Origin of the sequence: Candidatus Vicinibacter affinis (genome assembly GCA_016714365.1) — a bacterium.
Taxonomy (GTDB): Bacteria; Bacteroidota; Bacteroidia; order Chitinophagales; family Saprospiraceae; genus Vicinibacter; species Vicinibacter affinis.
Genome location: JADJNH010000005.1, coordinates 2,743,327 through 2,800,997, shown reverse-complemented (window position 1 = coordinate 2,800,997; position 57,671 = coordinate 2,743,327). Strand labels below are relative to the sequence as shown.

Annotated in this window: 35 protein-coding genes, 1 tRNA gene and 1 other RNA gene (2 of these 37 only partly in view); 14 read left to right on the top strand and 23 right to left on the bottom strand. The window is 36.0% G+C overall.

Annotation, left to right across the window (positions count from 1 at the left end; translation table 11 throughout):
• Positions 1-307 carry the beginning of a HAMP domain-containing histidine kinase gene (locus tag IPJ53_11000; protein MBK7799633.1) on the bottom strand. The gene continues 3,023 nt to the left of window position 1, outside the view, so the window shows 307 of its 3,330 coding nt (coding positions 1-307); it begins with the start codon at positions 305-307; its stop codon lies off the left edge, out of view.
• A gap of 84 nt (positions 308-391) precedes the next feature.
• Here IPJ53_11000 and rnpB point away from each other — a divergent pair.
• Positions 392-769, top strand: an RNA gene (rnpB, locus tag IPJ53_10995) — RNase P RNA component class A.
• A gap of 1 nt (position 770) precedes the next feature.
• Here the strand turns inward: rnpB and porV are convergent.
• Complete coding sequence (gene porV, locus IPJ53_10990; GenBank protein ID MBK7799632.1) at positions 771-1,979, bottom strand: type IX secretion system outer membrane channel protein PorV; 1,209 nt, start codon at positions 1,977-1,979, stop codon at positions 771-773.
• Positions 1,980-2,071: 92 nt separating this feature from the next.
• The gene (porU, locus tag IPJ53_10985) at positions 2,072-5,920 is read right to left on the bottom strand and encodes a type IX secretion system sortase PorU (GenBank protein MBK7799631.1); all 3,849 of its coding nucleotides are present in this window, start codon (positions 5,918-5,920) and stop codon (positions 2,072-2,074) included.
• 82 nt (positions 5,921-6,002) lie between these two features.
• On the opposite strand from porU, the gene IPJ53_10980 reads away from it, so the two are divergent.
• The 3 genes from IPJ53_10980 to IPJ53_10970 all read left to right on the top strand — a co-directional run bounded on the left by IPJ53_10980 (position 6,003) and on the right by IPJ53_10970 (position 9,961).
• On the top strand, positions 6,003-7,034 hold the full coding sequence (locus tag IPJ53_10980; GenBank protein MBK7799630.1) for a PorP/SprF family type IX secretion system membrane protein: 1,032 nt from the start codon (positions 6,003-6,005) through the stop codon (positions 7,032-7,034).
• A gap of 77 nt (positions 7,035-7,111) precedes the next feature.
• Positions 7,112-8,614, top strand: a complete 1,503-nt coding sequence (locus tag IPJ53_10975) for an SUMF1/EgtB/PvdO family nonheme iron enzyme (GenBank protein MBK7799629.1) — start codon at positions 7,112-7,114, stop codon at positions 8,612-8,614.
• A 54-nt stretch (positions 8,615-8,668) separates the two neighbouring features.
• Positions 8,669-9,961, top strand: coding sequence for a UDP-N-acetylmuramoyl-tripeptide--D-alanyl-D-alanine ligase (locus IPJ53_10970; GenBank protein MBK7799628.1), 1,293 nt, complete (start codon positions 8,669-8,671; stop codon positions 9,959-9,961).
• Here the strand turns inward: IPJ53_10970 and IPJ53_10965 are convergent.
• Positions 9,950-10,984, bottom strand: a complete 1,035-nt coding sequence (locus IPJ53_10965) for a hypothetical protein (protein ID MBK7799627.1) — start codon at positions 10,982-10,984, stop codon at positions 9,950-9,952. The genes IPJ53_10970 and IPJ53_10965 overlap by 12 nt on opposite strands.
• Positions 10,985-11,098: 114 nt before the next feature.
• On the opposite strand from IPJ53_10965, the gene IPJ53_10960 reads away from it, so the two are divergent.
• Positions 11,099-12,325 carry an amino acid dehydrogenase gene (locus tag IPJ53_10960; GenBank protein ID MBK7799626.1) on the top strand — a complete coding sequence of 409 codons (1,227 nt, stop codon included), beginning with the start codon at positions 11,099-11,101 and terminating at the stop codon, positions 12,323-12,325.
• A 121-nt stretch (positions 12,326-12,446) separates the two neighbouring features.
• Entirely contained in the window at positions 12,447-14,258 is a 1,812-nt protein-coding gene (locus tag IPJ53_10955) for an OmpA family protein (GenBank protein MBK7799625.1), read from the top strand.
• Between the two features lie 177 nt (positions 14,259-14,435).
• Here IPJ53_10955 and IPJ53_10950 read toward each other — a convergent pair whose 3' ends face one another.
• Entirely contained in the window at positions 14,436-15,338 is a 903-nt protein-coding gene (locus IPJ53_10950; protein MBK7799624.1) for a methionyl-tRNA formyltransferase, read from the bottom strand.
• 267 nt (positions 15,339-15,605) lie between these two features.
• Here IPJ53_10950 and IPJ53_10945 point away from each other — a divergent pair, with 267 nt between their 5' ends.
• The gene (locus IPJ53_10945; protein ID MBK7799623.1) at positions 15,606-15,923 is read left to right on the top strand and encodes an SCP2 sterol-binding domain-containing protein; all 318 of its coding nucleotides are present in this window, start codon (positions 15,606-15,608) and stop codon (positions 15,921-15,923) included.
• Between the two features lie 17 nt (positions 15,924-15,940).
• Here IPJ53_10945 and IPJ53_10940 read toward each other — a convergent pair whose 3' ends face one another.
• From IPJ53_10940 to IPJ53_10925, 4 genes are read right to left on the bottom strand one after another with little or no spacing between them, the layout of a single operon-like run.
• The gene (locus IPJ53_10940; protein MBK7799622.1) at positions 15,941-16,537 is read right to left on the bottom strand and encodes a hypothetical protein; all 597 of its coding nucleotides are present in this window, start codon (positions 16,535-16,537) and stop codon (positions 15,941-15,943) included.
• A gap of 10 nt (positions 16,538-16,547) precedes the next feature.
• A complete protein-coding gene (locus tag IPJ53_10935) occupies positions 16,548-17,435 on the bottom strand; it encodes a ParB/RepB/Spo0J family partition protein (protein ID MBK7799621.1) in 888 nt (295 codons plus the stop codon).
• A gap of 14 nt (positions 17,436-17,449) precedes the next feature.
• On the bottom strand, positions 17,450-18,211 hold the full coding sequence (locus IPJ53_10930) for a ParA family protein (GenBank protein MBK7799620.1): 762 nt from the start codon (positions 18,209-18,211) through the stop codon (positions 17,450-17,452).
• Positions 18,212-18,895 (bottom strand): metal-dependent hydrolase, encoded by a 684-nt coding sequence (locus IPJ53_10925; GenBank protein ID MBK7799619.1) that lies wholly within the window; start codon positions 18,893-18,895, stop codon positions 18,212-18,214. It abuts the gene before it with no gap.
• Positions 18,896-19,501: 606 nt separating this feature from the next.
• Here IPJ53_10925 and IPJ53_10920 point away from each other — a divergent pair.
• Entirely contained in the window at positions 19,502-21,112 is a 1,611-nt protein-coding gene (locus tag IPJ53_10920; protein MBK7799618.1) for an ABC transporter substrate-binding protein, read from the top strand.
• Between the two features lie 48 nt (positions 21,113-21,160).
• On the opposite strand, the gene IPJ53_10915 is transcribed toward IPJ53_10920, so the two are convergent.
• The gene (locus IPJ53_10915; GenBank protein MBK7799617.1) at positions 21,161-22,882 is read right to left on the bottom strand and encodes a redoxin domain-containing protein; all 1,722 of its coding nucleotides are present in this window, start codon (positions 22,880-22,882) and stop codon (positions 21,161-21,163) included.
• 61 nt (positions 22,883-22,943) lie between these two features.
• On the opposite strand from IPJ53_10915, the gene lipB reads away from it, so the two are divergent.
• The gene (gene lipB, locus IPJ53_10910) at positions 22,944-23,657 is read left to right on the top strand and encodes a lipoyl(octanoyl) transferase LipB (GenBank protein MBK7799616.1); all 714 of its coding nucleotides are present in this window, start codon (positions 22,944-22,946) and stop codon (positions 23,655-23,657) included.
• Positions 23,654-24,175: an acyl-CoA thioesterase gene (locus tag IPJ53_10905; GenBank protein ID MBK7799615.1), complete on the top strand. Its 522-nt coding sequence runs from the start codon at positions 23,654-23,656 to the stop codon at positions 24,173-24,175. The genes lipB and IPJ53_10905 overlap by 4 nt, the downstream gene beginning before the upstream one ends.
• A 103-nt stretch (positions 24,176-24,278) precedes the next feature.
• Here IPJ53_10905 and IPJ53_10900 read toward each other — a convergent pair whose 3' ends face one another.
• Positions 24,279-25,544, bottom strand: a complete 1,266-nt coding sequence (locus IPJ53_10900) for a replication-associated recombination protein A (protein MBK7799614.1) — start codon at positions 25,542-25,544, stop codon at positions 24,279-24,281.
• Positions 25,545-25,694: 150 nt separating this feature from the next.
• Entirely contained in the window at positions 25,695-28,166 is a 2,472-nt protein-coding gene (locus tag IPJ53_10895; protein MBK7799613.1) for a DNA translocase FtsK, read from the bottom strand.
• A gap of 258 nt (positions 28,167-28,424) precedes the next feature.
• Between IPJ53_10895 and IPJ53_10890 the strand changes: the two genes are divergently transcribed.
• From IPJ53_10890 to IPJ53_10875, 4 genes are all read left to right on the top strand, one after another.
• Positions 28,425-29,597 carry a saccharopine dehydrogenase NADP-binding domain-containing protein gene (locus tag IPJ53_10890; protein MBK7799612.1) on the top strand — a complete coding sequence of 391 codons (1,173 nt, stop codon included), beginning with the start codon at positions 28,425-28,427 and terminating at the stop codon, positions 29,595-29,597.
• A 97-nt stretch (positions 29,598-29,694) separates the two neighbouring features.
• Positions 29,695-29,767: transfer RNA gene (locus IPJ53_10885), tRNA-Lys, on the top strand.
• Positions 29,768-30,173: 406 nt separating this feature from the next.
• A complete protein-coding gene (locus IPJ53_10880) occupies positions 30,174-30,374 on the top strand; it encodes a hypothetical protein (GenBank protein ID MBK7799611.1) in 201 nt (66 codons plus the stop codon).
• 9 nt (positions 30,375-30,383) lie between these two features.
• The gene (locus IPJ53_10875; protein MBK7799610.1) at positions 30,384-31,949 is read left to right on the top strand and encodes a hypothetical protein; all 1,566 of its coding nucleotides are present in this window, start codon (positions 30,384-30,386) and stop codon (positions 31,947-31,949) included.
• 1 nt (position 31,950) lies between these two features.
• Here IPJ53_10875 and IPJ53_10870 read toward each other — a convergent pair whose 3' ends face one another.
• The 11 genes in view from IPJ53_10870 to IPJ53_10820 are tightly spaced (at most 20 nt apart) and all read right to left on the bottom strand, a layout consistent with a single transcriptional unit that may run on beyond the window.
• Positions 31,951-33,054, bottom strand: coding sequence for a hypothetical protein (locus IPJ53_10870; protein MBK7799609.1), 1,104 nt, complete (start codon positions 33,052-33,054; stop codon positions 31,951-31,953).
• Positions 33,047-35,380 carry a S8 family serine peptidase gene (locus tag IPJ53_10865; GenBank protein MBK7799608.1) on the bottom strand — a complete coding sequence of 778 codons (2,334 nt, stop codon included), beginning with the start codon at positions 35,378-35,380 and terminating at the stop codon, positions 33,047-33,049. The genes IPJ53_10870 and IPJ53_10865 overlap by 8 nt, the downstream gene beginning before the upstream one ends.
• 10 nt (positions 35,381-35,390) lie before the next feature.
• Complete coding sequence (locus IPJ53_10860) at positions 35,391-37,181, bottom strand: amidohydrolase family protein (protein ID MBK7799607.1); 1,791 nt, start codon at positions 37,179-37,181, stop codon at positions 35,391-35,393.
• Positions 37,182-37,186: 5 nt separating this feature from the next.
• Positions 37,187-40,288, bottom strand: coding sequence for a hypothetical protein (locus tag IPJ53_10855; protein ID MBK7799606.1), 3,102 nt, complete (start codon positions 40,286-40,288; stop codon positions 37,187-37,189).
• An 18-nt stretch (positions 40,289-40,306) separates the two neighbouring features.
• Positions 40,307-45,154: a hypothetical protein gene (locus IPJ53_10850; protein MBK7799605.1), complete on the bottom strand. Its 4,848-nt coding sequence runs from the start codon at positions 45,152-45,154 to the stop codon at positions 40,307-40,309.
• 9 nt (positions 45,155-45,163) lie between these two features.
• Positions 45,164-48,112, bottom strand: a complete 2,949-nt coding sequence (locus tag IPJ53_10845; protein MBK7799604.1) for a hypothetical protein — start codon at positions 48,110-48,112, stop codon at positions 45,164-45,166.
• Positions 48,109-51,537: a hypothetical protein gene (locus tag IPJ53_10840; GenBank protein MBK7799603.1), complete on the bottom strand. Its 3,429-nt coding sequence runs from the start codon at positions 51,535-51,537 to the stop codon at positions 48,109-48,111. Before IPJ53_10840 ends, IPJ53_10845 begins: the two co-directional genes overlap by 4 nt.
• A gap of 7 nt (positions 51,538-51,544) precedes the next feature.
• Positions 51,545-55,024: a peptidoglycan DD-metalloendopeptidase family protein gene (locus IPJ53_10835; GenBank protein ID MBK7799602.1), complete on the bottom strand. Its 3,480-nt coding sequence runs from the start codon at positions 55,022-55,024 to the stop codon at positions 51,545-51,547.
• Positions 55,025-55,042: 18 nt separating this feature from the next.
• Positions 55,043-56,065: an alpha/beta hydrolase gene (locus tag IPJ53_10830; protein ID MBK7799601.1), complete on the bottom strand. Its 1,023-nt coding sequence runs from the start codon at positions 56,063-56,065 to the stop codon at positions 55,043-55,045.
• Positions 56,066-56,085: 20 nt separating this feature from the next.
• The gene (locus IPJ53_10825) at positions 56,086-56,937 is read right to left on the bottom strand and encodes an N-acetylmuramoyl-L-alanine amidase (GenBank protein MBK7799600.1); all 852 of its coding nucleotides are present in this window, start codon (positions 56,935-56,937) and stop codon (positions 56,086-56,088) included.
• Positions 56,938-56,941: 4 nt separating this feature from the next.
• On the bottom strand, positions 56,942-57,671 hold the 3' portion of the coding sequence (locus IPJ53_10820) for a hypothetical protein (GenBank protein ID MBK7799599.1). The gene runs 506 nt beyond the window's last position; only the last 730 of its 1,236 coding nucleotides appear in the window; the start codon falls outside the window, past its right edge — the gene reads right to left on this strand; it ends in the stop codon at positions 56,942-56,944.

The following is a 57,671-nucleotide window of genomic DNA, read 5'->3' as shown; positions in this document are numbered from 1 at the left end:
AAAAAACTATTGAAAAGTCCGAAAATCGACCTTGCTTGTTTAATCTTCTACTTATTTCTGCAATGAATTCGTTTTTATTCTGAATAGAGGAGTGGATTCCTTTTATTTGTGTTTCCAGCTCTTTACTAGCAATTTCAATTTGATTTATTTTCTGTTGACACTGCTTCAGAAATTGATGACCTCTGTCATGCTTAAATTCAGGGTAATAAATCTCGTAAATTTTACCCAGTGCTACCATCAAAAGAGCTATAAGCCATAGGTAAAACCAATGCTTATGCTTCTTCAGATTTAAATCCTCCAAATTCACAGCATAAAGTTAATGTATTATACATTGTATTTAATTATAATGCGAAAAAAACCCAACAATAGTTTTGAATTTTATAAATTTGTTCGAGCCAGTGTCTGTCGCTTGCTTTTTTAGGCAAGAGGAAAGTCCGGACAACGTGAGGAAACACACCACCTAACAGGTGGGTTCCACAAATGTGTGGAAACAGAAAGTGTCGCAGAAAATTACCGCCTTTACTTCGGTAAGGGTAAGGGTGAAAATGTGTGGTAAGAGCGCACAGAACCATGCAGTAATGCTGGTTTCGGATAAACCTTGTGTGTTGAAATGCCAAATAAATCCATTAACCCGAAAGGGTTCAATTCCTCAATTGTGCAATATTGCAGATGGAAGGGTAGGCAGCTAGAATTCGGCAGTGATGCCGGATCCAGATAAATGACAGCACATCCATTGGATGACAGAATCCGGCTTATACTGGCTTATTTTTTTAATTATTTTCATCTTTGAACGCTGCCATGTCAAAAACAAAAGAAAAACGCAGCGTATTAGCAAGCGGACTCCTGTTGATATTTACCGGTACCAGGTATGAAAGATTAATTCCGAAAACATTATATTTTAAACCACAACCTAAGGTAAAGAAACGTCTGTTCCCTTTAAGAGCGTGCTCATGAAAATAACCCATTCTAACAGCAAACTGTTTGTCATACCAATATTCTAATGCTCCTGAAAAAGTAATTTCTTGTACCTCTTCTGTGAATCCCCCGACTGCATCTCCAAATGAACCAAGAATACCTTCAAACAGGGATTTTTCGCGTGTATCGGCAATCGTATTCTGATTTTTATCAAAATCTGGATGACCAAAAGGGATGGTACTTGGAACTAAAAGTTTGTTGCAATCCAGAATAATATTAAGGGTATTAAAGTCATCAAAATTCATTTCATAATTTCCGCCAATTCCAAAATTGGTTGGAATAAAATCTTTAACTACTGATTTAGTGTAGGTTACCTTGGCTCCAATGTTTGTGATAGCCGAACCAATGCTCAAATAATTTCTTCTACCGCTTGCACCCATTGGGGTTTTATAAAAGACACCAATATCTGCTCCAAATGTTTTTGCAGGAAAGATTTGTACTCCACCCACTGATCGGCCGGTGGCCAAATTGGAGTAAACAAATTTGGCACTCAGACTGGCAGATAATTTATTTGAAAGTTTTCTACTATAGGCACCGGTAATTTCTAATTCGTTGGGTTGTCCTGTGCCTTCATCTACGCCTGCTTCGTTTCTAAATTCAATTGTACCCAATGAGAAAAAGCGAATAGATGCACCTGCTGTTTGGTTGTCGTCTATTTTCTTATATCCTGATAGGTAAAGCAGGTATATATCATCAATACCTAAATTTCTTAACCATGGAGAATAAGTGGCAGAGATAGCTAAATCATTCTCAGCAAAAGCTAATCTGGCAGCATTGTGATGCATGGCATTTGGATCAGCACTTAATGCCAAACCGGCATCTCCAAGTGCCCCTGAACGAGCATCAGGTGTAATCCTTAGGAAGGGTAACGCAGTCAACAAAGTATTTGAAATACACTGATCAGTATTAACGTCCACCACGCAATTTTTTCTTGGGTCCCAAATTTGAGCTGTAAGATCAAAGGCCAAGTTCAGTAATAAGCAAGTAAATATTATTCTAGACATATTAAAAGGATGAATATTAAGCAAAGTTATGTTTTTTCAGCTAATTATAAATAATGATAAGTACTAAATTGTTCTTTTAATGAGCAAGTCAGTTAATGGAGAATTAACAATTTTTGATGTTTACTACGTTTATTCACCGAAGTAGTGCCGGTATCTCCACTTACTCGAATCTGATAGAGGTAAACTCCATTAGCCAGTTTAGATCCAAAATCATCGGTTCCATCCCATTCAATTTCAGCTGTTCGGTATCCATCCATATTTATGTTCTTTTGAATGGTTTTTACCATTTTTCCACTTATGGATTGAATATAAATGGTTACCTCCAGAGGTAATCCTGTTAAATTAGTTTCAAACTGAAAATTTGTTTTTCTATTAAAAGGGTTTGGGTAATTGAGCACTCTTTCCAGGCTGATGTCATCATTATCGATTACATTAAATTCAATGTTCGCGCTTCCCTGGTTATTTGTGATATCCCATGCGATTAAACTTAAAGTGTGTTTACCTGGTTTTAAATTCTTTAAAGGATAGGTAATTTCTCCTGACCGGTAATCATTTAATTGTGATTTAAAGAAATTATTCAGAATGATAGGAGATTCAGTGTTTAAGTCAATGATCGCACTAAGGTCATGTCCAATGCTGTTTCCTGAAATATTTATCCCCATGTCATCAGAAATTCGTGCAAAAATTTTAGGATTCTCATCCGTAATACCACCGCTGACAAACTGATCATTGTTTATGTATAATTTGACGACTGGAGGGAGGTCTTTGGTTGTAGTATCTGAGGTGAACCCTCCAATTAAAAATTTATCAGTATATCCTGATGCATCAAGGTTTTTTTCGTTGGTGGCATACAAACTTATTTTTCCTTGACCGATTGAAAAATTGATGTCTTTTGGTACGATAAAAGTAAACTCCCATTCTCCGTTTTTTACTTCTGAATTACCCTTAAAAATTATATTCTTTTGAATACTGAATGTTTGTTCACGACTTGATGGATCATTGGCCCTTGTTTTTAAATCAATTGGCTTGTCAAATACTGTAGTGTACAAAAGGCCATTGAAATCACTTGCAGTTTGTCCATTAGGTAACTTAACCCTGCCTTTAACTCTTACAGTTTGCAATGCGCGAATGGTATCTAATATAGGTCCAAGTGGTCGGTCATTTATAGACAAAACTTCGTTTTCCAAAATTGGGTATGCCAAAGTTTGGGAAGGGTCACCAAATAGTAAAAATTTTCTTGAATTTTGAAGAATCCCGGGTGCAGAGTTTTGGTTTTTGGAGCGGGTGAGAATTTCCCCCATGGTTAAGAATTTTCCATTTTCTTTCCCATAAAAATTGTTAAAAACAGAATTGGTCAACTGGTAATTTTCACTGGCATATACCGCTCTAACTGTTGAAAACATGCCAATGGTTCCTCCTTTTTGCAGCATTGTCAATTGGCCGGCACTTGTTATTTCCGGGTCGTCAAATCCGGTAAAAGTACATGTGGCAGTGACCATTAAAAACATTTTATTTAAATTGTCCCACTGCCTGATGTCAAAATCCTGGAGGATTCTTTCCTGTCCCAGACCTGTAGGACCACCATGCCCCATGTAGGAAAATACAAGTGCTCCAGTGAAAACGGATGTATTAATTGCTTTATTTACTTCCGGATATCTTTCTCCACCCGGAGTGGTGATCTGTTCATAAGCATCTAGATAAATTTTTTGTTGATTGAAGAGTGGATTTTGGCTTTTGACCGATTGTGCTATTCGGTCCATATCTGACATGTGAATGTTTCCATCTTCGTCATCTCCTGAAAAAATTAAGTTTAACCTCCAATCTGCGTAAGTGTTAGGGTCAGTATCATAACGAATAATTTTATCCACAAAATCTCTTGCCTCTTCCTGAGTTCTGGCCAGAATTCTACCAATGGACAGATCCAGTAAACCAGCTAAGTTCTCGCCTTCATTTTCATCTAATAAGCCAAAGTAATCATCTGTAGGAAATGAATTAATTGGGTCAAGAGATTCTGATGTTTCATAAGTGCTCACTAAATTTTGATCTTTTACTTTTGTATTCAAATATCTGAAATCATAGCTTGCCGCTCCAAGAAGTGTTACATATCTGAATTGAGGATTCCTGAGGTAAAGCATTCTGAGAAAATCCCTAATGGCAGTTGGATCCTTGGATCCACAACCAAATTCATTGTAAATATGATCCACATCGACAATTACTCCTTTAATGTTGCTGTGTTTTTGTCTATGTTGCAATAATCTTTCTGCTTCATTTTTAAAATCTTTGTAATAAATGATTGCGAAATCATAAATTTCAAGACCATGTAAGTTTTGATTTTCTACGCTACCAATGTATTCAGGAGTCGGATAATTGGCTGAAGGATCAAAAACCAGGTATTCCGACAACTTACCAAAGCTTTCATCGGTAAATTCCAAATTTCCCGAAATTACTTTATAAGGTATTTCGACCGGATTCAATGAAGATGTTATATTCCAGCAGAATAAATTTGATCCAGGATTTGCAATTTTATAAGTGCTAAAACTATTTAGCTTGGATTCAGGGTCAAAGACAAATAATGGTTTACTCAGATAATCGTACTTTCTCCAAGCGGTAAGTTGTATCCAATCCAACCAACCATCTGAACTGCTTCCATTATCAGGAAATGTTATTTTTATTTTAGGTAGTTCATTTTTTAAATTCAAATCAGAAAATATAAAGTTATTGGCAGCAAAGTTTGAAGTGCAACTATAGCCAATTGTGGAAAGTGATTTGGAAACAGATTCTCCATCTACATTAATATTCAGGGTAGAAGTCCTGTTTGATCTGGATGCAAACAAAGCCTTCAATTTTGTTTTTCGACTTTGATCCAGACCAGGAAAATAGAAGATTGAGTTTAAATCAAGACTTCGGGAATTCCCTAAGTCTTCCCCGTACCATTTTTGCCCTGAACCATGGTTGCATTCATCTAGATCTAGCAAATTGTATAACTCTTTTTCATGGTGAATACTTAATAGGCCAGATGACGAAACATAATTACCACTTTCAATAAAATTATTTTTCAGGACTCTTAACCCAGGTGTATTGTCAATTTTTATATAATAATATGACTTTTGGCTGTAGGGATTTTTTGTATATAGAAAATCTTCACTTCCTTCATTATATAACTGGGAATCAGGTCCATTGGCATAAAATAGGATGTAATCATTTTCATCAAACACTCCATCTTCTTCACCATTGATGTACAGACTGTTTTCTTTAAGATCATCTATTCTTGCTACTGAATTGGATTCAGGCAATGGGACTCCACCGTTTCCGTAAATATGAATATTTTTAGGATCAACTGAGGCAAGGCTTATTTTTAAATTTTTTTCAAGATAATTTTTGTCTAATTTATAGATTCCTTTATTGGATAAGGCTATTTTATAAATATTACCACTTTTTAAAATTGAATTATAGGTGTATGGAGGAGTGTTAGGGCTTCTGGAAACTATGTTGGGAACAAAAAAGACGTCTATTTTACAAGAGAGAATCCTTTCATAACTTTGATGGCTTGATTTTTTTACAGGAATTAATTCAACTATTGCTTTTGTACGCCCTCTTTCATTAAAAATGGAATACCGAGTTACGAAATCATCCTCCAAATTTGGAATTTGATTCAGGGTTCCTGTGGAATTGAAGTTTACAATTTCGCTTTGATTTACAAGTAACTTAATGTTAATGCTGCCTTCAATTTGTAAGGGAATTTCATATCGTAAGACAGGAATGTCAGGGGTTGACTGATCTCTTAATGCACCGTTAAAAATATCAATAGGACCTTTCTGAACTAATCCTTTATTAGATTTGTCTAAGTTTATCCATTCAAAGTTGAATGTATTGGTATAACTTTGTTGTGCAAATAAAATATATGGAAATAATCCGAGGAGTACCTTTAGAATTGATTTCATAACAAGGTTTAATTAGGTACAATTAATTTCTATAGTTCGGAATTTGGATACTTAACGTAGTTTTAACATACTTATTGTCAATATGTTTTTTAGAAAAGCAATATATATACTCGCCTTAATTTGGACACATTTAATTGGCTTACAAGGGCTGTCAGCTCAGGATCCAATATTTAGTCAATTTTATGCTGCTCCTTTACAGATGAATCCTGCTTTTGCTGGATTGAGTGAAGGCCCGAGGCTTGGTATCATATACAGGAATCAATGGCCATTTGTAGATCAAAGCTTTAAAACATACGTCACCTATAACCTGGCTTACGATCAATATTTTACAAAGCTTAAAAGTGGATTTGGTTTGGAATTAACCGCAGATGATGCCGGGGATGGGTTGATTAAAACTATAAAGGTGGCAGGGATGTATGGGTACAAAATCCAATTGAATTCAGATGGTCATGTGATAAAGGGTGGTCTTGAGCTTGGATTTGTGCAGGTTAATTATGGCTGGGACAAATTTATTTTTGGTGATCAAATTGATCCTGCAACAGGATATTTATCCCCGGGAGGCTTGCCCATTTTGTCAAAGGAGTCAAGACCGTTGGAAACAAATAAGTCATATTTTGATGCTGGTGTAGGTTTATTGTATTACTCGCCGGACTACTATTTGGGGATTTCCGCCAAGCATTTTAACAGTCCTGACATAGGAATATTGCAAGTGAATCAGAATGGGTTTGGGGGCTTACCTGTTCGTTGGGGAGTTCATGGAGGTTTTTCCTTTAGATTAGATAGAAACAGCAGAGGTACCTCAGGGTTGTTAAGTCCGGGAATACAAATCGTCACTCAATCTTCATTTTTTCAACTGAATATGGGGACTCAATATCAATTTAGCACGGTCTTTGCAGGACTTTGGTACCGGCATGCAAGACAGAATGCTGATGCAATGATCGGGGTGATAGGTTTTAGGAAGGATTCTTGGAAGTTGGCATACAGTTTTGATTATACCCTTTCTAAATTGGGGATAGGTTTAGGGGGGAGTCATGAAATAAGTATTTTATTCAACAAAATGCCGGAAAAGCGGAAAAAGAAGAACATTCAGGACTGTTTTGAAGCTTTTAATTAAATTTTATTAAAAAGTTATCTTCGCACAATAAATAATTAGCTAATTTTGTTCTCCTAAAAATTAAAGACAGTAGTAGGATGAAAGTCAATGTATTTTCTATGGTATCGCTCTTGGGCTTATTTTTAATGATAAGCGCCTGTAGCAAAAGGAATAATGATCGTTCATCAGCCACAGGCTGGAAGTACAACGATCCTGAATACGGTGGTTTTGAAAAGGTAGATTATGCCGGTCAACCCACTGGACCCAATCTAGTTCTTATAGAGGGGGGGACTTTTACGATGGGTTTGACTCAGGAAGATGTAACTTATGAGTGGAATAACATCCCTAGAAGGGTTACTGTATCCTCTTTTTACATGGATGAGACAGAAGTTTCAAACATAAATTACAGGGAATATGTATTCTGGTTGGGAAGAGTTTTCAAGTCTTATCCGGATGTAGCTCGAAAAGCCTTGCCCGACACATTAGTTTGGCGAGAAGAATTGGCTTACAACGAGCCTTTCGTAGAGACTTACTTTAGGTTTCCGTCCTATGATGAATATCCGGTAGTCGGTGTTAGCTGGTTACAGGCTAAAGACTATTGCAAGTGGCGAACTGACAGAGTCAATGAGATGATTCTTATTGAGAAGGGCATCTTTAACCCTAATCCAGATCAGGTTGATGCTGAAAATTTTGATACTAAATCTTACTTAGCTGGTCAATATCAAGGAAATGTTAGAAAGAACTTGCCGGATATCACGACTGGTGGTGAGCGCTCAGTAAGATTCGAAGATGGAATTTTACTTCCTGAATACCGATTGCCAACTGAGGCTGAATGGGAGTATGCTGCCTTGGCATTAAAAGGTAAGCAGTCAGTTAATGGTGATGAGTTGTACACTGATAAAAGATTTTTTCCTTGGGATGGCAATACCGCCAGATACAAAAGAAGAGATAAATACATGGGTAACATAATGGCCAATTTCAAAAAGGCTGGTGGGGACTATATGGGTATGGCTGGAAAGTTGAATGACCATTCTCATATTCCTGGTCCTGTAAGGACATTTTGGCCAAATGATTTTGGACTTTATAACATGGCAGGAAATGTTTCAGAGTGGGTTGAGGATGTTTTTCGTCCTTTGACTGCGACTACTTTAAGAGATGTTGAGAATCATGATTTGAATCCATTTCGTGGTAATGAATTTAAGGAATTGGTATTGGATGAATCAGGAGTTCCGGTCGAAAAGGATAGCTTGGGTATGTTAAGGTATCAGATGGTTACGGATTCAGCAGTTACTGAGAGGGAAAACTATAATAAAGGTGGGGTTAAAGATTTTAGGGATGATGACTCAGAATCAGTTGAATATGCCTATGGAAAATATTCATTGATCAGCAATAAATCAAGAGTAATCAAAGGAGGTTCATGGTCCGACCGATTGTTTTGGCTTTCACCTGGATCAAGAAGATTTAAAGATGAAGATAAATCAGATCGCAACATTGGTTTTAGGTGCGCGATGACCAGAACCGGTGGTCCGGAGGGTAATGAAGATGCTGGTGGTCTTGAGTTTAAACGTAAAATGCCAAAGCAAAAAAGATCTTTTAAATAAATTAAATTATAAGCATTTAAAAAATCCTCACATATTGTGGGGATTTTTTTTTGTATGGATTCAATAGCTTTATACGAATTATTTGATGGTCGGGTAGATCGAATCGTCACCGACACCCGTAAATTAAAGGAAGGAGATATTTACTTTTCTTTGAAAGGCGCAAATTTCAATGGAAATGAATTTGCTCCTCAAGCACTTGAGAAAGGGGCATCTTTTGTTGTTGTAGACGAAAATATAGGGTTGGAAAGTCGTGTTATCCGAGTGGATGATGTTCTAAAATCTATGCAGGGTCTTGCTCAATTACATCGCAAGAAGATGAATGCAAAGGTTATCGGAATAACCGGTTCAAATGGGAAAACAACTACTAAGGAATTACTCTATTTTATTTTGAAAGAAAAATTTCAAACTTTAGCCACCCAAGGAAATTTAAACAATCACATTGGTGTTCCACTCACCATTTTTAAGTTGGAACCTCGCCATGAAGTTCTTGTTTTGGAGATGGGAGCTAATAAACCCGGTGATATTAAAGAGTTGACAGAGATAGGTGTTCCGGATATGGCGCTCATTACGAGCCTTGGGAAAGCGCATATTGAAGGATTTGGAAGTTTTGAGGGCGTAATTAAAACTAAGAAAGAACTGTTTGATGATGTTGCAAATAGGGGAGGCACCTTGTTTTTTAATTTGAACGACCCGCAACTAAATCAAATGTATTCACTGTTCAAAGATGGATTGAGTTTTGGAGATAAAAAAACGAATTCAGATTATACCTACGAGTTGCTTCAGCAAATTCCAGAGATCAAATTAAGAGCTTTTTACGATTTGGATGCGGTAGATTATTTTGCTCATCTTTTTGGTGTTCATAATTATCAGAATGTAATAGCTTCTATTACGATAGCACGTCATTTAGGTTTGGACATTGAACAAATATCAAAAGGGTTGGATGATTATTATCCACAGAATATGCGATCTCAGATTACAACTTGGGGCAATAACAAAGTGATTTTAGATGCTTATAATGCCAATCCGGCATCCATGTCAGCAGCTATTGAAAGTTTTCGCGAATTTGAGCACAATGAAAAATGGGTTGTCTTAGGAAAGATGGCGGAATTAGGGGATTCAAGTCAGGAAGAACATCAAAATCTTACAGAATTATTAGTGTCTGCTGGTTTTGAAAAAGTTATACTTATTGGCAGTGAGTACAATAACAAATTAGCGCAAGACAAATTTATTTTATTTGAGAATGTAGATTTAGCGAAGAGTTGGATTTATAAAAATATGCCAAAAGAAAAATTGATTTTAATTAAAGGATCAAGGTCATCACAACTTGAAAAAATTCTAACGGAATAATTCCAGGATTCTTACCGGTGCATGAGCCTGTACTGTCATTAAATATTCTTCGTAGGTGCATGGAGTTAAAGACGGTTTGATGTCTTCATCAATTCCGGGGGTTCTAAACCACCATTTTCCACTGATTTCTGATTTGTAAAATTGAATTTGAGCTTCTGAATCCTGTAGTTCCACAATATATTCTGTGATGTGCCGAGTTTGATCCAGATGGTCAAATTTTCGCAGTGCAACACCTTCAACAAAATACCATATCATTTGGGCAACTAAATTTTCACATTGAGAGAAATCTGTTGCATTCCAATCAGAAATGAACAAGCATTTTGTTTTGTCTCCAGAGCCGGACATCTTGCATATTCCGACGGCTTCTTCAGAGAACAATCCACTTGCTGCATGTATTTTATTTGCGGGGAAGTCGCTTGTTCTAATGGCATTTAGATCAAAGAATATATACTCTGAATTTCTTGCAAATGGTTCAAATGAAGAATTTGATTTTCTATATTCTGATAAATACAAAGTTGTTATCTGATCCTGAATTGCAAACAACAACTCTTTATTTGTATAATGTCTTTGAAGTGCTATTAGATGAACCTTTTTTAGGAAGAGGCTTTTATTAAAATTATCTAAATCATTACTATTTACCATATTGGAAATAAGTGATAAACTATATGGCTCCATGCGAGTTTCCTGAAATTCATCTATTCCAAATAATATTTCCTTTGGGCAGGCAAAGACTATTGGGATGATGTTGTGATTTAGTAAGTAGAACAAGACTTTAGAAACATCTTTTGGATGGTGAGGATCAATGTCCCCCAAATCCATAATTGTCAAATCTCTAAATACCGACAGATTCATTTTATAAAATTCATCTCTGATTTTTTTTGATACTTCGGATCCAGTTCCAAGAATAACGACATCAATATCCTCTAATTTAGGAGATTTCTCAAGATTGAATTTGACTGAATGGACTTGTGAACTCCAAGTATTAATTTGCTGAGGATTCGGGAATGAAAGATTGAATTCCATTATTTACATTTTGGCAAAAATACATATTATTTTTTATTTTAATATGAATTTTATTTGTATTAATCCATCTTAAACCATTGATAGCCCTTAATTTTACCATTCAAATAAAAAGACATGAAAAACAAATTAGAGGCTTACTTGGCAAAACATCCAGAAATAGTCTTTGAATGGAATGATGAACATACAGATGCAAAAGGTTGGCTTGTAATAAATTCCTTGAAAGGTGGGGCTGCAGGTGGAGGAACCAGGATGAGAAAAGGTCTTACCAAGAAGGAAGTGGTATCATTGGCAAAAGTTATGGAAATAAAATTCAGTGTTTGCGGACCTTCAATTGGTGGTGCAAAATCAGGTATTGATTTTGACCCATGGGATCCCAGGAAAACTGAAGTATTGGAAAGATGGTACAAGGCCATACGTCCCCTCTTAAAATTTTATTATGGAACTGGCGGAGATCTTAATGTAGATGAGGTCAAAGATGTTTTTCCGATTACTGAAGCACTCGGAATAATTCATCCACAGGAAGGAGTCTTAACCGGGCATTTTAATTATTCAGAAGAAGGTAAAAAATCTGCCTTGAATCAACTAGATCATGGATGTAAGCTTCCAGTTTGCCTTCAGGAATACAGTCCAGATAATGGAAAAGGTAATTACACGGTTGCAGATATGATTACAGGATTTGGGGTTGCTGAATCTGTCCGACATTATTATGATATTTATAAGCAAAGTGATTTGTCAGGCAAATCTGCTTTTATTCAGGGGTGGGGAAATGTTGCTTCTGCTGCGGCCTTATACTTAGCTCGTCAAGGAGTCAAAATTAAGGTCATACTTGATCGCCAATATGGTATGATAAGTGAATCTGGTTTTTCAGAAGAAGAAATCAGACAACTCTTTTTAAACAAGGATGGGAATCAATTGAATCCAAGTGGTACCCAGCCGGCAGAAGAAGTGAACAAAATTGCCTGGAAGATGGGGTGCGAAATATTTATTCCGGCAGCTGCCTCCAGGATAGTGAGTCATGTCCAACTCCAAACACTCATTGATCACGGCACCAAAATGGTTAGTTGTGGAGCAAATGTTCCATTTGTGGAAGATCAAATTATCTTTGGAGATACCAGTCAAGCAGTAGATGCCGAATTGGCACTGATTCCGGATTTTATAGCAAATTGTGGGATGGCTAGGACATTTAATTATCTCATGCAGAAAGAGTCACTTATGGATGAGCATTCTATTTTTAATGATGTTTCCAGTACCATTAAAATAGCACTGGAACAAGTAAAAGGAGAGGAATCAGAGCCAGTAAACTTATTTAATAGGGCTCTAAAACATTATATTAAATACTAGATAATCAAACATATATAAATATTTTATTATATTTATATCTAAAATCTCAAAAATGGCTGGGTTTTTGTATAAATTTGCATGGATTGTTGTATTAACAATGCAGAACGTAAAACCATATGTTATGTCAAGAGCCATAGTATCCTTTACACTTGCCTGGTTTTTTATGGGCCTGGTGAATGCACAGGTTGACTCGGCAAAGGCTGTTAACGATAGGGTTGCTATTCAGATTGACAAAACAGCTTTATGGAAGTCTGGCAAAGCCAAATATCCTCCTAAGCCAAAAGATGTATGGGAATTGGGGATTCATGGGGGGCACTTTCTAATAGATGGAGATGTGGATCCTTTAAATCCGTTTGCAGGATTTGGTGTGGGATTGCACTTGAGGAGAGCTATTCACTATGTTTTTTCAATCCGTTTAGATGCAACCTATTCAAGATCCAAAGGCCTTGAAACTCAACCTTATGGGGAGAGTTTGGAACCAGAGCAATTTTATTTGGAGCCCAAAGGTCAAAACAGAAGGGTTTTTGATGGTTATAACCGAAACAACCCTTGGTTTCCATCATATCGGACAGATTATTTCGGAGGGTCTTTACAAGGTGTTTTAAATCTTGGAAATTTGCTATTTCATAAAGAAAGAAATAAATGGAATTGGTATTTAGTCCTTGGTTTTGGCGCCTACCATAACAGGACCATGATGGATTTGAGAGATGCAAATGGAGCTGATTACCAAAATATTATTAACAGGATTGGTTTTACAGGAGACAAATTCAATACCCGTCAAGGGCGAAAAGAAATTAAGTCTGACTTAAAAGCACTTTACGACGGCACTTATGAGACTGAAGCATTTAAGAAGAGAGGTATTTTTAGAGTGGGGGATGAATATAATGTTCTTTTTCAGTTTACCGGAGCAGTTGGGGTTTCCAGAAAGATTAACCGAAGATTTAATATTTCACTGGAACATCAGTTGATTACTTCAGACAATGATTATCTTGATGGTATTAAATGGAGATCAAGTACTGATCAAACTAATAACAACGACATCGCACACTATACCAATTTACGATTGGGAATAAATCTTGGAAATCTTAAGAAAAGAACTGAACCATTGTATTGGTTAAACCCAATAGATGCGGTATATGATGACATTGCAGCTTTGAAGCAAAGAGCTATTTTTGATCCTAAGGACACAGATCAGGATGGAGTCATTGATATCTTAGACCAGGAAACAAATAGTGTACCTGGCGCCCCAGTTGATACCAGAGGAATTGCGGTGGACAGTGATGATGATGGGATAAAAGATTTTAAAGATAAAGAACCTTATTCTCCTCCCGGTTATAGAACAGACAGCCTTGGAGTTGCACAAATTCCAGTTCAACCAATTTTAACAGAAGGTGATGTCAATAAGCTTGTTGACAATAAGCTTGCTTCATCAGGGCTTGTAGGACCTGATGGGAAAAAGGCATGCTGTCCTCCGGATTGGTTTTTACCAATGGTTCATTTTAATTTGGATGAATATTGTGTAAAACCTCAATACTATCCTCAGCTCCACCATGTTGCTGAAGTTATGATTACCTATCCTGATTTAAAAATCACAGCAATTGGTCATACAGATGTTCGTAATTCTAATAGCTATAATAATGTTTTATCTTATAATAGAGCAAAAAATGCTATTGAGTATATCATAGATAAGTATAAAATCCCAAGGGAGAGATTTATACTCATGTATGGTGGAGAAGAGTCGCCGTTTGGAAAAAAATCTAATTTGCATTATATCAACAGACGAGTTGAGTTCAGAGTAAGTAAGAAAGAAGATTCTGAAATGGCAAGACCACCCGGACCAGATGCAGGAGACTGTAATAAAAAGCGTGTAAAAAAAGCATCAAATGTAAAAACCGATAATGGTACTGATGCAGATAAAAAATCCGGATACTAATATTACTGATTTAAAGCATCATACGGAATCGTTTAATTGTTATAAACTTCTGACGTAAGTTCAGACCAAATGTTTTTAAATTTAGTTATTGTATTTTGACTCGATTTAAAAATTTCCATTAGGATTCTTTTTTTAGGGATAGCACTTGGTACATTTTTAAATTTACAAGTATCTATTTTACTGTTGAAATCCGTTCAAAAAAGCCACCACATCCATACATTTTTTTGAAGGAGGTTGGATACTCAAAACTTGAATATATCCATCTAAGCAGGCAATTTTTAATGATTTTCTATTTTCAATTACCCAATTTCCGGGCGGTTCAACTGGTTGAATCATAAGTCTAGATGCTGAAAATATTTTAAATATTTTGTGTTCATAAGTTGTCCAAGCTCCGGGAAAAGGACTAAATGCCCTTATTTGATTGTGAACATTTTCTACAGGTTGATGCCAATTGATTTCTAAGTCTTTTGGCGAAATTTTTGGTGCTGGCGATGCAAGTTCATTTAATTGTTTAGTTGGTTGAATGCTTTTTGATATCATTTTATCCAAGGTTTCTTTTAATAAATGGCTCCCTTCTCTTTTCATTTTCTCATAGAGGCTTCCAAAATTTTCATTAGGTTCTATATGGATTTTTTTTTGGAGTAAGATATCCCCGGTATCAATTTCTTCTTTTAGGATAAAAGTTGTCAGGCCGGTGTCATTTTCTCCATTGAGGATAGCTCTTTGAATAGGGGCGGCCCCTCTATATTTAGGTAATAATGAACCATGAAGGTTAATGGTTCCCAGCTCTGGCATATTCCAAACTTCTTTTGGAAGCATTCTAAATGCCACCACCACAAATATATCTGCTCCTAATTTTTTAAGATTATTCAGGAACTTGGGTGACTTCAAATTCTTTGGTTGCAACAATTTTTTATTATGTTCAAGTGCCCACTTTTTTACGGGTGATTCAATCCAGCCGTGACCTCGGCCTCCTCTTTTATCAGGAGCTGTAATGACCGCAATTAAATCAAAGTGATCATTCACTACGTCCAAGGATGGCAAAGCAAAATCAGGTGTGCCTAAGAAAATGATTTTCATACATTATGTTTTCACCAACAAAAGAGAATTAGTTCACTTTATTTTTGCAAAACTATAGATTAATAGAGACTTGAGCGTAAATGCATTTCAATTTGTTCAACTGCAAAAGTCTAGAACTTTTCAGGCATTTGATTTTGGATGCATGTCCAGGATATGTTACCAAAATAGGATCCAAAAATTTTGAATGGGGATTACTTTTAAGGCTTTACATAAGTATAGTGATTAGTATAGAAAAATTGTAATAATTTGTGTCATAAAATCATAAGCATGACGGCGAAAGAATTTTTATTTAAAGTACCTGAAAAAGTTAATTTACTGGTGATTGAGGGGATGAATACAGTATTTCACTTTGATCTGGAAGGCGAAGGTGGGGGATTGGTGACTATAATTGTAGAAAAGGGAGAGATGCGAGTTGAGGATGGGCTAGTTGGTGAGCCCAATTGTGTAATTAAAGCCAAGGCTGAAGATTTTAAAAAAATTGTGAAGGGAGAACTCAATCCAATGATGGCTATTCTTACCGGAAAAATGAAGATAGTCAATCAAATTGAAATGATGAAATTTGCCAAAATACTTGGTTGGATGTAAATGGACCTGTAGAAAAACTATTTAAGTTTAAGGTGCATCGTTACTCCGGAGGCATAGAATCCTGCTGAGGGATAAATAGACATCGTTAAGTTATCTGAAACATCAAATTCCATCAGATGCCTGTCAACAAAAGCTTCGATGCCAACAAGTAAATAAGCACCAACCAAAGCAAGATAACTCCGTTGCAAGTTTTTATCATACAAGCTTCTGTAAGAATCGATGGCATTTGGTTCGAGAATGCCTACGAATTCATCGGTAGAGTTTTCTTTCAAGTCAATTCTCATTCTATATGCTTTATCAAACCTGTCATATTCTGATTTGTTAAAACTTATGAGGTAAATCGGAAAGCCCAAGGCAGAATATACCAATGGTAGTTTCCAATACTTTCTATTATATATTTGTCCAGCTCCGGGCAATAGAAGTGAGTAGGTAAGTGCTCTTCCAGGTTTACCCTTAAAAATATTTTTTAATGTTCCCCCTGTTTTTTTAGATTTTACTGAAGCGTTTAAATTATTTGTATCAATATTTTGAATAATTGATAAGCTGTCTTGTGCGTTTAACTTCACAAATCCAAACAACGACAACAAGACCGGCAAACAAAAATATAACTTCACGATTCTTATATTAATCATCCAAACGGTCGATGATGTCATTAAGTGTCTTATCTGAATTGAATTTGATAATAATTTGACCTTCACCGGATTCTTTTCGCTGAATTACTGCCTTGGTTCCTAGAATGCTACTAATTCGATCTTCCAGAGCTTTTATCAAAGACCCTTGTGAAGCTGGTTTTGGATTGAGTAGTTTTCGGCCTTTTGCCTTGGTGATTGAGTGTGAAAGCCGTTCAGCATCCCTAACGGATAATTCCTTTTGTTGAATGTCTTTGTATAGTTGCATTTGCAAAATAAGATCTTCAATTCCTGCCAGTACTCGAGCATGTCCCATTGATAATTTATGATCTCTTAATGCATTTTGAATTTCAGGAGGTAATTTTAGCAACCTTGTGTAATTACTAATTGTGCTTCTTTTTTTGCCAACACGATCTGATAATTGTTCCTGATTTAATTTGCATTCCTCCATTAGCCTTGAATAGCTAATAGCAATTTCAATGGGACTAAGATCCTCTCTTTGGATGTTTTCCACCAGGGCCATTTCTAAGATTTCCTGGTCATTTGCCAACCTTACATAAGCCGGTAAAGATTTAATTCCAGCCTTCAATGCTGCGCGATAGCGCCTTTCTCCAGAAATAATTTGATATTCTTCATCAGCCCGTTTCCTAACGGTAATAGGTTGGATTAAACCATAAGTCTGGATGGACTTTGATAATTCTTCAAGGCTCTCCTCTTCAAAGGTATTTCTGGGTTGATGAGGGTTAGGCTTGATTTTATTAATGTCTATCATCCAAGTTTCCGTTTCTTGTTTTAGAACAGTATCGGTAACTTTTTTCTCATCCTTATTGATATTGGATAATAAAGCTTTTAAACCTTTTCCAAGTTCTTGTTTCTGGCTCATTGGGTACCCTAATTTTATTGATTGTTGATAAACTCTTGTGCAAAATTAAGGAAATTAATACTGCCTTTGCTCGTTGCATCATATAAGACAACAGGTTTTTTAACCAGTGGCGCTTCGGTGATTTTTGAATTTCTATGGATTATGGTATTAAATATGGGCATCTTAATATTTTCTCTCATGTCATGAATAACCATGGTAGACATTCTTAGCCTTTTGTCATACATGGACAGTAATACTCCTTCAATTTTTAATTCGGGATTTAATCCCTCTTTGACAAGTTCAATGGTGTTTTTAATTTTAGAAAGTCCCTCTAAAGCAAATAATTCAGTTTGTACAGGTATTATTACGGAATCTGCGGCGACCAATGCATTTATGGTCATCAGGCCAAGGGAAGGTAGGCAATCAATAATAATATAGTCAAATTCATCCTTAATCTTGTACAAGACTTTTCGCAAGACAAATTCGCGATCTTGCATACTTACCAATTCTATATCTGCTCCTACCAAATCGATATCAGAAGGAAGCAAAAAAAGGTTTGGGGTAGTTGTAGTAATAATAGCTTTATGTGGATCAATGTCATTGATCATGCAGTGGTATAGGTTAAACTCAAAATCCTGGAGATCCCCACCAGATCCGGAAGTACTGTTGGCTTGAGGATCGGCATCCACTAAGAGCACTTTCTTTTCTAAAATAGAAAGACAGGCAGCTAAATTTATCGCTGTTGTGGTCTTTCCAACACCACCTTTTTGGTTTGCTATTGCAATTATTTTTCCCATTTATTCCCAATTTACTGCCTTTCCTATTTCAGGGATTATCAGTTTTATATCATTATTTAAAAAAGTAGAAATTGCAGCTTCGTGATCTATTTTAATAGGGTCAAAAGTGTCAAAATGTGCTGCAATGACTGTTTTTACCTCACAGAAATCAGCAGCAATGCAGGCATCCTCTACACCCATTGTGAAGACATCACCCATTGGAAGTATGGCAAAATCCAATTTTGGACAAGTCAAGGGAATGAGTTTCATGTCATAACTTAAGGCAGTATCACCGGCAAAATAGAAACAGTGATTATGAGACCAAACGACAAAGCCATTTGGATTACCGCCGTTAGAACCATCCGGCAAAGTTGCAGAATGGCAGGCACTCACCATTTTTACCATTCCAAAATCAAATGAATATTTCCCTCCTTGATTCAAAGCATAACCTTTCACTCCCTGATTGTCGAGCCAACTCACAATTTCAAAATTGGATATAATTTTTGCGCCAGTTTTTTGGGCAATTTCTATGGCATCTCCTACATGGTCACCATGACCGTGTGAAATTAGAATGTAATCCGCTTTAATTGCTTCAATATCAATGTGTTGGGCTAAGGGATTGCCTTTTATGAAAGGGTCGAAAAGCAAATGCTTGCCTTCAAAAAAAACATAGAAGCAGGAATGGCCGTAATAACTTAATAACATAATTCCAAAATTTGTGCAAACCTAAGCAATTCCTCCCATTTTTACGGATAGGAGAGACGTAGCGATGAGCGGGGTGTGGTTTAATCTAAGTTCAATGTATAAGCTAGAAATCAATTCTACCAAAAGGGATAACAGTGAAACACCAGAATTGATTCAAAATTTTGAATTTTTATGCCTGGCCTGATAATGATGTTAGAATTCCATCCAATTTGAAAGAGAAGATGTCATCAATTCTTTAAATCCAATTAATATTTATGATAAAATCTGTTGGTGAAATGAGTAACTGCTCAAGCACAATAACCGTTTTATTCAACCGATTTCTGTTATTCTTCAAGATTCTAATCGTGTTTTTTCTGAAATTTATAAGTTTGGGATTGATGTTAAGAAACTCATTAAAATATGAAATCTTTTAGATTTTAGAAAAGCGGCTGATTAGCCATTTCAAATGTCAAATCCTACAAGCAAAGTGGCTTTTAGCAATTCAGCATCAAAGTAAAATTCTTAAAAATGATTGGGGAATAGGATAACTTTTTGTTTTAGCAGTAAAAAATTGAAAAATTTGTCTTTTTGATGAAAATTATGCGAGGAGAATGATTACTTTTCTGAATGAATTGTAGGTTTTCGAGGATTTATTTGTTGAGTGTTGGTTTTATTTGGTTAACCTGTTGTTCCGATAATACCCACAAAAAACCAAGGGTTTTTCATTACAATCAACCTAATCCTGTTACCTCCTTAGATCCTGCTTTTGCAAAAAGTCAGAATAACATTTGGTTGATAGACCATATTTATAATCAGCTCATAGATTTGGATGATTCTATGAATTTGGTACCGGAAATTGCGAAGGATTGGGAAGTAAGCAAAGATGGGTTGAGCTACTTATTTCATTTGAGGAATGATGTCTTTTTTCATAAAAATAGCTGTTTTGGTAAAGACAGTACAAGAAGGCTGAAAGCATCTGATGTTGAATATAGTTTTTTAAGATTGATTGATCCGGGATTGAGTGCTCCGGGTAGGTGGATTTTTGCAGGCAAACTAGACACATTCCAGCCCTTTAATATTATAAACGACACCACCCTGGTGATTAAATTGAGGCAAGCATTTTCTCCATTTCTGAGTTTGCTCACAATGCAATATTGCAGCATCATTCCGAAAGAAGCAGTAAGTTTTTATCAGAACAAATTTGATGAATTTCCAGTTGGAACGGGACCATTTGTATTAAATAAATGGATAGATAGACAAGGAATCTTCCTGAGTAGAAATTCAGCCTATTTTAAACCCAATTTGCCATATTTAGAAGGAGTGAGGGTAAGTTTTATTGAAGACAGAAATACAGCGTATCTTGAATTTATTAGAAATGAAATTGATTTTTTTTCAGGAATTCAATCATCTTTTGCTTCTCAATTAATTTTGAGTAATGGAACATTGCGTCCGGAATTGAATGACCACATTAATTTTTTTAAATCACATTACCTGAATACAGAGTATTTGGGAATTAATCTGGAAGCCTTCCCAAAAGATCATGCAATTTGGGATAAAAGGGTGCGACAAGCATTGAATTTAGCCTTAGACAAAAATTTGTTGGTCAAGACCTACAGGTTTGGAATTGGAACACCGGCCAATGCTGGTTTTATACCTAAAGGTTTGATTTCTTATGACCCCAATTCTGTGAAAGGATATGTGCATGATGCAGCCAGAGCAAAGGATTTACTTAAAAGTTCAGGGTATTTTGAAAAATCTAAATTGGAAAAAGAACTCGTTATTTATACCAATAAAGATTATTTAGATCTTGTAACCTTTATTGCCCGTCAATGGCAGGAAATTGGAATTGAATTGAGGATAGAACTTTTGGAAACCGGTACACTGCGAGAGAAAATGCGTAACGGCAGTATTGGTTTTTTTAGAGCTAGCTGGATAGCCGATTATCCGGATGAAGAAAGCTTTATGACCGTTTTTTACAGCAAAAACGGTGCGCCTCCAAATTACACCAGATTTAAGAATGTTGAATTTGATCAACTATACGAAGCAGCTGTTAAAGAGATTGACAATGACAAAAGGGTGAAATTATTTCAGCAAATGGATCGGATTATTGTTGAGGAGTCTCCGGTTATTTTTCTATTGTATGATCAAACAGCATTGTTTGGACAAAAGAATTTAATAAACCTGAATGGCAATCCAATAAATTTATTAAAACTCGAACAAGTAAACGAGATAAATTAGGCTAGGTATAAAAAGCAAAAAAATACTTACAATATCTCTGTTAACAATCTAATCAATTTTGAAAAACCTTTCTGTTTTTATGGAACCATCTGCTAGTTGCCCCTGAACAAAATAAAACCCTGGATTTAATTTAGAAATATTTGCCTTTATATTTTGTTCATTAATTTTTTCCATTTTAATTTTCGAATCAGAAACATGAATTCCAGATTGATCGAAAAACTTTAATGCAACAATTCCGGAAGAGGCTTCGACGTCAATTTCATATTGAGTCGCTGTTTGATTGACTCTAAATCTTGGTACACCAGGTTCTGAATTATAGATGTGGTTAAAAAAGATTCCACACACATCGTTACTTAATACAATTTCATTAGGTACTTTGCCTTGTTTAAAATTCAGATTTTGTGATGAAGAGAATGTGATTAATGGTTCACGCAAATCGAAATTGACTCCCAATCCATCTGGACTACTCCACAGACAAATGAATTCATTGCGTTGTCCATTAAAAATGTAATTGGTATTGTTGAAATTGGATAAACTTTGATTAAGTTTTACGTCTGTAATGGACTTTACATCACAAGCAAGACTAAACTGGAAACCAAAAACATTTCCGTTTGTGTTCGGGATAATGTGATATAAATAGCCGTTGGATGTTTTTTCAGATTTAATAACCCATTCTTCAGTACAATTAGCCCTTTCTTCAAGAGAACCATCGAATTTTATAGCTGCTCCATTGACATCCCCATATTTACCTACTCCGAATTCATTGCTCACGGTTCCTTTTATCAAGTCATTTAGTTTGACCTTGTCATTGATCACCCCATTTTTTCCAGCAGGATTAACAGCAAAGCCATACAGGTCGCTTACGGCTTTAAATCTGGAATTGATACCTAAAATTAATTTTCTTATCTCTGCCATATCAGAAGCAGTTACAGAATATGTTTTGTTCACATCAGCGACTAACAACTGGAGATTGTTTAGTTGAGATATCCCTAGTATGTGTTTCTGAATTAAAACCACATCTGCAGTAGTTACATATTCATCAGGGTTTCCGGTTTGTGATTTAAAAGGAGTTACATAATAATTATCCCTAATAGCTGGAAAAAAATATTCACAATTGTATTGATTATTTTCGAGTTCAAATAGTGGGTTGTTACCATTAAAAATGTCTTTAACTATCATTTTGTCAGGATGCAAATAAGAGGTAATTTTTACTCCAAAGGAATCTTGGCAACGAGTTGGGCCACCCCCGGTGCCTCCACTGGAGACCCTCAGCGCTCTGGCAATAGCAGAATCTAACTTTACCTGATCATCCCTTTCAAAGTCAATATTGAATTCAACCTCACCATTTGGAGCAATCACAAGAAAGGTAGGAGTGCCATAGAAAGGACCAAAAGTCCCTGATTTATAGGGAGCCACCGCAGCAAATCCTCCTCCATCAAAACCAGCACCCGGGAAAGTAATTCCATGTTTTTGTGCATATCCCTTCACAGCGTTGTTCAGATCATAATTTTGAGTACTGAGCTCAATGAACTGGACACGACCATTCCCTGCACCCCAGCGAGTATAAGCTTGTTGGACATAAGGAGCAATGGCATTACAAGGGGGGCAGGCTACGAAGAACAATTTAAGAACCACTACTTTCTCCTTATTCAAATAATCCGAATAAAGTTTATGGACCTTGTTATTATAGTCTGTGATTGTGAAATCAGGAGCCTTGGCAGCTGAGCAAATAAAAGGGAGTAAAAAGAGGAATAAAGTAAACTGTCTCATGAAAACGCTGTTTAATTATATCCAAAGTTAAGACAAAATATTAAATTAAGCAATTAAACGATTGAGCAATAGAATAGAAATACATGATCTTGGTCAGATTGACTATCAGGAAGCCTGGGATTACCAGACCAAAATTCATAACAGGTTAATTTCCGAAAAAAGATCTCAACCGGGCTCGGCAGATTTTCCGCATGTATTAATATTGTGTGAGCATCCTCATGTTTACACTTTGGGTAAATCGGGAGAGGAGAGTCATCTAAAGATTAATGAGCAAGGACTGGGTCAGATTCAGGCAAGTTTTTACAAAATCAACAGGGGAGGGGACATCACTTATCATGGACCAGGGCAATTGGTGGCTTATCCAATTCTTGATTTGGACCGCATATTTAATGATGTGCATCGATATGTGAGAGGTTTAGAAGAGTCAGTAATATTGACCTTGGCCGAGTACGGAATTTTGGGTGATCGTTTGCCAGAATACACAGGAGTTTGGCTAGATCCGGATAATGACCGGGCCCGCAAAATCTGTGCGATTGGCGTACACCTAAGCAGATGGGTAAGTTTGCATGGATTGGCCTTAAATGTTAATACGAACCTTAATTATTTTAACCACATCATCCCATGTGGCATTCAGGAAGAAAATAAAACCGTGACTTCTATTCAAAAGGAATTGGGAATTGTGGTTGAAATGGCAGAAATTAAACAAATCTTTACGAGCCATTTTCTACATACATTTGGGCTTGAAAAAACAACAAAGAGTAAAATATTCGAATGAAAAAAGTAAGTGATTCCATAACGGAAATGACAGAGTTGGTTTTACCAAACGACACCAATGTATTGGGCAATTTAATGGGAGGAAATCTAATGCGGTGGATGGATATTGCATCAGCAATATGTGCCAGCAGGCATTGTGGTGCGCATGTGGTTACGGTTTCGGTTGACCACATGACATTTCATGAGCCCATTAAACTTGGGGATATTGTGACCATACGGGCAAAAGTTTCCAGAACATTTAATTCTTCCATGGAGATATTTATGGAAGTTTTTACCAGAAGTATACTTGTGGCGGAGCCCAGGAAATCAAATCAGGCTTACTTTACATTTGTAGCATTGGATGACAGAACACTCAGACCTAAGCCTATTCCGGCCATTGTTCCTGAAACTGAAGAAGAGAAAAAATTATTTAATGAAGCAGAAATTCGTCGCGAATTCAGATTGATTGTAAGTGGTAAAATCAAACCGGAAGAAGCAAAATTCAGTAAGGATATTTTCAATGTGGTTACAGAAAAATAGAGGATTAGCTAGGATATATTTTTTTAGTAATTGTATAGGCCTACATCTTTTTTAGTACTATTCAATTTGCGAATTAATGATATTGATAAATTTAACCTAGACATTATTTATATTTTTCACCCCACCATTCCAACAAGCTCATTTTCATTTTTTGCTCATTGGGATTTTCTGCCGGTTTAAATATAGCTTTACTACTCAATTGTTCCGGCATGTATTCCTGATAGACAAAGTTGCCAGGGTGATGGTGACTGTATTCGTAGGATTTTCCGTAGCCAATATTTTTCATCATTTGGGTGGGGGCGTTGCGTAAGTGCAAAGGAACTTGAGCGTTATTTGTTGACTGAGCTAGACTGATAGCCATTTCTATAGCAAGATAAGCAGAATTGGATTTGGGTGAGCAAGCTAAGTAAATAACGGTTTCAGCAAGGATTATTCTGGATTCAGGCCATCCCACAAAGTGAATGGCATCTTTGCAAGTGTTGGCCATCAAAAGCGCGTTTGGATTTGCCAGTCCAATGTCTTCTGCTGCCAGAATCAGTAGTCTTCGTGCAATGAAAAGTGGGTCTTCTCCACCATCTACCATCCGGGCAAGCCAATACAAGGCTGCATGGGGATCACTGCCTCGTATTGATTTAATGAAAGCAGAAATGATGTCGTAGTGCATTTCTCCTGACTTATCATAAATAGCCATGTTTTGAGTGACCAATTTTCGGATAAGTTCATTTGTGATTTCTATTTGGGATTGAGGTAAGTTGCCAACAATCTCCATGATGTTGCATAGTTTTCTGGCATCTCCACCGGATAATTCAACCAAAGAATCGGTTTCCAATACTTTTATGTTCTTGTTTTGGAAAAGTTCGTCCTTATCTGCAATACGTTCAATAAGTTTGACAAGATCCAGTTCATCCAAATGCTTCAGTACATAAACCTGCATTCTGCTCAAAAGGGCAGCATTCACTTCAAAAGAAGGATTTTCGGTAGTGGCGCCCAACAAAACTATCGTTCCATCTTCAACGGCAGCCAGCAAAGCATCTTGTTGACCTTTATTGAAACGATGGATTTCGTCAATAAACAAAATAGGTGAGGGGCTGTTAAAGAATTTTTGGCTTTTGGCTTCATTGATCAGTTCTCTCAGATCTTTGACACCTGCTGAAATTGCGCTTAGGGTAAAAAATTTGCGATTAAATTGTTTTCCTAACAACCGGGCTAAAGTGGTTTTACCTACACCCGGAGGACCCCAGAAGATCATGGATGGTAAGTGTCCGCCAGAAAGTGCTAAATTTAATGGCTTGCCCGGAGACAAGAGGTGATCTTGTCCGAGCACATCTTCCAAACTTTGTGGACGCATTCTTTCAGCAAGCGGTAACATATGAGTGCGAAAGTCGACATTTGACATCAAATTTTGATGATCAGGCCACTTAATTTCCTAACAGTACAAAAAAAAAGCCCCGGAGGTCGGCCGGGGCAATAATCTACTATCAATCTCAGTTGGTCTAAGACGAAAAAAAAAATAAAAAGACTAGGTTTTTCTTTTGAACTTTTGAAGTAGGTTCTCAAGTTCTATTTCATTAAATAAGAGTACTTCACGAGGTTTACTTCCTTCGCCGGAGCTCACAATTCCAAGAGCTTCCATTTGATCCATAATTCTTCCGGCCCTGTTGTATCCAAGCTTTAATCTTCGCTGGATCATACTGGTGCTTCCATGTTGGCTTTGCACCACCAATCTTGCTGCTTCTTCAAACATTTCATCCAAATCATCTGCGACGATTGAATTCTCTGCACCATCCGCTTCATCCCCTTTGTATTCCGGCAAGTAATAGGGCTCGCCGTAACTTCTTTGGTTTCCAATATGGGTTATGACTCTTTCAACTTCAGGGGTATCAACGAAAGCGCATTGTAGTCTAATCATATCAGATCCAACACTGTACAACATGTCACCACGTCCAATCAACCTTTCAGCCCCTCCACAATCAAGAATAGTCCTGGAATCAATGTTGGAGGAAACCTTAAATGCTATTCTTCCAGGGAAATTGGCTTTAATCAAGCCCGTAATAATTTTTACGGATGGTCTTTGAGTGGCTATGATTAAGTGTATTCCAACAGCACGGGCTAATTGAGCAAGTCGACCTATTGGCAGTTCGACTTCTTTTCCTGCGGTCATAATCAAGTCGGCAAACTCGTCGATAATCAAAACTATGTAAGGCAGGTATCTGTGTCCTTTTTGAGGATTTAGTCTTCTGTTTACAAATTTGTCATTGTATTCCAGCAGATTTCTTACCCTTGCCATTTTGAGTAACTCATAGCGCTGATCCATTTCAATGCACAATGAATTCAAGGTATAAATGACCTTGGAAGTATCCGTGATGATTGCTTCATCCTGATTAGGAAGTTGCGCCAGAAAATGTTTTTCAATCACAGAGTAAATGGGTAATTCAACTTTCTTTGGATCGATCAGCACCAGTTTTACTTCTGCCGGATGTTTTTTGTAAAGAAGGGACATCAGAATAGTATTGATCCCTACTGATTTTCCTTGTCCGGTAGCTCCGGCTATAAGTAGGTGGGGCATTTTTGTCAAATCTGCGACCACTACTTCATTTGAAATGTTTTTACCCAATGCAATCGGAAGTTCCATTTTCTGATCATTGAATCGATCAGACTTCAGAAGTTCCTTCAAAGGGACCATTTGTTTATTTTTATTGGCTACTTCAATACCAATGGTACCCCTTCCTGGTATAGGAGCGATGATACGGATGCCTTGCGCAGACAAACTCAACGCAATGTCATCTTCCAGACTTTTTATGCGGGAGATCCGCACTCCGGGAGCCGGAACGATTTCATAAAGAGTCACTGTAGGCCCTATAGTTGCCTTTATTTTTTGTATTTCAATTTTATAATTCAGTAGGGTAGCAATGATTTGATTTTTGTTTGACTCCAATTCACTTCTGTCGATTTCGAATTTCTGGTCATTGTAGTCATTCAACAAATCCAAACTTGGAATGACATAGGTGCTGAGATCTGCACGAGGGTCATAAGGACCTGTATGGCTCTCGTCATGCCAGCCGTCCTCGTCATCGGGGACAGGCTGGTATGATGGTCGAGATTCGCTTTGTTCTGGATCTTTTGTAGTAATGGATTCCGAAGGAGCGATTGTTTCAATTTCAAGGCTAGGTCCAAAAGGATTGATTATTTGATCTGCTTTAGATCCAATGGTAGCAGCAAGGCCGGCACTTTCAGCATAATCACCAAAGTCAACTTCAATTCCGGCAGACTGAGCCGAAGCAGCTTTATTTTTTAGATATAATTCATTAGGTGTTAAATTATCTTCCTGATTTGTGCTGGCAGGATTGTTCCACTTAAATGCATTTGACCAATCCAAAAAACTGTCTGTCTCTGACCCACCAAGAGTTTGAAACTGTAATTTTTGAAGACTGGGATTAAAAAACCAAATGATGAAACTTATCAAAGAAAATATCAAGGTTACACCGAGACCGACCTCACCCACAAAATTGCTGAGTAAGTCATTGGTCCGTCCGCCAAAAGAGCCACCATATGGGAAGCCCTTATCCTGGAAAATGAAATCAAGAATCATGGACAGGAGAGCCATAATCATTAAGGTGTGCGTACTGTACCTAAGAAGTCCAAGCCACCCTGATCTCTTAAGAAATCTAAAGCCTAAATGAATGATGACCGGGATAATCAAGAAGCAGGCAATACCAAAACCATAATAAAAGAAGAAATGTGATGACAATGCCCCAAGTCTTCCTAACCAGTTATTTACTTCTGACCCGGATTTAAATAAGATGCGCCAGGACAATGCCAGCACTTTATCCTGATCAGCTTTCCAGCTGGACAAATATGAAATAAAGGAGATGAGTAAATAGATTGCACCCATAAATGAACTCATAGCAGCGATTTTTGAGACCCTCTCATCCTTCAGCCACTTGACCCATTGATCCCAAACAGAGTGTTTTGCAGATTTTGACCTTGCCATGATAAATAGTAGATTATGTATTAAAACCTGCGCTAATGTATGACTATTTTATAATATTACAATTTTTATTAAATTATTTTTAATTGATATAGTGATTTATACACATTATAATATTTCATAATATGATTAATATTTTATTTATTTAATATTATTTAATGTGTAATAAATTTATTAACATATCCTTATGTATTAACAATAAGTTATTTTGACAGATGATGGGCCATCATCCCTTAATTTTGCATTTTAAAAAAAAAAATTATGGTTGGGTCGCACAAAGTCATCATTGCCGGGGCTGGGGGGATAGGAAAAGCAGTTGGGTTACTTTTGGCTGAGGTGCCGGATATGGCTGCAGACATTTTTATAGGAGATATCAATTACGAAGCTGCAATCAGTGTTTCAAAGTGGGTACAAGAGGGAGCTTCTTCAATCGTCCAGATTGAACCTTTTCACATTCACCCCCAAGAACTCACCAATCAAATGGATTATGTTTTCAGTTCCGGTGACATCCTTCTGGATTGTTTGCCCGGGGGGGAGGCACCTAGGATGGCAGCATTTGCTTTAAAATACAATCTACACTATGTAAATCTGACTGAATATGTTGCAGAGACTAACCAAATCCTGGATATGGCAAAAGGTGCAGAGACCGGATTTGTTTTGCAGGCTGGTTTAGCACCGGGTTTCATCAACATCCTTGGTCACCAATTGTATTTGGAGTTTGCTGAGGAGTTTCAGGCTGACAAGATCGATTACATGGCTATGAAGGTAGGAGCTTTAACTCGTGTGGTGACCGGTCCTCATTTTTACGGATTCACCTGGAGTCCCATCGGAGTGGCCACAGAATATGTTAAAGAGGCAGTTGTGGTAAGAAATCATCAAAAACTAAATGTTCCCTCTTTATCGGGTACCACACATTTGATCATCGATGGTATCCATTATGAAGATGATTACACCTCCGGAGGTGCAGCAGATTTGCCGGATTACTTTAAGGAAAAAGTGGCAAATCTAGATTATAAGACGATTCGTTATCCTGGACATTTTGACTGGGTAAGAAGTCAATTGCAAATAATTGGTCAGGGACAGGGCATTGAAAACCGACTTCTTGAAAAGATGAATGAATATATACCTCATGTTGAAGATGATTTAATTGTGCTGTATGCCAGTGTGCAGGGGAAAGATTCTAAAGGAGTTTTGAGAAAAAAAGAAAAAAGTATGAGCATTGACCCTTTAAAAGTCGGTTCTCACCTTTTAAAGGGAATACAACTTACTACAGCTGCTCCCATGTTGGAATGTGCCAGGATGTTGTTAGGTGGTAAATTTAAAGGCCCGGTATTGCAATCGAGCATTGATCCAGAAGAGTTTATGAAGGGGCCTTTCATTCAAATGGCATTCCATTCCAACAAGAAAAGGGAAAGAGCCAAACTGGATGCCTGATATGATAAAAAAATATTATTTGTGAAATAAGCAGAAATGTTTGGAAAAAATGGTCTGTAAACCTATTTTTGCACTTCGTTTTTGAAAAGAAACAGCTGATCTGTTAGCTCAGTCGGTAGAGCAACGGCCTTTTAAGCCGTGGGTCTTGGGTTCGAGTCCCAAACAGATCACATAAAGCCCTTGTAAGTCAATGACTTGCAGGGGTTTTTTGTTTCTTGCCTCTCTTTTGTATTTTTTTTAATATTATCGAACAAAGCTGAACACTAATATTAATATTTTAAATTAGGTAAAAAATAAGACTGTCTTTGTTCATAATAGTTGCCAAATAATAAGTATATGTAGGTATTTTAAAAGTTTGTACTTAAATTAAATGCCTGGCAATTAAATATTTGCAATATATATAAAAAAAATATGATATATTCTTTGATATGTAATTGCTATGCTTATCTTTGTTTTAAAGTGTTTTTGGAACAATAATGGCCATAAGTAATGCATTATTATCTTAATTGAGTTATAAAATCAAATATTTTAGAAATTATTAGTACCTTTGCAACCCTTTTTAAAGATTAGATTCTTATGCTGCGGAAATACGAAATAGACAGAAATGACGATAGCTTCCTTAAGGAAGCTCAACTTATTGATGTTAACACCTTTGACTTTGATTCTAAGGAGTTCGAAGATGCAGTAGATAGATCGATACGCCGTCAGGAAGAGATTGATCAAATGAAGTATTCTTCAACTGATGCTGCATTGAGCAGTATTGTCTGCACCTTATAGTGCATTATTGTGTCGAAATATAGACATTACACTTTTAGTAAAGCAAATTTTGCAAAAGCACTCTGTCTAAATAATAAATATACTTTACCTTCTGAAGTTTTAGCTAAAAATCAGTTTAAGTATTTATTTGAATACCTATCATCTGCGGATCTTGATGCTAAGTCAATAATAGTTGAATTTGATTATGTAAGTAAGGACTACCTTATTGACTTTGCAACATATTTTGTTACTTGTTTTGATCAATATTCAAAGAATTGCATAAGACTGCACTTCTTTAATAGCCCATTAAGCCCTGAAGAATTTGAAAAAATTATAATTGCTAACACAGAAGATCAATTAGAATTCTGGAATAATTCCTATTTAGGATATATTGTTGGAAAGCCTTTGCCAATTAAGGTAATTGGCAAAACTGTATTAAAGCATTATAAATCGATAGATGATGATGGGAACTATAGAAATTACTTTGGCGTAAGAGATTATTATATTAATGTTTTTGGAAACAAAGTCAAGTTAGAATCCCTTGGTTACATGGAACAAGATAGTGTTGTTAGTGTATGCGCTACTTCAGCCATATGGATGATGTTACAAAAAGCTTCCATGACTAAATATGCTGTTTCCAAAACACCAAGTCAAATAACGGACGAAGCCGATATAGTTGGTACACATGGTGAAAGAATTTTTCCTAACCAGGGTTTATCGGTAAAACAAATATCTCAATCAATATATAAATCTGGACTTGTAAGTGATATCAGAACGTCAGATAAAAATCATGAACTAAGCCGATCTTTTTTAAAAAAATATGTATATGCTTACGCCCCAATAGGTATACCACTTATTTTAGTATTAGAAGTGCCATATATGGATAAAGGATCCTTTAAATACGGTCATCATGCAGTTACTGTGGTCGGATATAAAATAGGGAACCCACCTTTAAAAGTAACTAACAAGATCCTAAACATAAGATTCATTGCAGAAAATGTTACAAAATTATTTACTCATGACGATGCGTGGGGCCCTTATGCAAGTTTCGATTTTGACAAAGGTGTTAATGTAGAGTATAGATTTGAAACAAAATGGTCGCATGCAGTTAGCCCAACAAAACCCACTCACCTTACTAATATAATTATTCCCCTATATCACAAAATTAGGATTACATATGAAGATGTTGAAAAAATCGTTGTTGGTATAAATGAATTAATAAATTTGATTTATAACTTAGAGTTAGATTGGGATATAACTTTACAATATAGTGAGCAATTCAAGACAGATTCTAAAATATACGAGCTCAATTTAGTAAAAAATATCCTTTTAACATCGATGCCTAAGTATATTTGGGTAGCAAAATGCAGTAATAAAAACAAATTACTTTTCGAGATCATATTTGATGCAACGGATGTCGCTATTGGAATGTTTGGTTTTGCAATATATTTCCATAATAATTCAATAAAAGAAACATTAGGAGATTTTATTTCCAAAGACAACGAAAAGTCAGCAAATGTATTCCAACATGCTTGCAAAACACAATTTGCAAATTTTATTCTTGAAGAAGCAAAAAAAGACTATTACTCTGTATAATCTATAATGATATCTTTAGACTATTTTCACCTTGTTTTATAAAGATTATTTTGTATCCCCATTCAGACATATTATAGTTATTAATAAACTTATTAACCGTTTCGGTTTTATTGGTAAGGAAAATTTCTATATTTCTTTGCTGCATTTGAGCTGATTCTACTATCCAAGCAAGAGTAGCGTAATCGGGATTTCCATGTTTGCCATCAGCAGAAATTATATATTGATCAGCTGTTACATTTTCAAAAAACTCTCTGGTTACATTTCGATCGCTTCCATGATGTGGTACTTTGAGTATATCGAAATGCACTTTCCCATATTTTAGAAGCTTTCTCTTTTTTAATCCTTCATAGACATAATCTCCTCTGGCATCACCTGTAAACAATACTCTTTTACCACTTCCTTCTACAATAAACACAAGACTACTTAGATTCGGGACTGATTTATCTGAATATGATGCCAAATTCACTTCATTCCTATTTATGTATTCTTCTTGCTTTTCAAGCCAAGCTTTCCATTCATCATTCAAGGCTTTCAAGTTCTCTTTTGATGGCCCTATTATTGTGAATGAAAGGTTATCAAACAATACCGCTTCTTCATTATTATCTAAACTAAAGAATCCATTACCCGAATGCTCATTGATTTTAATATCCAAAACATTCGCTAATGCAGTAAGTTTATTACCTTGATTTATACTATTAAAAGTAAATACTGAATTGACTGACGACAAACCATGTTGTCCAAAAATTGTGTTAATGCTGTTTAACCTGCTAGAAATACTACCATCTAAATCAATTGTCTCAGAGAAGGTATTATGCCACAAATGGTTTATGTTAAAGGAAAGACGGTCGTCATTATCATTTTCTTCTTTTAATAAAGTAAATAAATCTATAATTCCTTTAATATGATCGTCATCTACATGACTTACCATTATTGCTTCTAATGTTCCATTGACCCCAACTATCCTTTTCAATTCCTGATTTAAGAAATTCTCAAATACAGTTTTAGGCCCACCATCTATGAGAATATGCTTTGTATCACTTGTGTCATTGTACTCAATTAACATTGAATCACCACTAAGTGCTTGTATTACATGAATATTAAACATTTGGAGCTATTTTTGAAGATTTGCAATTTGTTGTAATGACTAAAGAGAAGTCTTGTGGTCCACGAATTATATTAGAAGCCACAACTGCAATAAAGTATTTACCTGGATTGGCTTCATTTATTCTTATTATTTCAACATTGTTTAATTTATCAATTTTGCTTCCAATTGGTTTATAAGCACCTTCATTACCAATCCACTTTTGAGTATTTGCTAAACTATTGTCTTGAATATCTAAGTCTGTAAATAAGCTTAGCTTGTTTTGAATTGAACGTCCAGCAAAATCAGTATATGCCAGTGTGATGCGAATCCAACATAGTTGATCAATTTCTAACATAAACCTTCTTCTATTTCCAGTGCTAGCCATTACATAATTAGGATCACTTAATCCATCAAAGCAATATAAATTAAAATCATTTTTAACATTTGGAATAGCATTTTCAAAATCAATTAGACCAAAACCTTGGTGATTATTTGGTATATTAGGCTCGCCTCTTACTGCATCATCAGATGTTAATTGGATAGTTGAGTTTATTATTGTTGCTTTAATTAATGAAGCACTCGGATTGCTCAAACCATGAAGGGTATAATATTGCCGAACCAAAGCAGCCATGCCTGTTACTATGGGTGCTGCCATGCTTGTACCACACATTAATGCATAATTGGGATTGCCTGGCAAAATTCCATGAAACTCACTTTTAGGTGCTGCCCCTGACTTTGGTGCTGCAATATCTGTACCAGGAGCAACAACATCTGGTTTAAATCTTACATCATCACATGGTCCTCTACTACTAAATCCAGCCAATGCATTTGGATTGCCAGATACATTCTCATCCCCTATTGGTGCATTTGGAAATGAACTACGCCATGCTCCCTTGTGTGTTAAAGTAGAATACCCTCCCTTTGTTCTGGAGTTTCTACTTGCACCCACAGTTATTCCATTTTTACATGATGCAGGTGAACCAATGGATGAAAGATCTACAAAACCACGATCATCAGAATCAGTATCTTTTCCATCATTACCAGCCGAAAATATTAGCAACATATCCTTATGATTGTAAACAAAATCATCAACTTCTAATGAATTGACAGTGTAGTATGACTCAGTATTAGCTCCCCAGCTATTGTTATGAATTCTAACTCCTTCATTATGTGCTTGTAAAAAAAGTTCCTGCAGATCAACCGGCAGATCAATTTTTCCATCCTTATTTAATAATGATTGAAATACAAGTTTTGCTTCTGGTACAACACCTTTGACTATGTCATTTGTATGTTCACTAAGCTTTCCACTACCTATTATTATACCTGACACATGGGTGCCGTGCCCAATCGGATCTGAATAGTCATTTACGCGTCCTCTACAAATTATTTTAAGATCCCTGTCTATCAAATCACCATGCTGATCATCAATACCCGTATCCGCAACACCAATAATTTGTCCTTCTCCTTTAATATCATATAATTCTGATAAATATTGACCATTTGTGTATATTGAATGTATTATTGCTTTTGCATATGAGTCATGCAAAGTGGGTGGAATATACAAGTAAATATTTTGAACCATTGGGTTACTAGAAATTGCAAGATTTATTGCATCAGAAGGAACTGTTTTGATTCTAATTTTAAACTTTGATGATCCCAAAATTTCAATTCCTATATCCTTAAGCCACTGTTCAATCTCATCTTTATTATTAATATCATGTAAGTATACATCATAAACTTTTGCTTCTACTTCGTGTGTATAAATATTACCAGATGTATCCATTGATTTTTCTATGATAGTATTTTTTTCATAAACATTCTTGTTTTTAAAATGATCATACATTTCATTTTCATCCATTTCTCTGACTCCAGTATCAACCTTATTATATAATTGAATGGACAGGATATCTTTATGTTTGTTCAACAAATCATGCTGATGACTATCTAATTTAACAGTGTATGCATTATTGGATATTTGTGTGTTTATCTCAATACCATTTTTACTTAAATCACTTAATATACTTGATGTTAATGGACCATCAACTTTTATTTTATAATAATTGATTCCTTCTGTATTTTCTTTTTCAGGTTTTATATCTCTTAATAAAATCTTGTTTTTAAATATTGTTTTTTTCTTTCCTTTAGGTAATGTTTTACCTTGTGATTCAGTTTGTTCGTCAGTATCAGTAATTGAAAATATCAAGTTCTTTTCAACAAGTTTTTTAATATCATCATCATTAACCTCTCCTTTATAAAATGAATCTGTCCTCTCTGTAATGGAAGAAATAATTGAAGATGCCATGGCTTCTTCCTTTTCATGCATAAAATAGACAATTACTTGTTTCATTTTCTTTAATTTATATTATTGTACAATAACTAGTTTTCAAATAAGCCCTCGGATTATCTCTTGCTATCAGATCAAATTCATGTTCAGATAGATTTGCCATTACTTCGGATAATATTTGCTTTTCACTCTTATGATTCCTGACTACAAAGAAGTCAGTGCCATACAGTACTCTTTCTTTAAGATCGTCTTTTCCTAATATCTGTTTTAATAATGGATATATAGATGGATTATGTACTATATAGCTGATATCTGCATAAACGTTTTCGTATTTATACATCATATTAGTAATGATTGAAAACCAATCCATACTTCTCCATAATAAGCCTAAATAGCTCTTTTGGTCTTCAATTGCAACATTCGGTTTTGGTTGTGGAAAAAAATCAAATCCATCTATTTCTATTCTGAGTATGTTAGATACCTGAGCCAGTCTGTCTCGTTCCTGATACTTTGCCCATTCATCATCACCTCCATAGTGTCCCATGCATATCTTTAACTTGCTAAGATTGTGCTTTAATTCAGTCGAATCATCTGAATATCCAAAAAAATCTTTGATCTCTTGCCTACAGTTTTTTACTACTTTTCTTAAAAGTTTCTCATCCAGTAAACATAAATAGTTAAGTGGGTGTGTAAAATTTGTACTAAAATCTATGTTTTTTAATTCTGGAAGCATTAAAGGGCTTGTAGGTTGATTTACACCATTGTTCTGTTCTAAAACTTGGTGATAATCCCATTTTTTATCCTTTTTGCCTCTGTAGAAAATAGTGCCTTTTATAACATGAGTCATTATAGGTATTTGATTATCAGCCGCATACTTCCATAACAAAAGCAACTCTTCGTCAAAAGGATAATAACCTAATGCAGGATAAATCTTAAACCCATTCAACTTGTGTTTCTCTATATACTCTTTGACCTTACAAGTATTTAATGTAATTTGTCCTGTCAATGGGTCTCCTGATATTTTCAGAAAATCGGGTTGATCTATTATTCTTCTAGGATCTATAAATACAAATGGAAAGACCTTTTTAAGAGGGTCATTTTTCAATTTTATCAATTCATCCATTTGAAACTCAAAACTACCTTTCTCATCCATAATTTTTCCTGCCCCCATATAATGCATATCCATTGGCAAGACTACAAATCCCGTGCCTTCATCATATTGATTTATAAGTTTAGAATATATATTGCTACTTTTTTTATATCCGGCGAATCGTATGATGTTTAAATATCTGGAAAGAAACTCGAATGTTTTACTATCAGGGATAAATTTCATATAGGGTAATAAATACCTAGCTAATGTCCATAATACTTGCCTCCCAATTTCAATAAAGAAAAAGACAAATAAAATAATTATGACTTTATTAAAGAAGGAAGGATCTTTTAAAAAGATGTGTTTTGATTCTAAAAATAAAAATACGTTTCTGACATTAGAATATAACCAATCATTTGACTTGATAAGTGTATTTATCTGTTCGCCTAATAAATAATATATTGCATGTGTTATGAACCACACATTTATAATCGTAGCAATGGATTTTGCAATGAAATTTCTATACAGAAATGTTCTATAACTATGCCATACATTCTTAGATTGTATTTTAATTGTTATCAATTTCTCATAGAACACTTTCCATTTTCCTTGATCAAACTTCAAAAACTCATTGATACTCATTAATACATCTGTATTGATCCATTTATAAAATGGCCATGGGAGAAAACTTTTAGCTAAATAAGGCGGAACGGTTTTACTTGTAAAAATATGAGTATGACAGTTTATCATTGACTTTTTACCTGATTTTTCCATTTCAATTATTTTTTTGGATAATCTAATTGATCAAACTTCAACCCACTAGTTCCTCCACCTCGTCCAACTTTTTTCTCATGGCCATACCATACATAAGTCTTTCCATCAAACCATCTGGCTCTTTGCCATTTTGCTTCTGCGATCCGTCCTGCTTTGGGAACTTCTTCTTCATTTATAAAATATGGTGGCAGCGGACTCAACAAATCAGTACGTGGACTCAATAAATCAGTACGTGGTTGAATTTTTCCTGCAAAGTTTTCTATGGCTCTTAGTGTCTTAGCTCTCCGCAATTTTATTGACCTGTTAGATGTGTCTGTATTCACAGGAATAAAAGGAATCCAATTTTCGGGTACAGATGTGGCCAATTTATATTTTAAATTATTTTCGTTATTTTCGTTCTCTGTCACATCATCTTCTTCAAGGTTTTCATTGTATTTCTTCAATAATTGTTGAAGTCTGATACCTGCTTCATTTCCATCAGTACCTTTATTCATTCCTGAATTGATGGTTTGCTCAATACCCCAGACCATATTGGCCATTTCATCTCTAATAAAATTAACTTTTTCTAATGGTTTACCTTCGAGTTTATCCGGAGTTGAAGGTGCCACAAACAATAAACTTGGTGGCACTTTGCTAGCATCGGTTTCATTATGCAGTTGAAAAACTGACCACTTTCTCTGCGTGCTTACTGGTGGATCCACTATGTTTGCTGGCTGAATTAAAGTACGTATTCCAAAATTATCTCTTACTTCAATACCTTGGATCTCAGTCAACGTTCCTACTTCAGCTGCATGCGGAAGCATGTACCAATTTCCAGCATAGTTTACCATAAAATCTAAAAGCAATAGTTTAGAAACATCAGTCTTATTGACGATCATATTTCCAAAGTCAATTTGACTATCTTCCATTTGCCACCATCTAGCTTCAGGCATGCCAGGAAAAAATATTTTGGATGGTATTAATATATTTACATCTGATTCCGGAACTGGGTTTTCTATAGTGGCACCTGACTTATCTAAAAAATCTGTTCCTCCAACGGCAATATCCACATCTATCCAATCAAGATTTTTACCCGAATACTCTTTACCAATCACTTTAAAATCACCTTTGCTGGTATCCGTATTTTTTGCCCGGCATTGAAAGTTATGTTCCAGCTGTTTTGTTGACCAAGATGAAGAAATATTGGATACATTGAAAAATAGATGATCATATTTAGATTTAAATTCCACTAATACTACTTGGAGTTTATCTTTTTCTGCTTGCGATAAAGTTGAAATAAAAACATGATTAAAATGAGTTCCATCTTGAATGGCTGAAATAAACTCCCATCCATCAATGGATCGATTCTGTGCAGACACCAGCATCAACCAAGTTTCTTCATTTGCCTTCAACTGAAGATATTCTATGTATGCCTGTTTGGTATCTTCATTAGTTATAGGATCTGGTTCGAGTAATTTTACTGCATATTGAGAAATAAAACCTTGTTTTAGTGCTTCAAGTCCGACACCTTCAAATTTAGTTTTAAGCAACTTCAGCCAGTAGTTTCCTACTTCTATTCTTAGTAACCAGTTTTTTTCAATATCTACCATTCCTTTTTCTACAATACATTCTAAGGGTATTTGATCATTATAAGCTTCATATTCTGGACTTTTTTCCAGTTGAGTATATCTATTGAGTCTTGTTGTTTTTAACCCAACCTTACTATACACAATCGAACCTCCATCTTCTCCATCAAATTCTCCCCATTGCCATTGTCTCGATATCATCCACATGGCATCTCTTACTTCCGCTTGGAGGGATTTTGTAAAGTCAAGTGTCCTGGCCCTCGGTTCAATAGTTTTCCATGCTGTCATTGCGAATGGACATTTTTGAATGGGTGGTACGATTGGTGGACAGATCTCAACTATTTGTGATTGATTATTGGATGTAGTAAATTCTACACTTAAATTTTCTGCATCCAACTGCCCACTAATAATTTCAATCTCTAAGGCAATAAGAAAAATGGGTTTAATATCTCTAGTATCATTTGGTCCATTTTCTGTATTACAGCATTCTATTTCATTATTGGCACTAATCAGTATAGGGTTTTCCTTTTTTTTCTCACGTTCAGAGATCTTACCGCAAAACAAAAATCCATCATCATTAATAATCATCTCGCTTAGTATAGCGATTTCACTTGGTCCGATATACTTAATCCAAATTTTTGCTTGATTAGGATTAGTAATACTCATGTTAAATTTTATGACAAAATGATGTTGTTTATTAACATCAAATGCCATTATGTATGCAAATGGTTGTCTATAGATAATTTTTAGAACTTTGAATGACCCATTTAAAAATCCCATTCTTAATGGCTCTGTATCGAGGTTTCTACTTGTATAATTTCCAAACGTTATAAAAATATCTGTATCATTATGACCTGCAACAAGAAATTTTCCTCTACCGATTGAAGCTACGGAATCAATTTCGACATTTATTGTTGGATCAGGAAAAGTCAGCGTAAATCCTTGGCTAGAATTAGTTCTTACTTCTGAAAACAAAATTAAACCTTCTTTATTCTCCTTTAGGATTGTACTTCCAACAAACACTAAATGCCTATCTAATAAGGCAAGATCAAAATGTTTATCATTCCCTTGAGTTCTAAGATTAAAAGTCCCCGAGCTTTGCCCATTTAAGTTGATCCTGTGGTATTCAGTACTTGTTGTATTCACATTTTTCCAACCTGATATCACCCACTCATTTTCTGATAATTTTAGTAACCTGCTTGTCTTAGTTGTATTTGGCGAAATGATTTCTTTTGTAAATATGATTTGTCCATTAATGTTCGCTTTTATACACAAGTGACTTTTGGTATTTTGTGCTCCAACCATTGCATTCCCTAATATCATTACCTGATCCGGATTGATCATCTCCACTTGTAAAAATTTAACAGATTTTCGTGGCATCTGATATAGTTTTTCCCATATCACAATCCCTTTGATATCTGTTAAAACAATTAAACCTTGTTGTCCTTTTTGACCAACATTTAAGAATCCTGATGGCAAAGCAACGAAATCATTAAATTGTGCATCTCCATCTTGACTATATTTATTAAAAAATTTATTCATCTTTAGTTACTAAGCTAGTTAAACAGATTGATTCAATTTGACCGTTTGTTTGTGATCAGAAGAAATAGGATGTACAATGCCAGGTAAAAATTTATTAAACTCAGAGCCCGGAGATTTTTCTAATAAATCCGGATCGATGGCTCTTAGTTGCGCTGTTTCCAGAGTTTCGTCCAATGTACTGATCAGATCATCCCAGCTCCAGTTTGATCTATTGGTAGGTGGTACACACAAAAGGATAGCTTGTGGTGCTTCCGTTTGTGGTTCATCGTAATTAAATGCGATCCCTGTTGTTTCCTTCCTATTGGGTATTTTCTCTATCCATTCATCTATAATCAATCCAGATACCTTTTTTGTACTTGTTGCTGGAAAATCAAATGGAAAATTCAAAACTAATGAAAGTGTCTCAGCTGCAATTTTATCATTACCCTTAGTATATTCAATTCCCATCCATTGGTCATCTACTTGATATGGCAGTTGTAATGCGTGAATTTTAGTATCTACTTCACTTTCTTTTATATCATTGAGTAAAGCATAAGTTTGCCAGTTTTGCACTTTGTCCTTGACTTTTGAAATACCAGATAGCCAATCTTCCATGACCAATTTTAATGTAGCATGACCGATCAAATTTTCTTTATAATCAAATGACGATTTTACTTCAGTAAAGTTTTTTATTTCAAATGTTGGTAAAATTGGTACATCTTTTCCAAACACGATTTTTAGAGCTTCTGTGTTACCTTGGTAGGTAGATATGCTAGATTCCTTTATTTCTTCATTTCTCTTATAGATTTCTTTAAAAACACTTATTACTTGAAATAGTAATGTTTTTTTTGCATCTTGATCAATTCCCATTGGATTGGAAGGAATACTTCCTTGAATACCTAAAAATGAAATTTTGAACAACTCTTCTTCCACTTCAGTTAATTCAATAGTATCATTACTTTCTGCTTTGTGTTTTAAAATAGTTATTACTTCACCTAAATCAGTTTGCTCTAAGTCAATGTCTAATATCCCTTTTAAATTATTTACCGATTTGAGTATATTAAAATGATTAAATTCATCAATTTCAATTATATCTGTAACATTGAACATAACATCTTCTAAACTAATATTATTTCTTTCTTCAGTTAGTTGATCGTCACTCATTACACTTCTTTCCGAATCTCTTTGTAAATGTGCCGGCAACATAACTTCACTTTCATTCATAAGCCGATAAATATTTCTTGCGACTGCTAAGATCTCAATAAAGGCAAATTCTGAATCAGCAAAGCCTACTCTATTTTGATAGTCAATTGTTATAGCAACATCTTTTAATAATCCATTTTTCTTTCTGATGTAATACAAAATGCGTTGGGACAATTCTGAACTTTCATCACCCAAAGGATTATTTAGTAAATTAACAAAATCAATCGGTTCAAGACCAAGTAATTTTGGATTTACAATTTCAATTGAGTTGTCATATGTGACTTTACATTTGATTTTATTACTATCGCCAAGTATTTCTCCAATCCATTGGTTAACGGCAGGGCTTATGCTAGCTCTGTATGTAGAAGTATCTGCCCATATTGGTTGATTGTTTTCTTTTTCAGTAAATAACACACCCATCCTTTGGGTTAATGTAATACCTGTTCTCGGTGTTTCTATAAATTGCGGCTCAGGTATATTTTTCCCTTCACCTATTGAGTTCAAGATGGCATTTGCTCTTACATGATTACCTAAAACTGCCTGATGCACACCCTCAGCCATGGTGATGTCAGAAATAGCATCAATTATATCATCTAATTCAAAACAACTCTGTTTAAGGTGATCTTCATCCACAGCATAACTAAACATTGAATTGTTACTTCTAAAAGCTTTTAGTAGATCTAAACCGTGCACCACATTATTGGCTTCAAAATCGACCAAGTTTTCTGCATTTCTTGTTACCAATGGAAACTTTGTTCTAAGGTCATAAATATATTTGTCCAATTCAAGCCCGTTGCCACTTTTATCGTGGAGTGATCGTTCAAACCGATAGCCCAACAATGCTGCCAATTCCTGACCATTCTGAATACCTTCAATGATTTCCTTAGCCAATCTGACTCTTCTCGACGTCAAATCTACCTGCATTTGCTCCTTTCCTTTTGACAGATATCCTTCTCTTAATACAGCTGAAGTTGTAGCCTGTGCAATGGATGGCGCATGTATAAAACCAGCATTTCCAGCATCAAAGGTTAATTTGTGAATTTCATTATCGTTGGTAAATAAGGAAGGGATTTGTGAATTAGGTACAACAGTTCTTGGTGGATCTTTCCTTACATTTAATACCCACCCATAAGCTCCAAGATAACACCCATTTGGTGTTGATGTTCTCATTTTTTGAAGTTTATAATCTACTAATCCTGTCTGCCAGGCATCGTATCTGTAGCTGCATAAGTCTAAATGTTCACTCAATAACCTTTCTAATCTTTCAGTTGGAATACTTCCTAGACTTTCATGTGATAATTTTTTTAATGAAGTTGTATAGTCTACATAAGTCGAGTCTTCCTTGATGTAGGAAATCAATTCAGACCTTTCTTTGGTATTGATATATTGATACCATACTGCCTTACATGCTTCTTCTATTTCTGTATTCAAGAGTTCTTTCTCTATCCATTCTCCGCCATGAAATTTTTTCCATAATATTTCCCAGACAATTAACAAAAAGCTATGTCTAAGCATACCATACAACAATGAACCATCATATAAATTCTGATCAATATATTCCTGAATAATGATTTCAATATTAGATGGATCACTTAAATAAGCGATGTAATCATTAGAGAGAGAAATTTCTTCTGATATTGGGTCTTGAGTTACGATTCCATTTCTTATTCTACTTTGAAATGGGAACCAACTCAACATAGATGCTCTTGTATTTTTAAACAGCAAATCCGCATCAGAAATCAAATTGTTTATACTTGCATTAGTCTGGCTGGATTGAATCACTTGGTTATCGAGCCAAAGATCAGCATTATTAGGAGTTTGTTTTAAATACATGTAATAAACCAAAGGCCCGATTCCTAATCTGTTATAGTACTCCACTGATCCTGATTGTAAACCCAAAATATCAAGAAAATCTTGTTGCCAATTGTCTGACCCTTGACTTGTCGTTTTTACATTTCCAAGCTTTCTTCGCCAACTTTCTTTGAAAAAATTCAAGACTGGTTGTAGCTTTTTAGGAACTGAGTCTGCATTCTCCCATACCATTTTTGAATAAGCAGTAATAGGCAACACTCCATAAGGCTGATTTCCTACCCGTATCGCAGGCAAAGGACCACGACCACTTATATAAGCCGTAAAAAATTCTTTCAGATTGGCTATATCTGAAATACTTAAGGTGTCATTGTTAAGCGTATTCCATGTGACCAGCATATGTTTGAAATAATATCCCAAAGTACCATGCCAAAGTACATCATTCATGGCTATGGCTTCTAGTCTATCTGTATGATTAGAGTAATATGAATGCTCTAAAGTTTCACTATTTATACCTAAGCCATGCGCAAGCCATTGACCATCTTTCCACGCTAATTTGTTGCTGAAATCCAAAGAGCCAATTAATTTATCACTTTGCTCTGTTCTAAACGAAAATGCAGGATCTTGTCTTAGTTGTGAGTAACCACTCGGTTTGTCTTTAGAATTATTGGTAGGTGTACCTTGGGGGACAATACCAAATCCTGTAAGCCCGTAGTGGTGGTTATTAATTAACTCTTCTAATAATTCTTGAGAATGATTAGGATCTGCACTAAGCCTTAGTCCCAACACTGTGATCTTATCAAAACCAGCGTTGTATTGAGCATCATTCAACTCAATTTTTACAGCCATTCCATTAGACACAGCAGCTTCAAAATCATATAACCACCTGATGCGTTCATCCATTTGTAGTACGCCATCATCGTCTTCTTTAAACAAATCTCCTTCAAAATTTGGATCTGGGCCGAGTATTAAAGGGTAGGCATGTACATGAGTGCCTGTCTTTTCTAAAGTTGTAGCTCCATTAGTTAAGGTTACCACAAATTTATCTGGTATGATATAAGATCTCGGTGGAATAGACCAGCTATTATCTTTATATTTGGCAAAGGAAGGAAATTGTAGGGGACCTTCCATTGGTAAACTTTGATCAATTGGCCAGTTAGTTGGTCGTGTTTTTAGTGCAATATATGCTGCTCTTCCACTCCCGTATAAACTGTTTAACACTTGCCATGCTCCTTTATGATTAATCGTTCTTTTTGATTCTGCAAAACCTAATTTTTCTTTAAGTTTTTCCCAATATTTTTTTCCTGAGTCGATTTCATCAGGAGTTAATAATTTTTCATGGGTGACTACAAAAATATCATCGGGAATAAATCGTACTCCAAGATACTTTTTAGGGTCGTTGTCATAAGTAAGAAATCTGGTTTCAATTCTTATAGGCATTAATATGATTGGAAACTTTGCATCCCAGTTTTCTACCATATTCTGGGGGCTTGCCAATGCCCAAAATTGTTGGTAAAAGTCGACTAGTTGACTTTCTATGGTAGTAATTTCTGTAAGAAAATTATTTTTGACCTTTGTCAATTCGTTAAGCTTCTTATCCAATTTTATTGGGTCACCGAATATTGGGCCTCCTTTTATGGGACTGCCCTTTAAGTCAGTTTTTTGTATTGGAATTTTTGAAAAGAATGGCTTGCCAGAAGTATCAGCTTTCTTTTTGTCTGTTTTTTTATCTGGCTTTTCCTTTTTGGCTTTTCGAATTAACTCTTCTTGATATCGCTCCAATACCCTGCTTGCAATAAACAGTTCTTCTTGTTTTTGCAACAGTGCTTGCCTATTTGTTTGGATGTTATTTCTTAATTCTATAAAATTGCTCATGCTACAGTTTTAAGGATTGGGTAATAAATTTTTTCCATGGATAGCTACCATTACAGGTACTTGATATAAAATACTAGCCATGGTTGCTGCATCACTACCCCATGTAAGTGACTCAAGCTCTAAAGCTGAGTTAAAAGTCATTCCAGTAAGGTCGATGTTTTTCTTTCCTTGTTGAACATTTCCCCAATCCAACTCATTCCAGGATGTTGGGGCACTTGTATTTCCGTCGTCAGGTGCTACATCCATACCAAACCTTGGTCCTGTATTAGGCTCTTTTACACAGAAGTAATACCCAAAGTTATCATCATCATTTCCCCTTACATCATCCTCACTTAGATTAAATCCAAGAAAAGTAATATCTGGTTCTATTTTAGCAGAGAATATAGGAAATTTCGTATTTTGTAGTGATTGATTTTCATCAAAAGTTCCATCTTCAACTTTTGCTTTAGCAGCATAAATAATAGCCTCTGGATATCTATTTAATAAATCTCCTCTGATGGTCAATACAAGTGGATTCAATGTTGATTCTATAGGGATTTCAATAGGGTCAAATGTTTTAGTAGAATTTTTATGTTCACCTAAGTTAGTCCACTTAACCCATCTGTGTATACTATCTATATCTTTCAGATTTTCGGCCAGAAATTCTTCGGTATTATCATTGACATTTATAAATTTACTTACATCCCAAAATTGCCTGAAATAGGAGCCTCTTTGATCCGTAGGATACTCATTCCATAATAACTCACCTGCCATCTCATAATTCAAGCCAACCATAAATGCTTCAATAAATTTTTGGTTGACTTCCATCAAAGAAATACTATTATTGGGCAATTTGTCCAGATTGGGAAGTATAAAATCTGAAGACTGCTCCAGCAATTTTTTATACATAGGCTCAGGATAATCCGGAGCAGCCATGATGGGAACAATGGCATCCAATTCAGCTACTATACCAATCTTGCTTAGTGTTCGTCCTTTGATAGTTTGTGATGGGTTTAAACCGTTTTCAATACAAGGCATGATGCTGTTTAAATCTAAAGGTCTTGGTAATGGATCGTTTGGTTTACAATCCAATACTCTTATAAAAAACTGCCATGCATTTCTAAAATCCTTTTCATTTATGTCAAGTTGTGGTCCATTATTTGGGTTATTGGGATTATTAGGATTTGTAGGACTATTTGGATTAGGTAGTTGATTTGGATTTCTTGGGTCTATTGGATCATTCGGTCTAAGTGGAAAATATTTATAAGGAAGTGTCAAATTATTAGGATTAAATACTATATTTTTAAGGCTACATGGGAATAAAGGTACTTTACCTTGAAAAGGAACATTATCCTTGCCGGAAGGAGTGGTTTTGATGGGTATTATTTGCAAATTACTAGTAATACCATCTGAAATAAATGGATGTATTTGTAGATTTGGGTTTTGTCGTTTTCTTTTTTTCATCTTAACCACAAACCTGTTTCTGTTGTTGCACAACCTTCTGAACACCGGAGAAAAAGCTGCCGAAGGAGTGGATGTATTTTCTATGTTTTGATGAATATTGGGAATGGGTTGATTTTTACAATAAAGCTGATCCAATAACGGCGCGACAGTACCTACAATCTGAGAATCTGATTGACTCAAAATATGAGTTTCCCACCATTTTACCGCTATTTCTATCCCCAACTGACTATTTTTAATCATTTGATTGGCTTCCAGCACTGCTCCAATCTGATTCCAGGCAGTAGCGAGATATTGATCTTGATTTTCTTGTATCACTTTCGTGCCTACACCGGCTGATGCCCTATGAGCGGGGTCTAGATTTAATGAGTGTAGCCAATTACTATCACTTTTATCGATTGGGTCATCATCATTCGTTTCGCCCCCCTTGTTTAATTTTGATACTAATGCATGCCAATGACCATATGTCGGAGGTACAATAATGGGGTCATTATCAGGTGAACTATTGGAACCATTATATGACAAGTCTTGCACACCATCCCTTTTATTTAGCAAATCAACCATTTCTTTTTGCCATAATGAATCTGGAAAATCCTGACTACTACTACCTACTGGTTTTAATGCACCGCCTAAAACAAATTCATTCATTGGTGATCCATCAGCATTTCTTGGTTCATCAACCAAATCTTCCATCTTTCCTTCTGAAATATCAAAGGGTCTGAATCCAATGCCGGAGTCTAACTCAGGTGTAGGATTTAATGCCCTGACCAATGACTCAAAATCACCTTCTGCTCCTGTGCCAAATGGCCAGCTGTAGTAGAATGGATAAGTTAATTCGCCTCCTTCCCATGAAGTGTTAAGGACTGCATTTCCTTTAATACTTTCAATATCTTCACCTAGTCCGGTTTTTCGCCCTACCTCATATGCGGGGATCACAAAAGCCTCATATCTTTTATTAGGCTCTAATTTTCTGGGAGACATCAACCTGCAAATTGCAAAGTCAGGATTAGTTTTTAGTTTTTCCTGTAAACTCTCAACACTATTTACATCTGCATTCACATGCACATGACCCCATGCCCATCTATGCTCCTTTGGCGGAAATACATCAACAGAATTTAATGTAATAAAGCTAAGACTATCCTGCACCTCAGTTTTTTGATATTCCGATTCTTCCAAAACCAATAAAAATAACCAAGGATCTAATCTATTATCATCATTGGATGTAGGAGTGTAATCCCATAAAAAACTATCCTGATAAAATTCGATAAAGGGAAGATAATTTGATTCAAAATTTCCGGTATTGTGTTCTGGATGGACTTTGACTATATTTCTTTGATCAATACCTACGACATCACCAGGACCATAAATTTGGATATCTTTGATACCATGTTGACCTGACTTTGATTCTTGAATATCTACACTGATTTGCGATCTGGCTTTGTCATTTAATGGGGCTGCGGCATATTTGCTTAAGCCCTGTCTTGCCCACGATAAAAAAGAATATTTTGCTAAGCTCATGCTGTTTGAATTTCGAATTTAGGAATTATCTTAAGTTTATTTTTCAGTGTGAGATCCAAACTTACTTTTTCCAGATAGTAATCTTGTGCTTCAGTAAAAGATGCACATAAAGCGCCTGCTTCTATCAGTGTTAAATCTTCGATTTTTACAACTCCATACTCTTCTTCCAGAACTGTAATAGATTTGGGAGCCAATGGAGCAAAATTTTTAGAAACTGACAAACTGGACTGACCCGCTTTACTGCCTTTCACCATGGCTTCATGAATTTTATTATTTTCTGTGATTTTTAATCCAGTAGATGTTGAATTTTCCAAAGGATTGTAAATTATAGTTTCATACTCTATAATTTTAGACTCAAAAGTAGAACCTATCAAATTATTCATACCATCTACACGAATACCACCATCGTATTTCTGGAATGATGGCCCGGATAACTTTTCTGTCTCACTCATTTTGCGGAAGTGAGCAGGTACAAAATCTTCTTTTACATAAGTTTTTGAAGCTTCAACATTACCATTTATGGAGATATCTCCAATCGCATATTGTCCACCATCACTCACTTCTTGTGTTCCAAATAATTGAATATTGATATTCATTGGCAGTACTTTTTGACTGATGACCAAAACTCCTTCTGGCAACATAATACTTTCATTATCACCTTCGACAATTTTTCGAAGTGTCACCAATTGTTGTTTGCCTGATGTGAGTTCACTTCTCCAGTTTTTAAGATCATTGAGTGCTGCGTTTAGTTTGTTTGCTACTGTCACGGCAGGCAATGAAGCATACTGAGACTGTCCCCAGGTCTTTTGTACTTTGACTGTGTACTTGATGCATAATACTTTAACTTCCGCCACACCGTCCACATTCCATGGTTTTGGACCCTCCAGAACAGCAGATAGGGATATCGCCATCTTTTCATCACCATTCCATTTGATTGCCAGATAAGCTGCTGCCAATATCTTCATGTAGAAAGGATCCATCTGGAACAAAGCATCGAAGCCCAGATAACCTTCAGCTGTGAGCTTGCTGGCAACTTTGACATATAAATCAACCTTTGATCCAAACTGTACAGTATTGGAAGTCACCGCAAAGTAGCAAGTCAATGTTAATCTCGGATTGTCCCCTCCCAATAGATTGAGCGTAAGACGATTCATACTGATCAACTGTGGAGGTGGCTGATAAGATGGATGGAAGCCCCCGACACTCATCAAAAAATTAGAATTGCTGCCCCAACTCAATCGCATGGCCATATCTCCCGCCAGACTAAAGGTCAATAGCCTTGAATCATAGATGGTCGCATCAAAGGACAATTGTTTTTTACCAAAATCGATTACACCAAGGAAATTGACCTGGAGCTTCAATATAGCCTTGTCCTCTGTAGGAAGGATAGCCTTCACAACACCCAAAATAGCCAACTTTACAGGGTTGGGTACTTCTATGATCAAGCCCAAATCTATGGTGATCAATGTGGGTGCTCCCCATCCGATCTTACCCATAATGCCAAAGACATATCTACCTTCTGAAACAGGGAAGATGGCTTCCAGACTTGCTATAATTTCTAAAGCATTTTCAACAGGATTCTCTGGAAATAAAAGATTATCATAAGCACCCGTTTTAACACCTTTTCTAAGTTCCTCTACAATAATAGTGCGATGAATGCCTACTAGCCCTCCAACTCCATTTAATGTAAACCCATAGCCTAATTGAATGGGTGGAAATTCCGCAGAGATAAATATTAAAAAAGAGTATCCCTTTCTGCCATCTGGAAATTTAGTATTGATCAATCCAAAAGCTGACAACTTAATTTTATCTTTAATACTTAAACCAGCAACACCTGCATATCTTCCTTCTTCTGCATTAATATAAAGATAACCTCCACCTGAGACGGCGTCAGTGTCGATGTTGATGCCAATACCGTTGGGGGGCTTGAAGGCGACTTTTATATCCGCCAGACTAAATTCATTGCTGTTACCGTTGGGGAAAGAAAGTAAGTTACTCAGTCCAATATTTTCAACTACAGCGGTGATAGGTCCCAATTTAAGTTCAAAAGAGGTTCCCACATCCAGCCCAAGCCCTTCGTCTTTTGGATCAAAGCCCAATTTAAGCGCTTTTATTTCCAAAGGCCCAAGGATAAGGTGCAGTGGAATTTCAATGCCAAATGTACCACTGCCCTTAAAATAGAATCCCTTCTCCAAAGAATAGCCCAACTGCACATCAAACTCTGCATTCATACCGTTTTCCGGTAATATTTTATTGATGAATCCGTCGCCTTCACCCTTTTTTAACTCGAAGCGGAGTTTTTGCAGCTTGAGGTCTGCTCCGAAATCTTTCTTTTTAGTATCTATCTTTTCTACAAAAACCTCCATTACAACACCTGCAAGCGACAAGTGCGTAGCGTCAGGGTTGCCAAAAAGGTAAATTTTATCGCCGTTTTGCTTTCTGGTTACAATGAGTTTTAGTTTCAGATTGGTTGTATCAAGCAAGCCTGACCATCCCGCTACTACGTTTAATTTAGCCGGCGGACGGATACCCAGCCCTAAGCCGGAGCCTATATCAGTATCTCCTTCCAATTCAAATTTCCAGTTGGGATTGATATCGTCGCTGATAGAAACGCCGCCAAAGAAATAGGGATAGAGAAAAAGGCCTTTTTTATCAGACGCATTAGCTGGGATGGGCGAAACATTGATGTCTAATTCTCGCCAGTTATCCGGCCACACGCCGTCTTGATATACGGGCATGCGTACTTCCTTCGTTCCTACGGGATTGCCCAAATGAGCTTGGATGGTAGTAGTTTGCTCGTAAATGCCGCCAGGCAAGCCGAAGGCAAGAACTAATTTTTCAAATCGTTTGAGGAACTTATCATCCCCAAAATCATTAGACCAATCATACACTTGGTCAAACACATCAATCGGCTTGCTGAATAGCTTTCCGATGAGGTTCCACTGAACCGTTTTTATGGAATTATTAGTAGTATCCTCTACTTCTTCCAGTAAGCCAAGCAAATGCTTGGTGGCGAAAATTGCTTTGTAATGTTCTTCAAAATAAGTGTAAACCAAATAATCACCAAGGCGTTTGGGTAATTCATCCTTGTTGCTGATTCCGCTAATGGAGGAAAGTAAATTTTTGAGCGGCGTAACAATTTGTGTACTTACCTCTTTCACGATTACACCTAAATCGATTCCGATTGCAATAAGCTCCGCTTGCTTATCACTAGCATTGGGGAGGTCTGCGATTCTATCAAATAAAGCGATTATTTTCTGGATAACCGAAGTAAAATCTGTACCGGGAGAAATATCATTCAAATCAACATCGTAGCCTAGTTCTTTCAACAATTCCTGAATCTCCTCCTTGGAGTCCAGCAAAAGCAGTGGTGATAGCAGCTTGGCTATTTCGGTACTAAGTATTTCGGTGAAGGATTGGTTCATAGTAATATTATTTATCTACACGGTTTAGATTGATGCGAGGATAACGCGCCTTGTCATTTTCATTCAATTTATCTTCAAAGGTGTCATCCGTGTCGAAATTTGCAGCATAATCTTCGCCATCTGATAGAAGACTATGTGCTTTTTTAAAATAGTAAATGGCCATTCTGGTTTTTTGAGTCTTGATCGTATCATTTGTAAGTAAAGAACCAAGCTCACTGATTATCAATTTGTAGTATGATCCTGCTTCTTTTAATAGATGCGGGATTATCCATCCATTTTGCTCTGGCTTAATCGCATCATTATTTTCTCTGAATTTTATGTTTACTAATTCGTCGTCTATTAAACTTCCAGGCACTAACGAAATATTGACCGCGTCTGTAAGGCCGGTTACGTTTTTATTGGTCGGTTTAGTCCCCCAATTGCCATCAATACTTCCAGGATATTTGAAATCATCATTATCGGGTCTGTCGTCTTTGAAGTAGTTTAGCTGTGCTTGAATTCTAAATACTTTTTTGGCATCCCCCGCCATGTAGGGGCAGTGAAGGTTCCGGGAGGCCCAACATTCTGAACATTTATTCAGATTTGCATTTGGTAAATCATTAGATCTTATTACACAACGAAATGCAGCTAAATTTCCATTTTTGCAATCACATGGAAATAACCTGTAGCCATCAAAATCAAGTATTAAATTTTGATTAGGACTGTTAATATCCTCAGCCGTTAGCTGGAAAATATCTTTAGGCTTTGTAAGTCTAGCATATTGATTACCAATTAATATATTGTATCTAATTTCAAAATGCAAATGTGTTGGGCCATCAATATAATTGCTACTATAATCTCCTTCACCGTTACTTCTACCTATTGTTCCAATTTTTTGACCTGCCAATACTCCAGTATTGTGTAAATTTGATACTTTAGTTTCCATATGTGCATAAAAAGCTTTGTATATTTTATCTGTAATAATTCTATTAATTATCTGCACACTGTATTGTAATCCAAAACCTCCTTCATTCTCATTTTTTATCACACCACCATGAAATGCAAAAAGGAGAGAAGAGTTGTTACTGTTACTAATAGTGCTTGAGTCGTCATTGCTTAAATAGTCTATACCTTGATGCTGCTTGTTACCGCCATCTTCATCTTGCCGCGGAGTAGGTCTATTGTTGTCTACATATGTCTGAAAAAGTGCAGGATAGTTATTGGAAGAAAATTGCTGGCCATCAAATTGATATGCATAATCTGATTTCAGCACGAGTGAGCCGTAGTCCCTACCTTTTCCTGTACCTCCACCTTTGTGTTGTGTTACTAATACAGGCATATTTCTTTGATTATCTGGAATTTTTTCAGAGATACCGCTTGGGTGCCCATTAATTGGACTAACATTACCTTTTATCCAATGAGTTGCCGTATTCGGTATTGGTGCCCACACCGGCTGACACCACTGCATTCCAAAAAGGACAAAATGGAAGGGGTGTGCAATAAGGTCATAGAAACTGGAGAGTAAATTAGACTGAATTTCGGTGCCGGCAGCGTCTTTAATTTTTATCACTTCATTCACCCTTAGTTTTCTGGAGCCATTTGTTCCGTTTTTTACTTCCCATCTAAAGTAATCTTTAGTATTATCATATTCTTCAGGATTCCAATCCTTTTCTTGTTCCTGGGTGCTATCAATCCATGATACTGTAAAGTTTGTATTGGTTATTGTATTAGGGTTAATTTCCGATCGTTTAATGGTATCAGTTTCAAATTTTAATCTTTCAACCAATATAGGAAACTCCCAAAATCCAATTTCAATTTTTAAGGGTTTTCCTGCAATGAAGAAGGACTTTGGTACTCTTATTTTAAGCTCGCCAAATTCGTCTGTCTCCCGGTGTGACAAGTATTCCGCCTCGATGTAGATTAAATATATGTCAATCGGGTCTCCTGTAGCTGGTGAGACTATTGCAGGATTAGCCAGTCTGTTTTCCCAGTATTTGTTGTATTGAAGCCTAGCGTCAGGTCCAAAGCTGTTACCAGGGTTTCCATTATTATATCCCAACTCATTCAGGGCTATTTGCGCTCTTTTCGCCAATGTGTAACTAGGATTATTTTGGCTTTCTTCATAAGAGAACTTCGGAAAATCAGTGCCATCTTTTATTACTTCATCATTTTCTACCTTAAACTTATCATGTCCAATCTTGTGATTATCACCGGCGGATATCACCAAACTTTTCATCTTTGCAAATGTAATAGGTCGGCCAGAACGTACATCCAATACTTTAATTTTGATTATCTTGAACTCAATTGGAGATGCAGTGATGTTATCTGAGAAAACCCTCTGCATGAAATAGGAATATGTTGTATTTGCTTTTTTTGTAGTTTTTTTGTATTCATCCCGTGGGCCATTGAAAAAAGCAGTACAAAGGCCGGCTACGACTTTATTATTAGTAATAAAAGAGGCCGCGCCAATTGCTTGCCAATCATCCTTAGTCTTTTTTAACTGATTAAGAAGAAATAAACACATTTTAATATTTGACTTTGGAAAGCGTAGCAGATTATATATGTCAATTCTGTCTGCCAAGGCAAGGCCATTGAAACTATCAAAAATGCTTTTTTCTTTAATGGTGCCGGTAAGAACAGTGTAGGTATTCAAATACCTGGGGGTATAGATTGGACTATTATCGGCATTAAAGTTATTTATATCGATGAAATCATTTTTTGGTAGAAACATTGCAAGGATATGCGGTCTTACCGAGCAAACTCCAATGCTAAGAGGATTTCTCTCGTTAAATATGTATGGAGAGGGATTTGGAAATACGCTCTCAGAGTTAAGTGAATGGCCAAATTCTTCTCTCTTCCAGAAATTGTCTAACTGATTAATTGAGGGCATATTGCCAAATGCAATAGCCGCTGCCAGTTCTTTTGGAACATCCATTACTTGACCAAAAGCATTGATTCCTTCATTGAAATAGGGCTTAAAGTAGTTCCCAAGCATTCTTGTAGCATTTGGGTTGCCCTTATAGGCTATAGGTGGATGGGCATTATTGTCTTCGCTCAGCAGGTTTTCGATATTTTGTTTAAGTCCATTTAATTCTTGGCTAAGCATAACTGCCCCTATAGGGATCAACCCTTCGCTGATAGTACAAAAAACTTCTATCTTTTTTGCTTGGGTGTTAACAACAATTGTATTATTGGAGTCTTTGAATTTTGATGAATCAATGAAGAGGGTGTTTCCGAAAGATGGATTGATAGTCAAAATCACGTTATTTGCACTTCCTTTAAATACAGCACTCCAATTATAAGTCAACTCTGTGCCAGCAGGTCTATTCACAAAAGCCACATACCTATTCCAAAAAGGCAAAGCCGGCCCTATAGGTATTGGCCCAGTAAGGTGAGACACAATCAAGAGCTTACCACTAACATCAATATCAGAAGCCTCTCCAAGTTTCTCCGCATTGGCTTTCGTAAACCCTCCTGGAATTCTAGCTTCAGTATTTCTAAGTTTCATAAAAGGCTTTTATCAATTTTAATTCAATTTATCTTTTACAAATTCCACTCCACTGTTCCAATTTCCTGCTCCCTGACTATGAATAGTAACTATAGTGTTACTCGCAACATCTTTCAATCTTAGATGCCATTCCACATTTTGTGCAGCTAGTTTATTTTTTAACTTTAAGCAATGATTTTTATGGTGATTGAGCACATCTTTGCTTGAAGGACAATTACCCAGGGTTTGATTATTTTGAGCTGCTTTATTTTCTATCCAAACCGGTGGATCAGTGTTATCTATATATTGTATAATATCTACCTCAGCTCTGTAACTTTGAGTCATACTTAAAAAAGCAGGAATATTGCTTATGGTAGCAGTACCCAAACCATAAATTGATTTTACTTTAGTTGGGGTTAAAATGCTGATGATATTTGTTAAATTACAATCAGGAAATACACCCAATCCTCCCTGCCATTTATTTATATCGTATGTGGCCTGTGGTATGTCTACCCATACTGCTTTATAAGGTCTGTTTACAGTATTGTCTTCAAATGCTATCAACATCGCTATACCAGCTCCCGCTGAGCTGCCCCAAAGAGCGATCCTATCAGGGTCAATGCCATAGCTTGATGGTAGGTTTCGTATATCAGCTATTGCATCTTTACAGTCTTGAATGCATTTTCGGAGACCTACGGTTTCATTAGATGTGTTTAATAACCGATATTCTAAAGATGCAACCGCATAGCCGGCATCAAGAAAGGCAGCTACTTGAGCTATGTTATTTGCTGGATTCATAAATTTTCTTTTATGACCACCTGTAAAGCCACCGCCGTGGATATATATCACTATAGGTCTATTTGTAAACCCATCTGGGAGATATAAATCATATTTTTGTCTGGCCAGATTGTTGCCATAATCTTCTTCATAACAAGTGCAGGTTACAGTTGACCCAAAAGGATGGTCATTCGAACAAGGATTGCCAACTATTATTTTATCTGCTTTGTCTTTACTAGAGGAGAAAAATAATGTCGCACTTAATAGAATGAGTTTTAGTGTCATTTTTACATTTTATGTTTAGTTTATACTGCTCTTAAAAAAGATTTATTTACAAAGCCTATATGATCCATAGTGCCTTCAAGACTTATGGATACCCAATCATTCAGCACAGCATTGTTGCCAACATACTTATATCCTTCAGATCTGATGTGTACTTTATCACCATTGTTTAGTTGTCTTATTAACTTAAAATTTCCTGACATGCCTCTTCGTACATTCAATTTACCATCAGTAGTCTGCACTGTAAATGTATTGCCGTTATCATTGCCCCTATTTGTAAACAATGGATAAAAATCAGTAAACGGAAATGCAGGCCCAGGATCGGGCTTACGTCCCAAGGCAATCTCGTCATGACCTATCAGATCCTTTATTCCTGCATATTTCTGTACTAAAACCTGACAGACATCTCTGAATGCATTCAACTGTGCAGTGGTGTATTTTTCCCAATACAAATTGGTTTCTGCCCCATTAAAATGTTCTGCCTTCACAACTTGCTCCTCAGATAGAAAACTTCCTATTGGGGTGTTGTGGGTATCTACCCATCCATAACTACCATTACTAAAGCGAGTGACATACCCGCGATTAGCCAAACAGATACCTATTGAATGATCATTTAAACCAGACAATCCTTTCCAGTTACTCACACCAGCATGTCTTGCTCTTTTGTTAAATGGAACACATTGTGTGATTGTACCATTTCTGTCTATGATAACATGATAGCCAAACTTAACTTTCTTCAAATGAGTGATAGAACCACTTACAGAAATACCCGCAGTATAATGGGCAGATATATACTTTGTTGTAAGATTACCATCATTTCTATCCAAATCGGAATATGTTGCATTTACGAGTTTGTGGTTAGTGATTTGAAGCATGGGCTTATCTTTTTATAATATTATCTATAATATTGAATGATTCTACCTCTTGGTTTTTATTCCAATAATGGGTATGTGATTCAAGTATCCTTTTAAATGTTTTAGGTTTAATAGGGGGGTGATCATGAATATCTTGGCCGAACAGAGCTCTTAATTTGCCACCTATAATGTCATTCTCAAAATGTATATTATTCCATTCAACATATTTAAATACCGAATAATGGGTAGGAATGTATTTTTTAGTTTTCTTATTTAAATAGAATAATTTGCTAACGTCTTTGATTGGCTCACTTACTGGATATTCTCCTAACTCCTTTTTATTCTTGAATAAATCTTTATTTTTAGTTAAAATCATTTCCGCATGGCATAACGGTGAGCCACAGGTGATGAAGTCTGTAACCTTCCATTTCCAGCCTAAATCTTGCATTTTATTAAAACTTTCTTCCTTTGATCCTTCTAATAGTTCTTCTGTGTCTTTCTCTTCTAGTCCTTCAACATTTTTAAATAATTTATTCAAATTTCCAAAAGTATTGATTAGCATTTCGTACGCAATGATAGACCCTAGGCTGTGACCGACTATAACAATTCTTGAATAATCTTTATCATGTAAGTTGGTTAAAAAATCAACCGCAATATTGGATATTCTTTGCCTGCCTTCTATATTGGAAGGGTGCGGCACTGTATATCTGATAACATCGCCAAAACTCTGAGTTAACAGCCTGAAGATATTTCTC

What these genes read in the sequence shown, in the direction of transcription:
- IPJ53_10840 (MBK7799603.1), bottom strand. Translation starts at nt 51,537, where the DNA reads ATGAACCAATCCTTCACCGAAATACTTAGTACCGAAATAGCCAAGCTG.
- IPJ53_10905 (MBK7799615.1), top strand. Translation starts at nt 23,654, where the DNA reads ATGAAAAAAGTAAGTGATTCCATAACGGAAATGACAGAGTTGGTTTTA.
- IPJ53_10830 (MBK7799601.1), bottom strand. Translation starts at nt 56,065, where the DNA reads ATGACACTAAAACTCATTCTATTAAGTGCGACATTATTTTTCTCCTCT.
- IPJ53_10970 (MBK7799628.1), top strand. Translation starts at nt 8,669, where the DNA reads ATGGATTCAATAGCTTTATACGAATTATTTGATGGTCGGGTAGATCGA.
- IPJ53_10855 (MBK7799606.1), bottom strand. Translation starts at nt 40,288, where the DNA reads ATGAATAAATTTTTTAATAAATATAGTCAAGATGGAGATGCACAATTT.
- IPJ53_10960 (MBK7799626.1), top strand. Translation starts at nt 11,099, where the DNA reads ATGAAAAACAAATTAGAGGCTTACTTGGCAAAACATCCAGAAATAGTC.
- IPJ53_10980 (MBK7799630.1), top strand. Translation starts at nt 6,003, where the DNA reads ATGTTTTTTAGAAAAGCAATATATATACTCGCCTTAATTTGGACACAT.
- IPJ53_10925 (MBK7799619.1), bottom strand. Translation starts at nt 18,895, where the DNA reads ATGTTATTAAGTTATTACGGCCATTCCTGCTTCTATGTTTTTTTTGAA.
- IPJ53_10920 (MBK7799618.1), top strand. Translation starts at nt 19,502, where the DNA reads ATGAATTGTAGGTTTTCGAGGATTTATTTGTTGAGTGTTGGTTTTATT.
- IPJ53_10865 (MBK7799608.1), bottom strand. Translation starts at nt 35,380, where the DNA reads ATGAAACAAGTAATTGTCTATTTTATGCATGAAAAGGAAGAAGCCATG.
- IPJ53_10950 (MBK7799624.1), bottom strand. Translation starts at nt 15,338, where the DNA reads ATGAAAATCATTTTCTTAGGCACACCTGATTTTGCTTTGCCATCCTTG.
- porU (MBK7799631.1), bottom strand. Translation starts at nt 5,920, where the DNA reads ATGAAATCAATTCTAAAGGTACTCCTCGGATTATTTCCATATATTTTA.
- IPJ53_10870 (MBK7799609.1), bottom strand. Translation starts at nt 33,054, where the DNA reads ATGTTTAATATTCATGTAATACAAGCACTTAGTGGTGATTCAATGTTA.
- IPJ53_10945 (MBK7799623.1), top strand. Translation starts at nt 15,606, where the DNA reads ATGACGGCGAAAGAATTTTTATTTAAAGTACCTGAAAAAGTTAATTTA.
- IPJ53_10835 (MBK7799602.1), bottom strand. Translation starts at nt 55,024, where the DNA reads ATGAAACTTAGAAATACTGAAGCTAGAATTCCAGGAGGGTTTACGAAA.
- porV (MBK7799632.1), bottom strand. Translation starts at nt 1,979, where the DNA reads ATGTCTAGAATAATATTTACTTGCTTATTACTGAACTTGGCCTTTGAT.
- IPJ53_10965 (MBK7799627.1), bottom strand. Translation starts at nt 10,984, where the DNA reads ATGGAATTCAATCTTTCATTCCCGAATCCTCAGCAAATTAATACTTGG.
- IPJ53_10975 (MBK7799629.1), top strand. Translation starts at nt 7,112, where the DNA reads ATGAAAGTCAATGTATTTTCTATGGTATCGCTCTTGGGCTTATTTTTA.
- IPJ53_10930 (MBK7799620.1), bottom strand. Translation starts at nt 18,211, where the DNA reads ATGGGAAAAATAATTGCAATAGCAAACCAAAAAGGTGGTGTTGGAAAG.
- IPJ53_10915 (MBK7799617.1), bottom strand. Translation starts at nt 22,882, where the DNA reads ATGAGACAGTTTACTTTATTCCTCTTTTTACTCCCTTTTATTTGCTCA.
- IPJ53_10860 (MBK7799607.1), bottom strand. Translation starts at nt 37,181, where the DNA reads ATGGAAAAATCAGGTAAAAAGTCAATGATAAACTGTCATACTCATATT.
- IPJ53_10935 (MBK7799621.1), bottom strand. Translation starts at nt 17,435, where the DNA reads ATGAGCCAGAAACAAGAACTTGGAAAAGGTTTAAAAGCTTTATTATCC.
- IPJ53_10880 (MBK7799611.1), top strand. Translation starts at nt 30,174, where the DNA reads ATGCTGCGGAAATACGAAATAGACAGAAATGACGATAGCTTCCTTAAG.
- IPJ53_10955 (MBK7799625.1), top strand. Translation starts at nt 12,447, where the DNA reads ATGTCAAGAGCCATAGTATCCTTTACACTTGCCTGGTTTTTTATGGGC.
- IPJ53_10850 (MBK7799605.1), bottom strand. Translation starts at nt 45,154, where the DNA reads ATGAGCAATTTTATAGAATTAAGAAATAACATCCAAACAAATAGGCAA.
- IPJ53_10845 (MBK7799604.1), bottom strand. Translation starts at nt 48,112, where the DNA reads ATGAGCTTAGCAAAATATTCTTTTTTATCGTGGGCAAGACAGGGCTTA.
- IPJ53_10895 (MBK7799613.1), bottom strand. Translation starts at nt 28,166, where the DNA reads ATGGCAAGGTCAAAATCTGCAAAACACTCTGTTTGGGATCAATGGGTC.
- IPJ53_10890 (MBK7799612.1), top strand. Translation starts at nt 28,425, where the DNA reads ATGGTTGGGTCGCACAAAGTCATCATTGCCGGGGCTGGGGGGATAGGA.
- IPJ53_10900 (MBK7799614.1), bottom strand. Translation starts at nt 25,544, where the DNA reads ATGTTACCGCTTGCTGAAAGAATGCGTCCACAAAGTTTGGAAGATGTG.
- IPJ53_10825 (MBK7799600.1), bottom strand. Translation starts at nt 56,937, where the DNA reads ATGCTTCAAATCACTAACCACAAACTCGTAAATGCAACATATTCCGAT.